This window comes from Brevundimonas sp. ABV4_179, from assembly GCF_056311945.1.
Window position 1 is genome coordinate 2,960,807 of the sequence record NZ_CM149976.1, and the last position, 56,049, is coordinate 3,016,855.

Here is a 56,049-nt window from a genome sequence, read left to right on the forward strand (position 1 = left end):
CATCGAGAGCGTGCGCAACCGCACCCACTGGAACTCGGCCAACATCAAGCCAGTCGATCCGGTGACCCTGGGCCTGGTCGGCCAGCTGGCCCTGGACGAGATCGTCAAGAAGGCCGCCGACAAGAAGGCCAAGGACGACCTGAAGAAGGGCGGCGGCACGATCCAGCCCGTGGAGGAAGTCGAGGCCGAGCCCGAGTTCGTCCCCGAAGCCCGCCAGCGCCCCAGCGCCGAGCCCACCGCAGAGTCGGTGTTCGGTTCGAAGAACTGACATAAGGTCTTCCAGAACAAAACGGCCCCGGAGAGCAATCTCCGGGGCCGTCGTCGTTCTAGGAAGCCTGACGCCGTTTAGTGGGTGCGGGCCTCCAGGCTGGTGATCTCTTCCTTGAGCCGAAGCTTCCTCTGCTTCAGCTCCCTGACCTGCAACGTGTCCACGGACGGCCGGGCGAGTTCCTTCTGGATCGTCTGATCCAGATTGCGATGACGGTTACCCAGTTCGCGAATACGAGCCTCGATGGTCATGGCTTGCGCCTCCTCAGGTTAGGGACCAGTAGAGTGAGCGCCCGGTTTGGCAGGCTGTGGAATCACATTCCGGTGACAGCCCGCTTCGTCGGACAGGTTGGAGGCTGACCGCAAAAATGGTCGATGATGTGAACGGAGCCATACGGAACCCGCCCGCCCGGATGGTGGTCGGAATTTCAGGGGCTTCCGGCGCGATCTATGGCGCGCGGACGCTGGATGCGCTGAGCGATTTGGGCGTCGAGAGCCATCTGGTGGTGACCAAGGCCGCCCTGCTCACATTGTCGCAGGAGACCGATCTGACGCCGGAGGCGCTGACCGCCAAGGCGTCCGTCGTGCACAAGCTGGCCGATGTGGGCGCGACCATCGCCTCCGGCTCGTTTCGCACCCTGGGCATGATCGTGGCGCCGTGTTCGGTCAAGACCATGAGCGAGATCGCGACGGGCGTGACCTCGACCCTGTTGACCCGGGCGGCGGACGTCACTTTGAAGGAACGGCGACCGCTGGTCCTGATGGTGCGCGAGACGCCGTTTCACCTTGGCCATCTTCGCACCATGACGGCCCTGGCCGAAATGGGCGCCGTCATCGCCCCGCCCCTGCCCGCCCTTTACGCCCGACCCGCCTCGATCCAGGAGATGGTCGACCAGTCGGTGGGCCGCGCGCTGGACCTGTTCGGCCTAGACTGGAGCGCCGTGCGGCGCTGGAAGGGTCTGAGCTGATGAGTTTGTGGGATTGGGCCGTCGCCGCCTATGGCGACCCGGGCGTTTCCGACGCCTGTCTGGCGCTGCAGGACCATCACGAACAGAACGTGCCGCTGCTGCTGTGGTCCGCCTGGGCCGCCGCTACGGGTCGGCGGCCGGACGAGGAGACGATAGAGGCCGCCTGCGACACCGCCCGCGCCTGGGACGGGGTGGTGGTGACGCCGTTGCGGGCCATGCGCCGCATCCTGAAAGCGCCTGTGTCCGACATCGACGACGGCCCGCGCGAGACGATCCGCAACCGCGTCAAGGCGGTCGAGCTTGAGGCCGAACGCCATCTTCTTCAGGCGCTGGAGGCGCTGGCGCCCGAGCCCAGCGCTCCGCCTCGTGCCGCCATCGAGGGCCTGGCCGCCACCGCCAGGATCTGGGCCGCCGTCACCCCTCGCCCGGCGCTGATCCGCCTGGCCGACGCCCTTCCGGCCTGAAGCCGGCGTCGCTATAAGCGCCTTCGGGGACCAGACGATGAACGACGACCTGCCTGAAATCAGCGAGGAAGAAGCGGCCCTGCACGCCCGCGTCAAACTGCTGCGCCAGGAGCACGCCGACCTGGACGCCTCAATCGACGCGCTCAGCCAGGCGACGCTGCCGGACCAGTTGATGATCGCCCGACTCAAGCGAAGAAAGCTGGCCCTGAAGGACGAGATCGTGAAGATCGAGGACGTCATCCTGCCCGACATCATCGCCTGAACGTCGGCACGGCCCGGTTCCGTCCTGCGACCATCCGCCGCCCAGACCAGGCCCCAAAGTCGCCCCAGCCCCCGGGCATAAGCCGGCCTTCCACGGAACGCCGTGCGTCGTCGAACGCCGCGTTCCTTAATTCCAGAGCGTAAATACGCTGGAGACGCCGCCGAATGCGACGCCTGCTGACCGACGCGCCGATGGCGCGCTGCAAGACCCTTTTGATCCACTCCGGCCAGACGGCCGCCTTCGCCGCCGTGGCCGTCTTCGCCGCCGCCGCCGCCCCGAACGTCGCCCCCGCGCCCGACCGCACGTCAAAGCCCATCGCCGCCCCCGTCGCCCCGCCCATCAAGGCCCAGGCGGAAAAGGCCGGCCCCGTCACGCGCCAGATTGTGTTCACCGCCCCGGTGCGCGGCTACGCCATCAACTCGGTCTTCGGCCTGCGAAAACTGGCCATCGAGGCCAAGGCCCGCGCCCACAAGGGCGTGGACATCGCCGCCCCCCAGGGCACCAGCGTCTTCACCGCCGCCGAGGGACAGGTGCTGCGCACCGGCTATGACGCTGGGGGCTATGGCAATTTCATCGAAGTGCGCCACCCCAACGGCATGACCACCCTTTACGGCCACCTCAGCCGCATCGACGTGGCCAGCGGCGATCGCCTGACGCCCGCACAGCGCATCGGCTTGGTCGGCTCTACCGGCTATTCCACCGGCCCTCACCTGCATTTCGAAGTCCGCCGCGACGGCGCCCAGGTCAATCCGACCAAGGTCATGGACCGCCACTTCGAGATCGCCGTCAAACCCAAGGCCTGACGACCTTAGCCTTGCCGCCCGCGGACCAATCGGCCTAACCTTCCCGCGCCTTGGGAGGGGCATCGGAAATGAACAGGTTCGTCGCCGCCGTCGTGGCCGGGATTCTGGCGCTGTCGCCCCTCGCCGTATCGGCGCAGGATTATGGTCGCTATAGCGACGCCGCCGCCCAAACCGAGCTGTCGCGCATCGCCGATGTGCAGACGGCGGTCATGGTGCCGATGCGGGACGGGGTCGGACTGGCGACAAATGTCTATCGGCCCAAGAACGCGACTGCGCCTTTGCCCACTGTCTTCGTGCGGACACCCTATAACGAGTTGGCCAACAACGCCCGCACGACACGGACGGCCCTGACCTGGGTCAGCCGAGGCTACGCCTTCGTGATCGAGAACGAGCGCGGGCGCTATTTCTCGGGCGGCGACTACCAGATCCTGGGCTATCCGCAGACCGACGGCTACGACGCCCTGACCTGGATCTCGGCTCAACCCTGGTCGAACGGCAAGGTGGGCACGCTGGGTTGCTCATCGTCCGCCGAATGGCAACTGGCCCTGGCGGCGCAGAACCACCCGGCCCACGCCGCCATGGTGCCCCAGGCTTCCGGCGCCGGCATCGGCAAGGTCGGTCGGTTCCAGGAACAGGGCAACTGGTACACCGGCGGCGTGCCACGCAACCTGTTCTTCGTCTGGCTGTACGGGGTGGACAATCCGCTGCGCGCGCAGGTTCCAGCCGACATCGATCAGAAGACCCGCGCACGGCTGTTCCTCTACAACGACCTGGACGCCAAGAAGCCCGAGGTCAATTGGCCCAGCCAGATTCGTCACCTGCCGGTCGATCAGATGCTGTCTGACCTGGGTGAGCCGCCCGCCACCTTCGAACAGTTGATCGCCCGCACGCCCGCCGATCCGGCCTGGCGCCAGGGCGGCCTGTATCACGACGACATGGGTTGGGGCGTGCCGTCCCTGTGGTTCAACAGCTGGTATGATGTGTCGATCGGCCCGAACATGGAACTGTTCAATCACGCACGGGCGTCGACGCAGGATCGCGAGGCGGCCGAGAACCAGTATGTGGTGGTCGGCCCGAACAACCACTGCGCCTTCGCCGGCCTGGGGCCCAACTATCGCTCCGGCGACCGGGCGCTGGGCGACGCCAGCTTCGACAGCGACGCCCTGGTCCATGCCTGGTTCGACCGCTGGCTCAAGGGCGAGCGCCGCGCCTTCCCGGAGAGCACGCCGCACGTCCAATATTTCAACATGGGCGAGAACGCCTGGCGCACCGCCGCCCAATGGCCGCCGGCTGGCGTACAGACGGTGCGGATGTATCTGCGCTCAGGCGGCGCGGCCAACAGTTTGAACGGCGGCGGACGGTTGAGCCTGGACGCGCCGCCGGCCGGAGAATCGGCCGACCGCTATCGCTACGATCCCATGAACCCGGTCCAGACCATCGGCGGAGGCGATTGCTGCAACGGCGGTCTGGTGACCGCCGGCGCTTTCGACCAACGCCAGATCGAGGCGCGCAACGACGTGCTGGTCTACACGTCCGAGCCGCTGACCCAGCCGATGCAGGTCACCGGCTTCATCGACACGGTGCTGAAGGTGTCGTCCTCGGCGCCCGACACCGACTTCGCGGTCAAGCTGGTGGATGTGGCGCCGGACGGGACAGCCTATATCCTGGGCGACACCATCATGCGGGCGCGATATCGGGACGGCTACGACAGGCCCACGCCTCTGACGCCCGGCCAGGTCGCCACGGTTCAGCCGACGCCGATGACCATCAACAACACCTTCCAGCCAGGCCACCGGATCAGGGTCGAGATCACCAGCTCCAACTTCCCGAAATTCGTCAGGAATCTGAACACCGGCGGACCGAACGAAAGCGAACGCGAGGGTGTTATCGCCGACAACGCCGTGCACCATGACGGGGCGGACGCCTCCTATATCGACTTGCCGGTTCTCAAATAGCTCTGGCGGCTGGCGTCCGGGCGGCGACGCCCATAGGCTGACGGCTGCAACATTAGGGGGCGACATGGCGGCGTTGACGCTGGAGAGCGTGAGCAAGCGATACGGCGATTTCGACGCGGTGCGCGATCTGAGCTTTCAGGTTCAGAAGGGCTCGATCTGCGGGTTTCTGGGTCCCAATGGGGCGGGCAAGACCTCGACCCTGCGGATGATCCTGGGGCTTCAACCGGCGACGGCGGGTCGGATCGAGATTTTGGGCGCCGCCGACGGACGTCAGGTGCGCGACCGCATCGGCTTCCTGCCCGAGGAGCGGGGTCTGTACAAGAAGATGACGCCGGTCGAGGCCATCGCCTTTTTCGGCGCGCTGAAGGGACTGCCCCCTGCGGAAGGTCGCCGTCGCGCCAAGACCATGCTGGAGCAGCAGGGGCTGGGCGCCGCGCAGAAAAAGAAGATGAAGGAACTGTCCAAGGGGATGGCGCAGAAGGTGCAACTGATCGCCTCGGTCGTGCACCAGCCTGAGTTCGTCATCCTGGACGAGCCGTTCTCGGGCCTGGACCCCATGAACCAGCAGGGGCTGGAAGCCATGATCCGCGATCTGGCGGCCAACGGGGCCACGGTCTTGTTCTCCACCCATGTGATGCAGCATGCCGAGCGGCTGTGCGACAAGGTCGTGCTGCTGGCGCGCGGGCGAAAAGCGTTCGAAGGCACGGTCGAGCAGGCCAAGGCGACCTCGCCCCGATTCCTTGATCTGGACGGCGCCATCGACGCCCAGGCGGCGGCGACCCTGCCTGGCGTAGCGGGGGTCGAAACCCTGTCCGAACAGGATGGCGTGCGACGGCTGAAAATCGCCCTGTCGCCGGGCGCGGCGGGGCAAGAGACGTTGAAGGCCGCCTTCCTGAACGGCCTGGACGTGCGCGGCTTCGCCTTAAAGGAGCCGACGCTGCACGACGCCTTCATCGGCCTGACCGGCGACCATCCCGACCAACCCGCCTCGCCGTCGGAGGCGGTCCAATGAAGCGCACCCTGCTGATCGCGCGCCGCGAATATGTCGCCTACGCCAAGACGGTGGGGTTCTGGCTGTCGTTGCTGGCCTTTCCGATGTTCGCCGTGCTGGGCGGGGGCATCCCGCTGCTGATCCGGTCGGCCGAGCCGATCAAGACGGTAGCCGTGATCGAACAGGGCCCCGCCGCCACGGGCTTGGCCGCCACGGTCCGCGACGCCTTGCAGGCCGATCTGGATCGGCAGGGCGAACGGCTGCGCATCGCCGCCGAGAAGGGTCAGGCCGGCGCCGGGCGCGCCATGGCCTCCATCAGCGCGCCAAAAATTCGTTTGGTCGCGGCGCCGGCCGCCATCGCCGATGCGACCGGCCCGGCGCGTGACGCCGCCATCAAGACGGCGCTGGACAAGCAGACGCCCAAGACCGATCGCCTGGACGCCGTGGTGTTTCTGAACCGGATCGACGGCAAGCCCGCCGCCCAGGTCTGGACCGCCCGCGCCACCGACAATGACGTGTCCGGCTTCGTCCGCAGCGCCCTGCGCGATGCGCGCCGCAACGAACTGCTGGCCGAGGCTGGCGTGCCTCCGGCCGTGGCCACCGAGATCCAGACGTTCCAGCCCGAGGTGAAGGCCTTCTCCCCCAACGCCGCCAGCGGAGCCGAGGTGTCGATGCGCGACCGCATCCCGTCCTTCGTGGGCCTGGGGGCCGGTTTCCTGCTGTGGTCGCTGGTCATCACCGGCGCCTCCATATTGCTGAACAGCGTGATGGAGGAGAAGTCGAACAAGATCCTGGAGGTGCTTTTGTCCTCGGCGTCGACGACCGAGATTCTGACCGGCAAGGTGCTGGGGGTGGCGCTGCTGACGCTGACGGTCATGGCGGTGTGGGGCGGGATCGGCGCATCGACCCTGATGTCCGCCTCGCCCCAGGTGGCGGCCAGCATCGGACAGGCGCTGATGCACGACGGCCTGATCTTCTATTTCATGGCCTATATGGTCGGCGGATATCTGATGTATGCGGTGCTGTTCGCCGCCATCGGCGCCTTCTGCGAGACGCCGCGCGACGCCCAGACGCTGATGGGGCCGATCATGATGATCTTGGTGGTGCCCATCCTGGTCATGCAGATGGCCCTGACCAGCCCGGACGCGCCGGTGGTCAAGGTGCTGTCGTGGATTCCCTTCTTCACCCCCTTCCTGATGAGCGCGCGGGCGCCCAGCGATCCGCCCCTGATCGAGGTCGTGCTGACCCTGATCGGCATGTTCGCCACGGCCGCCTTCATGGTCTGGATCGCCGGCCGCGCCTTCCGCGCCGGCGCCCTGTCGGACGTGAAGCTGAGTTGGAAAACGTTCGGCCGGGCGGTGACAGGACAGAACTAGGCAGGCGTCTATCCTCCCCGTCGCGAAAGCGGTGGGGAGGAGACACGAAAAAGGCCGCCTCCTTTCGGAAGCGGCCTCTAATCTTGTGGCTTTCGCCGAGGTCTTAACGACCGCCGGGAACGCGCGGCTTCGGCGCGGGCAGCAGGCCCTCGCGTTGAGCGCGCTTGCGCGCCAGCTTGCGGGCGCGACGGACAGCTTCAGCCTTTTGGCGGGCGCGCTTTTCCGACGGCTTTTCGTAATGCACGTGGCGCTTCATTTCACGGAAGCTGCCTTCGCGCTGCATCTTCTTCTTCAGGGCCTTCAGCGCCTGATCGACGTTGTTGTCGCGGACGAAAATCTGAACCAGGTTAAACTCTCCTTTGGCCGCCCGCCGCGTCCTGTGAGGGAGACGGGCGAACAAAATAAAATCGTCTTCCGGGAGCGAGGCCCTCGGATGAAGGCGCGCTGATACACGACCCACCCTGCCCTGTCCAGTTCAACGCGACCATTCTTGAAGGCTCGAAACCCCCGCGCGACAGGCGTATGTTCCCCCCATGACACAGAACCCCGACTGGGCCGACCGCACCGAGCAGACCGTGCTGGACGCCGCCATAGCCCGCGCGCCCGCCCTGGGCTGGAACGCGCGCCTGGTGCGCGAGGCGTGCGAGGCCAGCGGACTGTCCCTTGGCGACGAAGAACTGCTGCTGCCCAATGGCGCGCGTGATCTGGCCGCCCTGTTGTCGCGTCGCCACGATTCGCGGGCCTTACAGGCCTTGTCCGCCATCGACGCCAAGTCGTTGAAGATTCGCGAAAGAATCGCCCGCGCCGTGTCCGAGCGGATGGAGGCGGGCGCCGCCGACCTTGAGGCCACACGCCGATGCGCCGCCTTCCTGGCCCTGCCCGCCAACGCCGATCTAGGGCTGAAACTGGCCTGGGAAAGCGCTGACCACCTGTGGCGCTGGGCCGGCGACGAGGCGACCGATTGGAACCATTATTCGAAGCGAACCATCCTGTCGGGCATCCTGATTCCAGCCCTGACGATGCGCTGGTTCGACGGTCGTGAACGCGCAGAAGAATTCGTCGCCCGCCGCATCGAAAACGTCATGGCCTTCGAAAAATGGAAGGCAGGCAAGGATTTCGACGCGCCGTTCCGTAGGGTGAATGAGGCGCTGAGTCGGATGCGGTATGGGGCAAGAACCTAGGGCATCCCACGATTGCCGAAACCAACAACCTGTGCGACAATCGCAGTAAACGGAGGTTGTGAGATGCGGAAGACCATCGTCCTGAGCGGGATCGGAGTTTTAGCGGGGTCAGCGCTTTTAGGCGGGCTGTCTTATCAAGAGCCGCCATCGCGAACGAAACCAAAGGTCTGCTGGGTCGAAAGCAAACCGATCCCCAATGGCGTTCTCAACGTCGTGAGATGTGACGAAGTCAAATTCGGCTAAATCGAACCTAGCATCCGGTTCACATGCGCCATCTTGCGGCCGGGGCGCGCCTCGGCCTTGCCGTAGATGTGCAGCCGCTCGTCGGACTTGCCCGCCAAGTCACGCCACTGTTCGACCTCGTCGCCCAGCAGATTGGTCATCTCGACGCGGGCATGAGCGGCGGTCGGCCCCAGAGGCCAACCCGTCACGGCGCGGATATGCTGTTCGAACTGGTCGCAAACGCAGCCGTCCTGGGTCCAGTGACCAGTGTTGTGGACGCGCGGCGCGATCTCGTTGACCAGCAGGATGTCGTCGCCCAAGTCGAACAGTTCGACCCCCAACACGCCAACATAGTCCAGCCCGTCCAGAATCGCCTCGGCGATGGCGCGGGCGCGGACTTGGGTCTTGTCGTCCACAGTCGCGGGCGCCAGTGTCGTGCGCAGGACCCCGCCCTCATGGCTGTTTTCACCCAACGGATAGACCGCCATATGGCCGTCCCAGTCGCGCGCGGCGATAACCGACAACTCGCGCACGAAACTGGCCTTTGCCTCCAGGATCGCCGGACGACCACCTAGGCTTTCCAGCGCCTGCGCCGCATCGGCGATATCGCGAATCCAGACCTGCCCCTTGCCGTCATAGCCTTCGCGACGCGTCTTCAGCAGGGCCGGAACGCCCAGCACCGTCAGACCGTCGATCAGGTCCTCCAGCGTGTCCACCACCGCGAACTGCACCGTCGGCGCGCCGACAGCGTTCAGGAAGGTCTTTTCATCCGCCCGGTCCTGCGACACCCGCAGCGCGGTCGGTCCCGGCGCGACCAAGGCGCCGGCCTCGGCCAGTCTTTCGATGGAAGCGGCCGGCACATTCTCGAATTCGAAGGTGACGACGTCGGCGGCGCGGCCCAAGGCCGTCAGGGCGTCGGGGTCGTCATAGGCGGCGACGATCTGACGCGCCGACACCCGGCCCGCAGGGCTGTTCGCCTCAGGGTCCAGAATAACGACGTCAAAGCCCAGGCGCGAGGCGGCCTGACTCAGCATCCGGCCCAGTTGGCCTCCGCCGATGATGCCGAGGGTCGAACCGGGGGGAAGCGGAAGGCTGGGCACTCAGTCCTCGACGGATTCTGCGACGGATTCGGTCTGGGCGGTGCGGAAGGCGGTCAGCCGTTCGGCCAGGGCAGCATCTGCCAGGGCCAGGATTTGCGCGGCCAGAATGCCGGCGTTGGCGGCGCCCGCCTCGCCAATGGCCAGGGTCGCGACCGGCACGCCCGCGGGCATCTGCACGATGGACAACAGACTATCCATGCCCTTCAGCGCCTTGGACTTCACCGGCACGCCCAGAACAGGCAGTTCGGTCATGGAGGCCGCCATGCCAGGCAGATGGGCGGCGCCGCCCGCGCCCGCGATGATGACCTGGTATCCGGCGGCCTTGGCGCCCGTGGCGAACTGAACCAGACGGTCCGGCGTACGGTGCGCGCTGACGACCTTGGCCTGCCAGGCGACGCCCAGTTGGTCCAGTTTGTCGGCGGCCAGCCTCATCGTCGGCCAGTCTGACCGGCTGCCCATGATGATCGCCACCGGGGTTTCGGAAGTCGCCATGTCTGCAAGGCCCCTCGCGGAAAGGCGCCCGTTACAGCACCGACGGGGCGCCCGCAACCGCAAGCCGGCGGTTTCCGACGCGCGGCGACTTCAATGTCGCGGAATCACGCTCTACCATCGCTTCACCCTGCGCGACGCCTTGAGTGAGTCGCGCGACCGGAGCCCATCCTGCGCCGTGACCGACGTGGCCGAACACGACCTGACCGCCGAGATCGCACGCCTGCGCCTGGAGTTGGACGCCTGGAAGTCGCGCGCCGCCGCCGCCGAGGCCGCCGCCGATCACGATGTGCTGACGCCCGCCCTGAACCGGCGCGGCTTCATCGGGGCCTTGCAGCGGACCATGGCCTATTGCCAGCGGCACGGCGTGCCGGCGGTTCTGCTGTATCTGGACATGGACGGCTTCAAGAGCGTCAACGACACCCTGGGTCATGCCGCAGGCGACGCCGCCCTGATCGCCGTGGCCCGTCTGTTTCTGGCGAACCTGCGCGAATCGGATGCGGTCGGCCGAATGGGCGGCGACGAGTTCGCGCTTCTGATGCTGCACGCCGGACTGGACGAGGGCCGAGCCAAGGCGCGTCAGCTGGCCCAGGCGCTGCAGACCGAAGGCTTCGTCTGGGACGGCCAGAAAACAGAGTTGGGCGGATCGTTCGGCGTTCGAGCCTGGGACGGTCATACAGACGCAGAGGCGTGGCTGGCCGAGGCCGACGCCGCCATGTGGGTGCGTAAGAAAGGGCGCTGAGCGCGCCCCCTCCCCGCGCCGCTCCTTAGAGCGGCAGTTTCAACTGGATGCCGCCCATATGGCTCTCGGCGTGATCGCCGAAGCGACCGCGATAGCCGATCGTGACCTTGACCGGCCCGACCGCGCCTTCCACGCCCGCAGACGCCAGGAACTGACCGCCGAACGGATCGTCGATCTCGCGCGACAGGACCTGGGCCGGGTTGTTGTAAAGCCCGACGCGGACAGGATCGGAACTGTCGTCCAGCGCGTCACGATAGCCCCCTTCGGCGAACAGGCCGAAGCGCCCCATCTCCGCCTCGGCGCGCAGCGACACCTCGCCGGTCAGGGCTTTCACGGTGCGGTCGCCATACTGATACTGGGCCCCGACGCCCTGTTCGTAATAGCCGTCCACGTCGCTGGAGACATAGGCCAGGGCCGCGCGCGGCGACAGCGCGAAGCCGCCCATGTCGAACCACATCCCGCCCTGCAGTCGCGCGCCGGTGGTGAGCGCCCGTGTCTCGGCCATGTGGACGATGGGGGCCAGGCTGGTGGTGCGCTCGATGTCGTCGATATTGTCGCGCGCCACACCTACCGCCGCATTGACGAACACATCGCCCGAGCGCCAGCCGCCATAGACGTCCAGGCCGAAGCTTTCGACATTGAACCGCAACGCCTGGCTGTCCACGTCCGTCCTTCGCGCCGATCCGGCCAGGCCGAAGCGCCAGTTGGCGGACGGTCCCGCCTCCAGCGCGATCCGCGCGCCCCAGCCGTCGCTGGAGACGCTTGTGACCGGCCCACGCGCATCGGTGTCGACGCTGTCGATCAGGGCGGCGGTGGTGACGGCGACGCCCGCCTCCCACGGCTGACGACCCGACAGGGCGTCGCTTGCGGCGTCCAGCGCGTCCTCGCGGTGGCGATAGGTCGTTTCGCCCTGAAGCGTCGATTGGGCGCCGATGTCGCCGTAGTAGAGGTAGTCGGTTGCGAGCTGGGCGATGATCCGATGCCCGGCCGCCGTCGGGTGAACGCCGTCGAAGTAGAAATAGCTGTCGGGGTTCGAACAGACCGTGACCCCGTTGAAGCAGCTCTGAGTGATGTTGGTGATGCCGAACAGGCCTGGGTTGGCGGCCAGGGTGTCGCCGATCTTGAACAGGTCCATCATGATGATGTTGCTGCCCGGCCGCGCGCCGGCCGTGGTCGTCAGCCCCGTCTGCAGGGCGGTGTTGAAGGTCGTGACGGCGTAATCAGCCAGCGGCGCGGCGACCGTCCCCCGGAACTGGGGCGTCAGGCTGAGCTTGGGCAGGTTGGTGACCAGGATGGTCCCCGCACCGGCCCCCGCCACGGTGTTGATCAGGGTGGTGACATTGGCCGCTGCGCCGGTGGCGACGGGCGTGATCGCCGCGACCGGGCTGGCCGAGGCGCCGGCGACCGGCAGCCCCTGGAAGATGTCGTTGGCGCCGCCCAGGACGCTGACCAGATCGGTCGAGTTGAACCGCCCGCCCGCCGCCGTATAGCGCGACAGCTGGTTCAACATGCCGAACGGCACGCCGGTGGAGGCGTCGGTGCGCGCCCCGCCGAAGGCGTAGTTGATGCTGCCCGACACCGAGCCGTTGAAGTTGACGGCGTTGAAGCCCAGCAGTTCGACGAAGGTTGGCCCGTTCGAGAACCGACGGGCGTAGGGCGGCGACGGCGGCTGGGTCCCGCCCGAGATCAGATACAGATTGCCGTTGTCGCTAAGACTGTCGCCGAACACGACGAGACGGTTGTAGGTCTGGGCCGAGGCCGATCCTGCAAAGGCGCAGGCGGCCAGCGCCAAGGCGGCGACGGCGCCGCCGGTGATGAAGCGTGACATGTGAACCTCCCCAGCCGTCGTAGGTCGCGGCCGTTGCGGTGAGGATGCGCCAGTCAGCGCAGATGGCAAGATGCCGTAACGTCAGCCTTCGGAAGATTTTGCGCGGCGTGACCTAATGCAGGGTGCGGAACTTCAACGTGCCGGGCACGGTCTTCAGCACCCGCAGCGCCTCCGGGTCATAGTCGCGATCGACGTCGGTGATGACGTAGCCGGTGCGTTCGTCGGTCTTCAGGTGCTGGCCCAGGATGTTCAGACCCGCCGCAGCAAGCGCCCGGTTCAGCTCGGCCAGCACGCCGGGCTGATTCCTGTGGATGTGCAGGATGCGGTGCGCGCCCGACACATCGGCCAACTGCACGTTGGGCAGATTGACGCTGAATGTCGTGTCCCCCCGGTTCAGATAACCCAGTAGCCGCTCGGCCGCGAACTCGGCGATGGCTTCCTGCGCCTCTTCGGTCGAGCCGCCGATATGCGGCGTCAGGATCATATTCCTCAGCCCCTGAAGCGGGCTTTCGAAGGGATCGGAATTGGTGCGCGGCTCCTCGGGGAAGACGTCCACGGCCGCGCCGGCGACCCGGCCCGACCCCATGGCCTGGGCCAGGGCGCCGACATCGACGACATGACCACGCGACAGGTTCAGGAACAGCGCGCCCTCCTTCATCCGGCCGAACTGGGCCGCGCCGAAGATGTCGGCGTTCTCACGCCGTCCATCGACATGCAGCGTCACCACGTCGCTTTCGGCCAGCAGGGCGTCCAGAGACCGCATCCGCCGCGCATTGCCCAGCGCCAGCCGTTCCGACAGGTCATAAAACAGAACCCGCATCCCCAGGTTCTCGGCCAGCACAGACAACTGGCTGCCGATCGCGCCATAACCGACGATGCCCAGGGTCTTGCCGCGCAACTCCTTGGAGCCGGTAGCCGACTTGTTCCACTGGCCCACATGCATGGCCGCCGACTTGTCCGGGACGTCGCGCATCAGCACGATCATCAGGCCGATGGCCAGTTCGACCACCGAGCGCGTATTGGAATAGGGCGCATTGAACACCGCCACGCCGTGATCGGACGCCGCCTCCAGATCGATCTGATTGGTGCCGATGCAGAAGGCGGCGACGGCCATCAGCTTGTCCGCCTGTTCCAGCACCCGGCGCGACACCGTGGTCTTGGAACGGATGCCCAGCACATGGACGCCCTTGATGGCGGCGATCAGATCGTCCTCGTCCAGCGCGCCCTTCTGCGTCTCGACCGAATAGCCCGCCTCCTCCAGCCGTTCGACGGCGGCGGGGTGGATGTTTTCCAAGAGCAGCATCTTCATGCGGCTGCGCGGGAAGGACCAACGACCGGCCAGGCCCTCGGCGTGCAGCACCTCGTCCAGCGAGGCGGCTTCCGCGTCCGCGACTTCGACCACCGGCGCGCGGCGCACGACCTCGGTGAAGGCGTAAAAGGCGTCGGCCGCCCCGGCGATCTTGACCTCCGCATCGTTCCAGCCGTCACCGATCATGACGACGCGACCGGACAGGTTCAGGGCATGGATGGCGGCGGGCTTGCCATTATCGCGCGACAGAGGGTTGGCCTCATCGACGCCCGTCACACGCCCCTCGGCGTCATAGATCAGGTCGTTGCACAGCACCCGGTCCGGCGAAACGCCCAGTTCCTGAGCGACGGGGGCGATCACGTCGCGGAAACCGCCGGAAATGATGACGATCTTGCCGGTGTTCTGCTGGAAGAAGTTGAGATTACGCCGAACGGAGGCCGTCAACCGATCGGGCGCGGTCTGCGCCAGCGCCTGCACATGGTCGCGGGTCAGGGGGAGCAGCGCCAGACGCTGGCGCAGCGCCTGGCCGAAATCCAGCGTCCCGGCCATCGCCTTGTCGGTCAGCGATGCGATCTCGGCGCGGATCGCATCGGCGTCGGCCGAACCTGTCAGGGCGATGTCGGCCAGCGCCTCAAGGGTCTCGAAATCGACCAAGGTCGAATCGAAGTCGAAGATCAGAGTGGGGCGCGCAGTCATGTGGCGCGTCTTAGCCGCCTTCGCGCACGCAGCATAGCCAAGCCATGCTGATGACGGCGCACAGTTGCGCTTAAACCATGCCGCTCGGCGGGTGTTTCACCCACGGGGCGGCACGACTATGTCAGAAACGCACGATCCGGCGCACGCGGCTGTCAGGGCGGCGGCTTTCCAGCACGGCGGCGCCGACAGCGGCGGCGATGGTCGCGACGGCCAGAAGCGCCCCGCCCTCGCGCGCATGATCGCGGGCGTAGGCCCCGGCGTCGTCCGCATATCGACGCGCGGTCTTGCCGTGCTTCTTCATGGCCTTCTTCGACCCCTTGCGCGCCGAGCGGAACCAAGCATCGGCGCGGTCGCGGGCGTCATAGGCGGCGTCTGCGGCGCGGTGGCGGGCTTCGCGCGAGAAGTCGGCGGTCTGTTCGCCCACCTCTTCCGCACGATGACGGAAGGCGTCCACCGCATCGTGGAAACGGTCGCGCAGTTCGGCCGTATCGACCCATCCGCGCGGGTCGATGCGGGTCTTGATGCGCTGATAGCGGGTCGGCCCGGTGCGCTGCGTCAGATAGACGACAGCCGCCGCGCCGAGCACCAAGGCAGCCAGGCTGCCGGCCGTGATGCCGGGATGTTTGCGAATTTCTTCAATCGGATCGATGTCGCGGATCATCGGCGGGACCTTTTCCTCGAAATGGCGTGTCAGGCGGAGCGACGGCTCCGCTTGTCGGAAAAGAGCGAACCGCGCGGAAAAGGGTTCCGTCGACCGCGCGTCGCATGGCCCTGACCCCGCGCCGGATTGCCCCTTATCAACGGCCGCCTCGGCGCCTACATAGCCGCGATCCCGAAATGACGTCGCCAAAGGACCCCGCCGTGACCGATCACGCGCCCGAAACTCCCATTTCCGACGATCTGGCCGCCGCCTTCCAGATCGAGGGCTGGCCCGTGCGCGGTCGCCTGGTTCGCCTAGGCGCCGCCATCGACAAGATTCTGGCCGCCCACGCCTATCCCGAGCCGGTGGCCGCCCTGCTTGGCGAAGCCTGCGCCCTGGCCGCCCTGATCGGCTCCAGCCTGAAGTTCGACGGCCGGTTGCTGGTCCAGGCCCAGGGCGACGGCCCCGTGCGCTATGTCGTGGCCGACTATGGCACCGATGGCTCCCTGCGCGGCTACTGCCGCTATGACGAGGCCGAGGTCGGCGAGGCGTCCAAGGGCTTCTCCCGTCCCGGCGCCAAGTCGCTGCTGGGCCAGGGTGTTTTCGTCATGACTCTGGATCGCGGCCCCGACTTCGAGCGCACCCAGGGCATCACTCCTATCGAGGGCGAAAGCCTGTCGCTGGCGGCCGAACACTATTTCCAGCAGTCCGAACAGGTGCCGACCAAGGTGCGCTTGGCGGTAGGCGCGGTCGAAACGGAGACCGGTTCGCAATGGCGCGCAGGCGGGGCGATGATCCAGATCATCGCCGGCGACGAGACGCGCGGATCGACCGAGGAGGTCTGGGACCGCACCCGCGCCCTGTTTGGCACCCTGGCCGACGACGAACTGATCGACCCGACGATCTCGCCCGAGACCCTGCTGTTCCGCCTGTTCCACGAGGACGGGGTCCGGCTGGAAGGCGCGCGCGAGCTGACCGCCGTCTGCCGCTGTTCGCGCGACCGGATCGCTTCGGTCCTGGCTTCGTTCGACCCCGCCGAACGCGCCGATATGCTTGAGGACGACGGCAAGATTCGCGTCACCTGCGAATACTGCGCCACCGTCTATGCGCTGGACCCCGACGAGGTGGTCGCCGAGCAGATCTGAGCCAAAAAAGGGCGGCTCCGCGAGCCGCCCTCTCTTTTGATCTAGCCTTCCAGATCCAGCGAATAGCCCGCAGAGCGGACGGTGCGGATCGGATTGGCGCTGTCGTCGCCGATGGACAGGGCCTTGCGCAGGCGGCCGACGTGAACGTCCACGGTGCGGGCCTCGACATAGACGTCGGAGCCCCAGACGGCGTCCAGCAACTGCTCACGGCTGAACACCCGGCCCGGATGCTGCATGAAGTGGTCCAGCAGGCGGAACTCGGTCGGGCCAAGGTGAACCTCCTTGCCGTCGCGCTTCACGCGATGGGACACCCGGTCGATGATGATGTCGCCGTGGTTCAGCCGGTCGTCGGCCAGACCGGGACGAATGCGGCGCAGCACCGCGCGGATACGGGCGATCAGTTCGACCATCGAGAAGGGCTTGGTCAGATAGTCGTCGGCCCCGGTGTCCAGACCGCGCACCCGGTCGCTTTCCTCGCCGCGCGCCGTCAGCATGATGATCGGAAGGTTGCGCGTCTCGGCCTTGCCCCGGATACGGCGACAGACCTCGATGCCCGACAGTTTGGGCAGCATCCAGTCCAGCAGAACAAGATCAGGCTGGCGCTCGTCGATCTGGAGCATCCCTTCTTCACCGTCGGCGGCGACGGTGACGTCGTAACCTTCCTTTTCCAGATTGTACTGAAGCAGGGTCGCCAGCGCGTCCTCGTCTTCCATCACAAGGATATAGGGCTGCACGTCGGGTCTCCGGTCTCGGGTCAGTGCGTGGAAAGGTTTGGCGTCGGATCGGAATCCTCGGCCGTGGGCTGGGCGCGCGGGCGTTCGCCCACGATGTCGTCGCCGGTGATCTCGTAGTGGACGGTCTCGGCGATATTGGTCGCGTGGTCCCCTATCCGCTCCAGGTTCTTGGCCATGAACAGCAGATGGGTGCAGGCGCCGATCGTGCGCGGATCCCCCATCATGTAGGTCAGCAGTTCGCGAAACAGGGCGTTATAGTGCTCGTCCACCTCGTCGTCGGTCTGCCAGACGGCGACGGCGCGATCCAACTCGGAGGCGGTGTAGGCGTCCAGCACGTCGCGCAGGCGGGTCGACACCAACCGTCCCATACGCTCGATGGAGCGCGTGAGCGGCTGCATCGGCTCGCCCTCGGCCAAGATCAGGGCGCGCTTGGCGATGTTCTTGGCCAGGTCGCCTGTGCGTTCCAGATCGGTGGCGATCTTCATGGCGCCCAGGGTGCGACGCAGGTCGCTGGCGACCGGCTGACGCAAGGCGATCAGGCGAATGGCCTTCTTCTCGATATCCCGGTGCAGCGCATCCAGTTTCAGGTCACGCTCGACCACCGCGCGCGCCAGGGCGATGTCGCGCCGGGCGACGGAATCGATGGCGTCCGCGACCTGGGCCTCGGCTAGGCCGCCCATGCGAGCGACCTCGGCCGTGATCTGGTTCAGTTCGTCGCCATAGGCTTTGACGGTGTGCTGGTTCATCGGATTAGCCGAAGCGTCCCGTGATGTAGTCGAGGGTGCGCCGTTCGCGCGGATTCTGGAAGATGTCTTCGGTGTCGCCCGTCTCGACCAGACGGCCCATGTGGAAGAAGGCGGTGCGTTGCGACACTCGCGCGGCCTGGGCCATCGAGTGGGTGACGATGACGATGCAGAACCGCTCGCGCAGTTCGTCGATCAATTCCTCGATCCGCGCCGTGGCGATGGGGTCCAGGGCCGAGCAGGGCTCGTCCATCAGGATCACTTCGGGGTTCACGGCGATGGCGCGGGCGATGACCAGACGCTGCTGCTGACCACCCGACAGGCCCATGGCCGAGGATTGCAGGCGGTCGGCCACCTCGTCCCACAGACCCGCGCGCTTCAGGGCGCTTTCGACCACGCCGTCCATTTCGGACTTGGACGAAACCAGGCCGTGAATCTTGGGTCCGTAGGCGACGTTTTCGTAGATCGACTTGGGGAAGGGGTTCGGGCGCTGGAACACCATCCCGACCCGGGCGCGCAGCAGCACGGGGTCGATGGCGCGGTCGTTGATGTCCTCGTCGTCCATCGCGATCCGCCCGGTGACGCGGGCCCCGGCGATGGTGTCGTTCATGCGGTTCATTGTCCGCAGGAAGGTCGACTTGCCGCAGCCCGACGGGCCGATCAGGGCCGTGACGGTCTTGTCCGGGATGTCCAGCGAGACGTCGTAAAGCGCCTGCTTGCCTTCATAGAAGACCGAGACGTCGCGCGCGGCGATCTTGATCGGTCCCGTCGGCGGCGTGTCGACGGCGGTCGGGCCTGTCACAGGCGCGGCGTCTTCGGCTCGCAAGTTCGTCGGCGCGGCGTCGGACGCCGGCGCGACCTCGGGCAGGACCTGCCCGCCCATGCGCGGCGTCTGGGTCGGATCGACCGGCCCTGCGCCCGTCTGGTCCTCGGCGGAGCGGAAAATACGGAATTTCATTCTCTTACCACCGACGCTCGAAGCGCCGCCTCAGGATGATGGCCGCCGCGTTCATGATGATCATGAAGACCAGCAGGACGATGATCGCCGCGGCGGTGCGTTCGTGGAAGGCCCGCTCCGAGGCGTTCTCCCAGATGTAGATCAGCGACGGCAGGGCGCCGACGGGCTGGTCGATGGCGTGCGGCACGCCCGGCACGAAGCTGACCATGCCGATCAGCAGCAGCGGCGCTGTCTCGCCCAAGGCGTGGGCCATGGAGATGATGGCGCCGGTCATGACGCCGGGCATGGCCAGCGGCAGGACGTGGCTGAACACCGTCTGGGTCTTGGACGCGCCCATGGCCAGGGCCGCCTCGCGGATCGAGGGCGGCACGGCCTTCAGCGCCGAACGGGTGGCGATGACCAGAGTCGGCAAGGCCATCAGGGCCAGAACCAGACCGCCCACGATGGGGCTGGCGCGCGGCAGGTGCATCCAGTTGATGAACAGGGCCAGACCCAAGAGGCCATAGACGATCGACGGCACGGCCGCGAGGTTGTTGATGTTGACCTCGATGATGTCGGTCAGCTTGTTCTTGGGCGCGAACTCTTCCAGCCAGATGGCGGCGCCGACGCCCAGCGGAATGGCGATCAGGGCCGTGACCAGCAGCATCAGCGCCGAACCGACCACGGCGCCCAGCACCCCGGCCAGCTCGGGTTGGGTGGAATCGCCATTGGTGAACAGGGCGGTGTTGAAGTGGGCGCCGATGACGCCATCGGCCTTCATCTTGTCCAGCCAGGCGATCTGCTGATCGGACAGACGGCGCTGATCCTCCGGCGTGGCCTTGGAGATTTCGCCCTTCAGATAAAGGTCGGCGTCATCCGACAGCGGCACGGCCAAGGGCACGGTCTCGCCGATGACCTCGGCGCGCTTGGCGACCAGATCGGCGGCGACGAACTTCAGCTCCGACGAGAACAACCGCTTCATCTGGCCGGCCTTTGTTGCGGCCGCATCGTCGGCGACGCCCATCCGCTGAAGCTGCTGCTCGGCCGCCATCTGCTCGAAGTTGGAGCCCTGCGGATAGGCGCGGTCGATGCGGGCGGGGTCCATATAGACCGGCACCGTCACCGTGTGGGCGTAGAAGGCCGTATGGCCCTGTTCGACGATACGGACCAGCAGGATCGCCAGGAACAGCATGGCGGCCGCGATAGCCAGGCGGCCATACCATTTGAAGCGCGTTTCCTTGGCGTGGCGGCGCTTGAGCCCCGCACGCAGACGCTCCAGCCGCCCGTTGGCGGAAGCGCCGTCGATCCGATCGGGGGTCGCGTCAGTCATATTGTTCCCGATAGGTCTGGACGATCCGGTGGGCGATGATGTTCAGCGCCAGCGTCACCAGGAACAGGGTCAGGCCCAGGCCGAAGGCCGACAGGGTCTTGGCGCTGCTGAACTCCTGGTCCCCGGTCAACAGGGTCACGATCTGCACCGTGACGGTGGTCACCGTATCCAGCGGATTGAAGGTCAAGTTGGCGGCCAGGCCCGCCGCCATGGTCACGATCATCGTCTCGCCGATGGCGCGCGACACGGCCAGCAGCAGGGCGCCGGCGATGCCCGGCAGGGCGGCGGGCAGCAGCACGCGCTTGACCGTCTCGGACTTGGTGGCGCCCATGGCGAACGAACCGTCGCGCAGGCTCTGCGGCACGGCGTTCAAGATGTCGTCGGACAGGGATGACACGAAGGGAATGAGCATGATGCCCATCACGGCGCCGGCGGTCAGGGCCATCTGGTTCTGCACCAGCGCCAGATACCGGCCCAGTCCGTCCAGCGGCCCGCCGATCAGGAACAGGCCGATCTCGTTGAACATGACGCGCAGGAGCGGCCCCACGGTCAGGGCGGCGAAGAAGCCGTAAACGACCGTCGGCACCCCGGCCAAAATTTCCAGCAGCGGCTTGATGACCGCGCGGGTCGTGCGGCTGGCGTATTCCGACAGATAGATGGCCGACAGCAGGCCGATGGGCGCGGCCACGCACATCGCGATCACCATGATCAGCAGTGTGCCAGCGAACAGCGGCACGGCGCCGAAGGCCCCCGACGACCCCACCTGATCGGCGCGGATCGCGATCTGCGGGCTCCATTGCGTGCCAAACAGGAAGTCGAGAACCGGCACCTTCTGGAAGAAGCGGAAGCTGTCGAAGGCCAGGGAGGCGATGATGCCCAGCGTCGTCAGGACCGCGATGGCCGAGCACACGAACAGGGCGCCATAGATCCAGCCCTCGACACGGTTGCGCGCGCGGGTCTTCGGCTTGATCTGGGTTAGGGCGAACAGACCGCCCAAGATGGCGGCCAGGATAGCGGCGGCGCCCCCGCCCCAGGACAGGGTGCGCTCGATACGGACCATCCGACGCGCCTCGACCGGCAGTTGTTCGGCCAGCGGGCGCTCCCAGATCTGCAGGGCGGCCTCGCCGCGGCCAACGCGATAGGCGTCGGCGAAGAAGGCGTCGCGGCGGAAATGATCCAAGGAGGCGACCGCTTCAGGCGTGCCCGAGGCCGTCAGCTGACGTTGCAGCGGCGCTGAAAAAACCGAGGCCAGGACCAGCACCAGCAGCGCCGGCGCGGCCACCCAGATCAGGGCGTAGGCGCCATGCTGGCCTGGGCGCGAATGCGGTTTGGCGCCGATCGCGCGGCGACGCGCCAGCTCTCGACCGCCTAGAAAGGCGGTCGCGCTCAGCGCCATGAGGATCAGCAGATAAATCCAGATCATTCGAAGTCCGAAGCGACGCGCGCGAATCGGCGTGCGGCCCTGAACACCTGGACCGACGCGGCGCGACTACTGCCTGCGAATGGTCAGCGGATTAAGACGGGTCGATGACAGTTGGGTGACAGCGAAGGTTCCCCCCATCGCCGCCGACAGGACCTAGCGCCGCTCGCCCGGTTGAGGGAACCAGGCGGTGAAGGCCGCGCCCATCCCTGGCGCGCTTTCCACCACCAAGCCGCCCTGGTGGCGGTTCATGATATGTTTGACGATGGCCAACCCAAGGCCCGTGCCCTGGCGTTCGCCGCTCTTCTGCCCCTCGACGCGATAGAAGCGCTCGGTCAGGCGCGGCAGGTGTTCGCGCGCCATCCCCGGCCCGTGATCGCGCACCGTGACGGCGGCATACAGAACGCCCGCCGTCCGATCGGGCGTTACCAGCGGCAGGCGCGTGGCTCCCGGCATCCGCGAAGCCCAGGCCTCGTCGAATGACAGGTCGGACCGAACGGAAATCTCGACCGTGCCGTTGCGTGACGAATATTTGACGGCGTTGTCCAAAAGATTCTGGACCACCTGGAGAATCTCGTCACGGTCGCCGCTGACCGAGGCCCGCGCCTCTCCTTGGTCCAAGGCGATGGCGATTTCCTTTTCGCGCGTCAGGACGCTGATGGCGTCCACCACGTCGGACGCGGCCCGGTCCAGATCGACACGACCGGACGGCGGGATATGTTCATTCAATTCAATGCGACTGAGCGAAAGCAGGTCGGCGACCAGCCGCCCCATCCGATCCGCCTGCGCCGACATGATGTCCAGGAAGCGGTCGCGCGCCGCCACGTCGTCGCGCGCGTGCCCCTTCAGCGTCTCGATGAAGCCGCTCAGCGAGGCCAGCGGCGTGCGCAGTTCGTGGCTGGCGTTGGCCAGGAAATCGACCCGCATCATCTCGGTTCGCCGCGCATCCGTCTCGTCGCGCAGGATCAGCAGCGCCATCTCGCCCCCGGGCGCCACGCCGTCGGCGACCGACAGCGGCCGGGTCCAGGCCCGCCAACGCCGATCCCTCTGGCCGCCGGTGGTGTAGTCGGTGGTGCGCGAGGCGCCGCCGAACAGGGCCTCGTCTACCGCCTCCAGCACGCCGGGCTCGCGGATGACCTGGACCAGCAGCGCACCCTGTCGCTGGATGCGCAACAGGTCGCGCGCAGCGTTATTGGCCATGACGATACGTCGGCCCGCGATATCGTCCGGCTCGCCGCCGCTGACCACCAGCACCGGATCGTCCAGCGCTTCGAACACCCGATCAAGCAGTTCGCCGGCGACCGCATCGGTCGTCGCATCGGCGGTCGCCCCGTCTAGGGCGGACGGGGCGGCGTCGGCCGCGCCCGGCATGTTCAGCAACCAGGCCGACGCCGCCACGATCACCGCCCCGCCCAGCAGCCAGTCCGCCAGTTCGGGATGCAGGATCGCCAGCACCACCAGGATCAGAATGGCGACGCCGATGCTGGCGCCCACGGTCCACAGACGCGACGAGGACACCGGCGCGACGGGAGAGGGCGAGATTTCATAAGGCATGGAGGGGCGGCGACCTCAAAAATGCACGGCGACATCCGATCCTTGCACGGATTTTGTGACGGCGCTTCGACAGGGCGGCGCCCCATTCAAGCGTCACCGCACGGTTTATTTAGAATTCTAGGCCAGATTGTCTCAAAGGAGAGCGCTAGTGGACCGGATCGTCTTCTGCATGACTCGAGATCATGACTGGCGGGTCACCCTGCTGGCGGCGCTGATCTGCCTAATAGGAATGGGCGTCTCCACACGGTTTATGGAGCGAGTTCGACGATGTGATCCTGCCGGCAGACGACGCGCAGTCGCCATGGCCACGGTTGTTGGGGCCATGTCCATCTGGGCGACTCACTTCGTGGCGATGCAAGGATTCGTGGCAGGCGTGCCTGTTCGCTACGATCTGGGACTTACGCTGGCTTCGCTGGTTGTCGCCTTGGGCATGATCGGGCTGACCATTGGTTCAATTCAATTCGGCAAGGGGCGGGCATGGCGTGTTCTGGCGGCGGTCATCGCCGTGGCTGGCGTCGGCGCCATGCATTATCTCGGCATGGCCGCTATCAAAGGGCCGGCGCGGATCAGCTGGGATCCCAGTCTGGTCGCGGCCTCCCTTGGCGGGGCCATGATCGTCGGCGGCGCGACCGCCTTCTTTTATAAGCGCGGCGGTCTTCTCAACCTTTTGATGACGACAGTGGGCCTGTCCATGACAGTGATCGTGCTGCACTTCGTGGGTATGGCGGCGATAAGCCTGGTTCCGGACCTAACCGTGCTGGATACCCAAGGCCTGTCGCCCGGCGCGATCCGAGTACTTGTTGCCGTAGTGCTGTCGTTGATCTGCGGCGTGGCCGGCGTCCTTGCGGTCATGGCCTATGTCGCGCGCTCAACCGAACTGCGTCGCATACGCGAAGCGGTGGACGCCATGCCGGACGGGCTGGGTTTCTATGACGCCAAGGACCGGCTGGTGCTGTGGAATGCGCGCTACGCGGAGCTGAATCCGGAGCTCCAACCTCACCTCACGGTTGGAATGACGTTTCGTGAAATCTTGCAGATCGGGATCGAGCAGGGGCGTTACGACGAAGCCCTGGGCCGCGAAGACGACTGGCTGAACGAACGCATGGGGGCGCTGCGCCAGTTGTCCGCCAGCATCGAACAACAGGTCGGAGGCGGCCGCTGGCTCCGCGTCCAAGACCGTCGCACATCCGAAGGCGGCATGGTCATCGTCTGCAACGACATCACCGACCTGAAACGGGATGCTCAGGCCTTGGCCGAGGCGCGAGATGCGGCCGAGGCCGCCAACGTCGCCAAGAGCCAGTTCCTGGCCAATATGAGCCACGAGATCCGCACCCCGCTCAACGGCGTTCTGGGCTTATCGCAGGCGCTGGCCAGGACCGAACTGACCCCCGAGCAGCGCGAGATGCTGGATTTGATGCAGGCCTCTGGCAAGACGTTGCAGACCCTGCTCAGCGACATCCTGGACCTGGCCCGCGTCGAATCAGGCAAGCTGGAGTTGACCGAGGACGCTTTCGAACTGGCGGTCGTGGTGCGCGAAGCGGCGCAACTCTATGTCGAGAACGCCCGCCAGAAGCGCCTCGATTTCCATGTCGATATCGATCTGGAGGATGGGGTCTGGGTTATGGGGGACGCGGTCCGCGTCAAACAGGTGCTGACCAACCTGATCTCCAACGCCGTGAAATTCACCAGCCAGGGCTTCGTCGGGCTCGTGGTCCAGCAGGGCCAAGATCGGGACGGCCGGCCGGTGCTGCGTTTCACCGTCGAGGACAGCGGCATCGGCTTCGACGCCGCGACGCGCGACCGCCTGTTCACCCGATTCGAACAGGCCGACGGCGGCATCACGCGCAAGTTCGGCGGCTCGGGCCTGGGCCTGTCGATCTGCCGCCAGTTGGCGGACATGATGGGCGGCGATCTGGATTGCGAGAGCGAACCGGGCAGCGGGGCGGCCTTCATCCTGACCCTGCCGCTCAAGCCCTGCGTCGCCCCGACGCCGTCGGAACCAGCTGACACGGCGACGCAACATGCCGATGGCGCGCGCACGGTCAACGTTCTGGTCGCCGACGACCATCCGACCAACCGGCGCGTCATCGAGCTGATTCTGGCCCAGACGGCCGCCAAGATCGTCATGGCCGAGAACGGCGCCGAGGCTTTGGAGGCTTTCCGAGCCGACGTCTTCGACCTGGTGCTTATGGATATGCAGATGCCGGTCATGGACGGCCTGACGGCGACGCAGGAGATTCGCCTGCACGAGGCGGCGATGGGTATGGCGCGTACGCCGATCGTCATGCTGACAGCCAACGCCATGCCCAAACACGTCGCCGCCGGACGCGCGGCAGGCGCCGATCATCATTTGGCCAAGCCCTTCAACGCGGCGGAATTACTGACCCTGGTGGCCAGTCCGGCCGCCCTGACCAAGGATAGGGCGCAGGCGGCGTAGGCGCGCCTTTGAAGGTTGCGCCATCGGTTCGATGCGTGTAATAGCCCGCGCTCTTGAATTCGAGGGTTCATGACCCCCGCCGCGCGGGCCCAGGGTTGGCGCGGCGTTTCTGTTGTTGTTGAGGCGAGCCACATGGCCGAGATCATTCTGAACGTGGACGTCCGCGATGGCGTCGGCACCGGCGGCGCTCGCGCTGCGCGTCGCGCGGGTTTCGTGCCGGGCGTCCTTTACGGCGGCGACAAGGCCCCCGTCGCCATTTCGGTGAACGAGAAGGACTTCCGCAAGTCGCTCTACACCGGCAAGCTGCTCGGCCACCTGGTGACGCTGAAGTATGGCGAAGAGACCCAGCCGGTCATCGCCAAGGACGTGCAGTTCGACCCAGTGTCGGACCGCCCCCTGCACTTCGACCTGATGCGCGTCGATGAGAAGGCCCCGGTCAAGATCGAGGTTCCGGTGCACTTCCTGAACGCCGACGAAGCGCCCTTCGCTCGTCAGGGCGGTTCGCTGGAAGTCGTCCGTCACGCCGTCGAAATCCTGGTCCGTGCCGACCAGATCCCGGAAGAACTGGTCGTCGACCTGGCCAAGTCGCAGATGGGCGACACGATTCGCATCTCGGACATCACCCTGCCCAAGGGCGCGGAAGCCACCATCACCGACCGCGACTTCGTGATCGCCACGATCAAGGTCTCCTCGGCCGCCCTGTCGGCCGCCGCCGACGAAGCCGCCGACGCCGAGGCCGCGCCGGTCGAGAAGACCGAAGGCTAAACCTTCGTCGCTTCGACTAGATCACGCCCCGCCCGGCTCGCCGCGGCGGGGCTTTTCTTTGGGCCTGGCGCGAGGCATGAGAACGCCATGATCATCATCGCAGGCCTGGGAAACCCTGGCGCCAAATATGAGAAGAACCGGCACAACATCGGCTTCATGGCCGCCGACGAGATCTCGCGGCGGTGGCGGTTCGGGCCTGAGCGGGCCAAGTTCCAGTCGATCATCGCCGAGGGGGACGTCGAGGGGACAAAGATCCTGCTGATGAAGCCCCAGACCTATATGAACGAGAGCGGCCGGGCGGTCGGCGAGGCCGCGCGCTTCTACAAGATCAAGCCTAGCGATATCATCGTCTTCCACGACGAAATCGACCTGGCGCCCGGCCGTTTCCGTATGAAGACGGGCGGCGGCGCGGCGGGGCAAAATGGTATCCGCAGCCTGATCAGCCATCTGGGCGCCGACTTCCGTCGCGCCCGCATGGGCATCGGCCATCCCGGCGAGAAGGAGCTGGTCATGCCGCATGTGCTGGGCGACTTCCACAAGGCCGAACAGCCGTGGTTGAACGCCATGCTGCAGGCCTGCGCCGACGCCTTGCCTTTTGCAGTCGCAGGCGACGACGAACGCTATCAGGGCGAGGTCATGCGACTGGCTCCCGCGCCCAAGTTCAGCCCGCGCCAGGCGGCGCGTGGAGAGCTTTAACTTTCGCTGACGGTCGAAAGGCCGTAGAGGCGAAGCGTGACCCGATCCCAGGCCGACAACTGGTCGACTGCGAAATCGCTGGCCTTCCTGGCGGCGGTGTTCGCGCTCGTGATCGGCGCGCTGCTGCCGTTCGCGGCGTTGGCGGCCGTCCAGCCGGGCCATCCGCTGGTCATCTGCTCCGCCGAGGGACCGCAGACGATCCAGTCGGGCGGCATGGACGGGCCGATCAACAAGCACGTCGGGGCCAAGTGCGCCGCCTGCGTCACCCCGCCTGTCGCCGCCCTGCCCTGCCCGCCCGCGCCCCAGCCTGCAACGATCATCCGCACGGTCGAGACCGTAGTTTACGCACCTGTAAGCGTCGGCGCGCCGCCGCCCGCGCGGGCTCCGCCACGCCCGCCGTCCACCGCGCCGCCCCACCCCTGAATCCAGACTGCCAGCCCGCGCCGGTTTGAATCCTGCGCGACGTGTTTGCCCTGAACTTCAGGATTCCCATGTCTTCCAAGACGATCGCAGCGCCACCGCCGCTGCGTTCCGACCAGCCGGACGCCCTGTCCGGCGCCTATCGCGCGGTGTGGCGATGGCATTTCTACGCCGGCGTCTTCGTCATGCCGGTTCTGATGCTGCTGGCCCTGACTGGCGGCCTCTATCTGTTCAAGGACGAGATCGACGGCCTGGTCTATCGCGACATGATCCGCGCGCCGGTTGCCCAGAGCCAGGTCGGGCAGGCCCAGGCCGCGCCCGAGACCTGGGCGGCCCGTGCCGAGACGGCCGCCGGCGGCGGACGGGTTGCCAATCTGGTCTTGCCGGCTCGGTCTGACGAGGCCGTTCGGCTGCGTGTGGACCAGCCGGATGGGGCGCAGAAGACCGTCTTCGTCGATCCCCATACCGGGCGCGCGACGGGCGTGATCCCGGCCGGCGGAGTCATGGAACTGATCAAGAAGCTGCACAGCCTCACCCTGCTCGGTCGGCCGTTCAACATTCTGGTCGAGATCGTCGCCGGCTGGGCCATCATCCTGTTCGCCACGGGTCTTTATCTATGGTGGCCCAGAGGGCGCGCCGTGGCGGTCCTGAAGCCACAGACGACCGACAGCCGGCGTCGGCCATTCTGGCGTGACCTGCACGCCCTGACAGGTTTCTACGTCGGCGGGGTTGTGCTGTTTCTGGCGGTCACGGGCATGCCGTGGTCGGCGGTATGGGGCGAGCGCGTCATGGGCTGGGTCAAGGAGACCGGCTGGGGCCGGCCGCCCGCTCCGGTCGCGGGGGCCTGGCAGCGCGCCCAGCACCATGACGCGCCGGTCGGCGCCGGCTGGACCATGGAGGGCATGGTCATGACGCACGATCACGCCGGTCACGGCGCCCTGACGCAGGTGATGCACGCCGCCGACGCGGCGGGCTTGGCGCGCCCCTATGCGATCAACATTCCGGCGAGCGAGGGCACGGCCTATACGGTCACGACCCAAGCCCGCCGCGTTCAGGACAGCCGCTCCCTCTATATTGACGGCGCGTCCGGCCGGGTGCTGGGCGACATCGGCTATGACCAGTTTGGGGCCGGCGCCAAGGCTATCGAACTGGGCATCTACACCCATCAAGGCACGCAGTTCGGGCAGGCGAACCGCATCGTCATGCTGCTGGGCTGCATCGGCGTGTGGGTGCTGGCGATCAGCGGCCTGGTGATGTGGTGGAAGCGACGGCCGCCCGACCTGTCGCGCCGCCGCCTGGGCGCCCCGCCCGCCCCGCCCGGCCCCCGCGTGCGCGCCGCCGTCTTGGGCATCGTTCTTCCCCTCGCCATCCTCTATCCCCTGACGGGACTGAGCCTGGTCGCGGCCGTGTTGCTCGATCGAGCGCTACGACCGATGATCCGGCGCCGTCCCGTCGCCTTCTGAAAGGCTCATACAATGAAGATCAAATCCGCCCTGGCCGCCGCGCCCGTCCTCCTTCTGGTGCTGAGCGCCTGCAATCCGTCGCAGCCGGCCAGGACGCCCGCCGATGCGGGCCAGGCCGCGGCAGTGGTCGCCGCCGACGCCTGGTGCCGTCCGTCTCCGAACGGCGCCAAGGCGGGCGGCTGCTACATCACCCTGACCGCGGCGACCGACGACCGACTGACCGGCGGCTCCACACCGCGCGCGGGGATGCTGCAGGTTCACGAGATGAAGACCGAGAACGGCGTGATGACCATGGGCGAAATGGGCCAGGGCCTGCCGCTGCCGGCGGGCGAAGCGGTCGCCCTGGCGCCCGGTGGAAACCACCTGATGCTCATGGAGTTGACTGCGCCGTTGGTCGCCGGCGAAACCGTCCCCCTGACCCTGACCTTCGCCGACGCCGCGCCCGTGACGGTTCAGGCCAAGGTGCGTCAGCCGGCCATGGCAGGCATGGATCACGGCGCCCATTAAGCCCTTTTGAAGCGCGAGCCTGACAAACCCGTTCGAACGGGTTAAAGGCTCGCGCCTTCTCCAAGGAATACCCATGGCCCTTAAAGTCGCGATCGTCGGCCTGCCCAATGTCGGCAAGTCCACCCTGTTCAACGCCCTGACCAAGACGGCGGCGGCCCAGGCGGCCAACTATCCGTTCTGCACCATCGAGCCGAACACCGGCGACGTCGCGGTGCCCGAGGCGCGTCTGAACGCCCTGGCCGAAATCGCGGGCTCCAAGGAGATCATTCCGGCCCGCATCACCTTCGTCGACGTCGCCGGCCTGGTGCGCGGCGCGTCCAAGGGCGAGGGCCTGGGCAACCAGTTCCTGGCCAACATCCGCGACTGCGACGCCGTGGCCTTCGTGGCCCGCTGCTTCGTCGATGACGACATCACCCATGTCGAGGACCGAATCGACCCGATCGCCGATCTGGAGATCATCGAGACCGAGCTGATGCTGGCCGACATGGAAAGCCTGGAGCGCCGCCGGCCGCAGTTGGAGAAGCGCGCCAAGGGCGGCGACAAGGAATCGGCCCTGACGCTGAAACTGGTCGACCTGGCCCTGGCCCAGTTGAACGCCGGCAAGCCCGCCCGCACGGCCGAAGTGTCCAAGGAGGACGTGAAGGCCTGGCACATGCTGCAACTGCTGACGGCCCTGCCCGCCCTTTATGTCTCCAACGTCGAGGAAGGCTCGGCCGACAAGGGCAACGACCTGTCCGACAAGGTCGCGGCCCGGGCCGCCGCCGACAACGCCAACTCGGTCGTCATCTCGGCCCAGATCGAATCCGAGATCGCCGTGCTGGACGACGAGGAGCAGCGTGAGTTTCTGGAGACCCTGGGCCTGGAAGAACCCGGCCTGAACCGTCTGATCCGCGAAGCCTACAAGCTGCTGGGGCTGCAGACCTATTTCACCGTCGGCCCGAAGGAAGCACGCGCCTGGACCATCAATGTCGGCGACACCGCGCCCCAGGCGGCGGGTGTGATTCACACCGACTTCGAAAAGGGATTCATTCGCGCCGAAACCATCGCCTTCGACGACTTCGTGGCCCTGCGCGGCGAAGCCAGGGCGCGCGAAGCGGGCAAGCTGCGCGCGGAAGGAAAGTCCTATGTCGTCAAGGACGGCGACGTGATGAACTTCCTGTTCAACTAGATGGCGTAACGGGCGGGGTTTCGGCCCCGTCCTTCTTCATCATCTTTTCCAGAGGGTTGGCGGGGTCCGGCGCGCGCGGCGAGCCGGGGCAGCGCGCCAGCTTGGTCGTCAGCATGTCGCGATCCACATAGGTCAGGGTCAAGACATCGCCAGTCGTACCCATGTGGACGCGCTCGTTCACGGCCTTGCCCTGGGCCATGCAGGACAGCGCCGCGACATAACCTGATCCCCGCTCGTCGATGCTGCCGATGTCACAGTTGTGGCCATAGGCGTCAAACCGCATCGGCGTGATGGTGATCGGGCTGTTCGCCCCCTGCGGCCGCTCGCACCATGCCGGATTGGCCGCCCAAACCCCCACAAAACTGCGCGGTCCGCGAGACGCCAGAGACGACGGGCCCGGCGGCTCCACTGGCTGCATGGCCTCGGGCGTGCGAAGCGGCGCGGCCGGTTCGTTGGGCGGATTGACCTGATCGTCGCCGCAAGCCGCCAGCAGGACGAGGGCGGCGAGCGCCGGAAACAGGGCCGTTTTCATGTCCCCACAACGCAACGGCGAAGGTTCAGGTTCAAACCGACCATTCATTGCGGTTGATTCTAATAATCGTTCGCAGTAACACGCCGCCAATCACACAGCGGGGCCATTGATGCGCACTCTCCTCCTCCTTTCCACCGCCACAGCGGCCATCGGTTCGGCCCTGATCGTTCAGCCTGTCCGCGCCGAGGCGCCCGTCGCCGCCGCGCCCGCCGCCGAGGTCGATCCGGTCGTCGTGCTGGGCACGCGGTCACGGCGCCTGGCCTCCAATGTGCCTGGCACGGTCAGCGTCATCGACGCCGAGCAGATCGAGACGATTCTGGCGACCGACATCAAGGACCTGATCCGCTTCGAGCCGGGCGTCAGCGTTCCGACCTCGCCCGCCCGCTTCGGACTGGCGCTTTCGGGCGCCGGCCGCGACGGAAACTCGGGCTTCACCATCCGTGGCATGGGCGGCGACCGGGTCCTGATCGTCAACGACGGGGTGCGTCTTCCCGCCGGCTTCTCCTTCGGCGCCCAGGCGGTCGGCCGCGGCGGCTATAACGATCTGGACCTGATCAAGTCGGTCGAAATCCTGCGCGGTCCCGCTTCGGCCCTTTACGGTTCGGACGGCGTCGCCGGCGCCGTGGCCTTCACCACCAAGGATCCGTCCGATTTCCTGGTCGGCGAACAGACCTTCGGCGCCCGCGCCCGGGTGGCCTACAACTCCGCCGACGAAGGCTGGACCGAGGGGCTGGCGCTGGCGGGCCGTTCGGGTTCGCTCTCTGGGCTGCTGGCCTATACCCGCCGCGATGCTCAAGAGACCGAGAACAAGGGCTCAGTCGGCGGCCTCGGCGCGACGCGCACCCAGCCCAACCCTCAGGATTTCGGCTCCAACGCCTATCTGGGCAAGCTGGTGTGGGAGGTGAACCCTAACCACACTCTGCGCCTAACCTACGACCACCTCGATTCGGAAATGAACGGCGACGCACTCAGCAGCCGGTCTTCCACCGTCCTGGCCGTCACCGCCCATGACGAGACCCAGCGTGATCGCGTCAGCGGCGACTGGCGCTTCCAGGACTTCGCGGGCCTCAGCGACGGTTCGGTCTCCGTCTATTGGCAAGATTCCAACACGCGACAGTACACCTTCGAAGACCGCGCCACCCTGGCCGACCGGGTGCGCGACGTGACCTTCGACAACACCGTCCATGGACTGGCCGCCCAGGGCTCGCGCGTCTTCGGTCAGGGCGCGGCGGTGCAGCACCGCGTCACCCTCGGCGGCGACTGGTCGATGACGACGCAGGAGGGGGTTCGCGACGGCGTGGTCCCGCCGGTCGGCGAGACCTTCCCCCTCCGCGCCTTCCCCAAGACCGAATACCAGCTGGCCGGTCTGTTCGTACAGGACGAGATCGAACTGCTGAACGGCGCGCTCAGCATCATCCCGGCTGTCCGTTACGACTGGTATGATCTGTCGCCCAAGGTCGACGCCCAATTCCCCGCCGCCGCCTCGGGCCAGAGCGACGACCACATCTCGCCCAAGCTGGGCGTCGTCTATTGGACGGGGCCGCATCTCGGCGTCTTCGCCAACTACGCCCTGGGCTTCCGCGCGCCCTCGCCGATGCAGGTGAACAACTATTTCGAGAACCCGGTCTTCGGCTATCGCTCGATCCCGAACCCGAACCTGTCGCCCGAGACCAGCGAAAGTTTCGAGGCCGGCTTCCGTCTGCGCGATATCGATGTGGCGGGCGGCAAGATGCGGCTGAACACCACCGCCTTCGCCACCCACTATGACGACTTCATCGATCAGGTTTCGGTCAGCGGACGCGGCATTCCCGGCGTCGATCCGCTGGTCTATCAGTACGTCAACCTGACCGAGGTCGACATCAGGGGCCTTGAGGCGCGCGCCGACATCTATTGGGACAATGGCTTCAGCCTGATCGGCTCGGCCGCCTACGCCGAGGGCGAACAAACCACCGACGGCCGTCGCACGGACCTAGGCAGTGTCGATCCGGTGAAGGTGGTCGCGGGCCTGAACTATGCCGCGCCGTCGGGCGTCTGGGGCGGCTCGGCCACCGTCACCTGGTCGGGCAAGAAGGATGAGGCGACCTATAATCTATCGTGTGGGACGACCTGCTATCTGGGTGACAGCTTCACCCTGTTAGAGTTGACCGCCTATTGGAACGTGACGGAGCGGGCCACGCTGCGGGCCGGCGCGTTCAACGTCTTGGACGAAACCTATGGCTGGTGGAGCGACGTGCGCGGCCTGTCCGCCGCCTCGACCGTCAAGGACGCCTACACCCAGCCCGGCCGCAACTTCGGCGTTTCGCTGACGCTGCGGCTGTAAGCGACCATGCCCTCTCGAACCTCAAGGACACGCCCGATGCGCGCCATCCTGATCGCCGCCGCCCTGTTGACCGCAACCGCGCCGGCCGCCCTGGCCCAACAGGCCGCCACACCCACTGCGGTCGCAGCGCCCGCCAACGCCTTCGAACGGGATCGCCAGTCGATCCTGGCCCAGGCGGGCCAGTACCGCGTCCACTTCGACATGCGCGAGAACGTCAGCTTCCGCGCCGACTACGACCCGTTGGAGGAAAAGCTGTCCGGCGGCAGCGAGATCGTCCGCGTCGTCTATGACAAGGGCGACAGGATCAGCCTGCAGCACATCCTGGTCATGGAGCACGGCGGCCAGACCATCGTGGTCAAACACTGGCGCCAGGACTGGGCCTATCAGCCCGAGACGGTCCTGACCTACGCCGGGCCGAACCAGTGGACGCTGACGCCGGTGCCGGCCGACCAGCGCGCCGGCGCCTGGTCCCAGACGATGTGGCAGACCGACGATTCGCCCCGCTATGGCGGCGTCGGCCATTGGACCTACGACAACGGGCTGTCAGCCTGGACATCGAACCCGACCTGGCGGCCCCTGGCGCGGCGCGATGCGGTGCGCAATCCGATCTATGACCGCTATCTGGGGACCAACCGCCATATCCTGAAGCCGGACGGCTGGGTCCATATCCAGGACAATATGAAGATGTCGGGCAAGGCCGGCGGGGAACCCATCGCCATCGTTCAGGAAGACGTCATCAACACCTACGATCGCTCCACCAGCTATTCGCCCCGGGCCGGGGACGACTATTGGGCCAAGACGCAGGGCTTCTGGGCCGCTGTTCGCGACGCCTGGGACGCCGCTGTCGCCGCGCATAACGGCATCCATCTGGAGGAGGTCGGAGACACCGGCTCGGTCACCGGCACGCCGCTGATGGACCTGGCGCAATCCGTCGCCGACGGAAAGACCGCCGAGGCCGCCGCCATCGCCCAGGCGCGCACCTTGATCGAACAGGCCACGACACCCCGCTGACCCTTCCCCCAGCGCGGACGACTGAAACGGCGGCCGGGCGACCGGGAGCCGTTATTTTTGCCTCAACTCAGAACAACCCGGCCGTTTTCCATGCGGAAGGCGACTCCCGTCCGCTGGAGCAGCCGGGCGATGACGGCGGACGGATCGGCCGCCCCTTGATCAAGCAGCCGCTCCACGTCGCCACGCAGCGACGGGTCCCGCGACACCCGCGTCAGGCCGCTCAGCCATTCCTCGCGGCTAAGAACGCCGTCGGGCTGGCGCAACAGGGGCTTCAGGAAGTCGAACCAATCTCCGCCCGTCCGCTGGCGCTGCGCGCCTTCTGCCGCCAAGGCGAAGACGGCCCCGCAGGCGTAATAGGCCCGGTGTTCGCCGCGCGCGCCCGCCTGCGCTACCGGGCGTTTGGCCAGGTCGGCGCAATCATCCACCTCGGACTGCAGTTCGGCGCGGTCATCATAGGTCGCGTCCAGATGCTTCAGCGCCTGCACCGCCATCAGGTCCGCCCCGCCCTCGGTGATCCAGGCCTCGTCGGCGAACTGATAGCGGATGGTCTGGCCCAGCCAGAAGTGCGCGCCCTCATGGCCGATGAACCAGCGCGACCGCTCGCGGATTTCCGCCTGAGGCGTGGTCACGCCCCGCCCCTCGAACGACATCACGATCAGACCGGGCAGGACGCTGCCGCCCATGCTCGTCATCCTCTCCGTCGGGCCATTCCAGGCCGCCATGACGATGGGCGTATCCCCGCCGGCGCCGGGGGCGCCCAGCCGGTCGCGATAGTATTGGCCCACATGGGGGGCGAAGTCGCGGATCTCCTCGCCGATCCACGGGGGCAGGTTCGGGTCGATCACGGTGGACAGGCCCTGGCCCGGCGTCACCGTGGCGTCGCCCAGCAGGACATAGCTGCGCTCGTCCGTGGTGGTCAGGGCGTCGCGGCGGCGGCCGTTGAACAGCACCGGCCCGCTGTCGTCGCGCCAGGTCACGCGCGCCGGGCCGCCGTCGACCTTCGTCCTATTCAGGTCATCCGGCACCGCCTCCGCCGCCTGGGGCGAGGCCAGGGCGAAGACGTCCATCTGCCGCGTCGGCAGGGCGACCGCGCCGTTGGAGAACAGCAGGGTGGGATATTCCGCCTCTAGGTCCACGGCCTTCGGTCGAACGCGGAAACGCACCTCGCGCGGCACGGGGCCGCCGTCAGCGTCGCGGATGATGTCGTAGTGGCCGCGCCGCTCCATCACCACGCCGGGCGTCTCCACCGTCCACTGACGCGGCCGCCAGGGCTGGCGGGAATCCGTCTCCAGCGCCGAATCCATGAAGGCCCAGACCGGGGCGTCGCGCCCGAACCGATAGTCGACCATCAGTTGATCGCCCTGGCGCGTCACCATCACCTGAGCCCCGGCGTCCTCGAGCGCTGCGGGCCGCGAGACGGTCGGTCCGGCGGCGCAAGCTCCGCCGGTCAAAACAACGGCGGCAAGCGCAGAGGCGGCGAAGACTTGGACGCGCAAGGGCGATCTCCTGGCAGTCTGGAGGAGCGAAAAGCTTAGCCGCCGTCAACGCGCCGGGTCAGCTTACGGTTTCGTCAGGCTGAGGTCCGATCCAAGGCGCGCGCGGCGGCCGCCAGCTCTGCGGCCATGACGGCCTTAAGCCGTTCGGGCGCCAGAATCGACGCCTGTTCGCCCCAGGTGAACAGATGCCAGGCCAGCTCCCGCATCCCCGAGGCGCGAAACCGCACGATCACGCCGCCGTCCGCCTGATCCTCAAAGCTCTGCGTCGGGTGCCAGCGCCAGCTCCTGGCCTCGGCTGCCCCTTCGGGCGCGATGCGGATAACCACATCCTCGATCTCGTCCTGATAGATGCCGAACGACTGGCTGGCGAAGACCGCCAGGTCGAAATCGGCGGGCGGAACAGCCAGCCCGTCCTGCGCGGCGACATGGCTCATCCGATCCAGTCGGAAGGTCTGGATGCGACCGGTCTCGCGGTCGGCGGCGACCAGATAGTTGGCGCGTCCGAACATGACGCCGCAGGGCGCCACGCTGCGCCGACGCGGCTCGGCCCCTGGTCGGGAATAGGTGAAACCCAGCGGCTGCTGGGCAAGAACCGCGCTGCGGATGGCGGTCAGCATCGCCTCGTCCGCCGATGGGCGCGGCCCCGCCTGGACCGCGATGGTTTCCGCCCGCACCAGCGCCTCCAGATCCGGCGCCATCCTGTTCAGGGTGGTGGATCGCATCGCCGCCTTCAGCTTGCGCTCCAGCGCCTCCAGGGCCGCCGCTCGCGCCGGCTCGCCCGCCGCGCGCAAGGCCGACGCCGCCTTGGTCAGCTCCAGCATCTCGGTGGCCGTCGGCGCCTGTTCGAACGCCGACAGCCCTCCGCGAATGCGCCAGCGCTTGGTGGGTGGGTCGGACACCTCCTCGACCTGGGGGAACAGCATCAGGACGGCGTCGCGCATCCGTTCGGCGGTGCGGCGGCCGGTGCGCATATCGCGGGCCATCTCATCCAGCGTCAGCCCCTCGGCGCTGGCGGCCATGCGCCGCGCCAGCTCGATCACCATGGCCGCCTTGTCGTGTCTCACCGCGCCTACCGAATGCTACGTCCGTTTCTGACGCAACAGTGGTGCAAAACACCATCATCGACAAGAGGCCCCCGCTTCCAGGAGATCGTCACATGGCCCGCTTTCAACCGACGTCCGCCGTCAACGCCAGCCGCTACATCATCGTGCCTTGCGAGGCCGACGGGTCGTCGGACCTGGCGGTGATCTGGGATCGGCTGGAGGAGCAGGTGGTCGATGTCATCTCGGCCGCCGCCAGCCGTCGCTACTCCGACGAGGACATGCTGTGGGACGAAGGCCGGGCCGCCGAGCCTGCGACGGAATGGCGGATCGCGGCCTGAGCCGATCAGGCGGTCTTGGGTTTGGTCCAGCGGTCGATCATGCGCTGGGCCGGCTGTTCGACCAGCCGGTGCGCGATGACGGCGACCGCCACGATCAGGCCGAACAGGGCGATGGCGAACAGGTCGTTCAGCCACACCGAACCGAAGTCGATCCGTCGCCCGTTCGGCAGCCAGTCCAGCTTTCGCCCGACGATCAACATGACCGTCAGGATGAACATATGGACCATGTAGATGGCGAAGGACCATCGCCCCAACGTCACCAGCGCAGGCCGGTCCAGCAGGCGTGACAGAGCCCCGTTCTCGCCCGCGAAAACCCAGACCAGCCCGACGAAGACCAGGGTCACCGCCACCGTGACCGGCCCCGTCGCCCAGCCGATGAAGACACAGGCTGCGACGACGGCCGCGACCTCCAGCCCGGTGGCCGCCGCGCCCTTCAGGCGGGGAATTCGGGTCCATACGCCCTGCAGCAGACAGCCCAGGAAGAAGCCATAGACGGCGCGCGGCACGGCGAAGTCGAACGTCGTGTTCATCCAGCGCCGGGCGTAGGCCAGAACCAGCAGGCCGCCTATGATCGCCAGGACCAGGCCGATCCAGCGGAACCGCCTGGGCGCGATCAGGACCAGCCCCGCGAAGATCAGATAGCAGGCCCACTCCGCGCTCAGCGTCCAGGCCGGCCCGTTCCAGGTCAGATAGGGGTGGACGTGCCACGCCTGGATCAGCGCCAGATTGGTGAAGATGGCGTCCACCGAACGATCGCGCGTGAACGGCGCCGCCCCGTCGAAATGAAAGACAAGTCGGGCCAGCTCCAGGCCCACGAAGGCGCCCAGCATCAGAAGATGTAACGGCCAGATGCGGCCGAACCGCCTCACCATGAACCGCCCCGCGTCCCGCCCCGACTTCAGACGCTCGGCATAGGCATGGGCGATGACGAAGCCCGACAGCACGAAGAAATAGTCCACGAACAGATAGGCGTGCTGAATGAACCCCCAGTCTCGCCAGTGGCTGGCCACGGGCATATGGAACATCACCACCAGAATGGCGCAGACCCCGCGCAGGGAGTCCAAGGCTTCAAATCTCTGATGTCCGGCCGTCTTCACGAGCGCGTGATATCGGGTCTGAAAGCGTTGCGATAGAGGGCTTGAACGGCGCGGCTGCTACGTTCTGGGCGCCATGTGGGCGACTGCCGCTTCTCGCCATGCCCCGTCGCGATATTGGATGCGTAGGCCACCGGACCAGCGGACCTTCGCCATCAGGTTGGTCGTCAAACCCTTGCCGAAAACCTCATAGGATGCATCGGCGTTCAAAGGGGCCGGCGGCGTCTCGACTATAAATCCACCTGGCGTCTCGCCATAGACGATATGTCCAACCATCTCGCATCGCACGCCGATGGCGCGCAAGGTCCACAGCGAACGCCCAGGCGCGGCGACATCGCGGACGTCCAGATAATCGACGCAGGCCGCGCGGCCGTCATCGAACCGCACCACGGGTCGGTCCAGTCCGCCGGAAATCGTCAGCTTCATCAGCGCGGAACAGGCTGCGAGGGCGAAAAAGGTCGCCAAAGCAACGATCTTGGGAAGAGAAGCCTTCAAAGCCCCTTCACGATCCCCTCGACCATCTTCTTGGCGTCGGCGAACAGCATCATCGTGTTGTCGCGGAAGAACAGTTCGTTCTCCACGCCCGCATAGCCCGCCGCCATGCCGCGCTTGATGAACAGCACGGTTCCGGCCTTCTCCACGTCCAGGATCGGCATGCCGTAGATGGCGCTGGTCGGGTCGGTCTTGGCCGCCGGGTTGGTCACATCGTTGGCGCCGATGACGAAGGCGACGTCGGCGGTCGCGAACTCGGCGTTAATGTCCTCCAGTTCGAACACCTCGTCATAGGGGACGTTGGCCTCGGCCAGCAGGACGTTCATGTGGCCCGGCATCCGGCCCGCGACCGGGTGGATGGCGTATTTCACCTCGACGCCCTCCTCCTTCAGCTTGTCGGCCATTTCACGAAGCGCGTGCTGGGCCTGGGCCACCGCCATGCCGTAGCCCGGCACGATGATGACCTTGGAGGCGTTCTTCATGATGAAGGCCGCATCCTCGGCCGAGCCCTGTTTGACCGGGCGCGTCTCCTTGGCGCCGCCGGGACCGGCCGCCGCATCGCCTCCGCCGAAGCCGCCCAGAATCACCGAGACGAAGCTGCGGTTCATGCCCTTGCACATGATGTAGCTGAGGATGGCGCCCGACGACCCGACCAGGGCGCCGGTGATGATCAGGGCGATGTTCTCCAGGGTGAAGCCCAAGGCCGCCGCCGCCCAGCCGGAATAGGAGTTCAGCATCGACACCACGACCGGCATGTCAGCGCCGCCGATGGGGATGATCAGCGTCGCGCCCAAAACCAGCGCGATCAGGAAGACGCCCCAGAAAGCCCATGTCGCCGCACCGGCGGTGCCGATCAGGATGCCGATCAGAAAGACCAGCGCCAGCGCCAGACCGACGTTGATCAGGTGCCGGGCCGGCAGGATGATCGGCGCCCCGCTCATGTTTCCGTTCAGCTTGGCGAAGGCGATCACCGATCCTGTGAAGGTGATGGCGCCGATGGCCACGCCAAGGCTCAGTTCGACGATCGACAGCGTCTTGATGCCCGCGCCGTCGTCGGACAGGATTCCAAACGCCTCGGGCGCATAGATGGCGCCGATGGCGACCAGACAGGCGGCCATGCCGACCAGACTGTGAAAGGCGGCGACCAGTTGCGGCATGTCGGTCATGGCGACCCGCTTGGCGATCAGCGCCCCTCCCCCGCCGCCGACGATGACGCCCCCCGCGATCAGGCCCAGCGTCACGGGATCAAGCGCCCCCGTCGTGCCCAGCGTCAGCAGGGTCACGCCGATGGCCAGGGCCATGCCGATCATGCCGAAGGTGTTGCCCTGACGACTGGTCTCGGGGCTGGACAACCCCCGCAGCGACAGGATGAACAGGACGCCCGAAACCAGATAGGCCAATGCGGCCAAAGATGCGTTCATCACGCCCCTCCCCCTAAGACGTGCGCGCCAGCCGCCACAGGGCGGCGGCGATGAACAAGGGGCCGATGAAGAACAGGGCCCATTCGAAGACACCCAGCGGCCGGTCCTGCGTCACCACGCGGACCAGGATGGCCGAAAAGACCAGGGCGATGCCGCAGTCATGCAGCCGCTGACGTTTCAACGGGATCTGCGTCCCGAACCACCCATACAGCCACAGGCCGAAGCCGATGCCGGTGCCGACCCATGAGCCGACGATGGCGATCTGTGCGGCGTCCGTCACGTCGTGACCTTGGGAGCTGGCCGCTCCTTCTTTTTGTACATGGCCAGCATGCGGCGCGTGACCATGAAGCCGCCGAAGATGTTGACGCTGGCCAAGGTGACGGCGACCACGCCCGCCCCCTTGGCGATCCAGGCGCTGGGGCCAGACACGTCACCCGACACCGCGGCGGCGGCGATCAGACCGCCGACGATGATGACGCTGGAAATCGCGTTGGTCACAGCCATCAGCGGTGTGTGCAATGCAGGCGTGACCGACCAGACGACGTAATAGCCGACGAAGATGGCCAGCACGAAGATGGCCAGGCGGAAGACGGTGGGATCGACGTGTTCCATGGTCAGGCGCGCCCTTGTTCTAGTCGCTTATCAATGTTGCAAAGGATAAGCAGCCCGCCTCCGACAGCCATATCGAAGACGGCCTGAGGAAGATTGTCGGCGATGGCTTTAATCATCACGGATCGGGCGAAACTGCTTTCCAAATCGACCTGCGCTTGAGCCACGTCCCATACCGCCAGCAAAAGCTGCCAAGGAATGCTTACGCAGAGCAGCACAAAACCAACCCCCGTCAAAACGGGGCGAACACGCGCGATCATCCCCTCACGCCCTCATGGACTATGGCCCCGCCGTGGGTGACGACCGACGCCTTGAGGATTTCATCCTCCAGATCCACGCTCAGCCCACCGTCCTTGATCAGCAGGCCGATGAAGGCGAACAGGTTGCGGGCGTAGAGGGCGCTGGCGTCAGCGGCGATGCGGCCCGGCAGATTGGCCCAGCCGACGATGCTGACGCCGTTCGGGGTGACGACCACCTCGTTCAGTTTCGAGCCTTCGACATTGCCGCCCGCCTCGACCGCCAGATCGACGATGACCGAGCCGGGCTTCATCGAGGCGACGTGGGCGGCGGTCAGCAAAACAGGCGCGGCGCGGCCGGGGATCAGAGCCGTCGTGATGACCACGTCCTGTTTGACGATATGGCTGGCGGTCAGTTCGGCCTGAAGCGCGCGGTATTCCGCCGACATCTCCTTGGCGTAGCCGCCTGCCGTCTGGGCGTTCTTGAACTCCTCGTTCTCGACGGCCAGGAATTTGGCGCCCAGGCTTTCGACCTGTTCCTTGGTGGCGGGGCGCACATCGGTGGCGGTGACCACTGCGCCCAGCCGTCGCGCCGTGGCGATCGCTTGAAGCCCCGCGACGCCGACGCCCATGATGAAGCATTTTGCGGCGGCGACGGTGCCGGCCGCCGTCATCATCATCGGGAAGCCCTTGCCATAGGCGTAGGCCGCCTCGATCACCGCGCGATATCCGGCCAGGTTCGCCTGCGACGACAGCACGTCCATCACCTGGGCGCGGGTGATGCGAGGCACGAACTCCATGGCGAATGCCGTGGCCTCGGCGCCGCGCAGGGCCTCGACCGTATCCTTCTCGCGATAGGCGTCCAGCATGGCCAGGACGATGGCGCCGGGTTTCAGGGCGCTGATTTCCTGCGCCGTCGGCCCGCGCACCTTCAGCACGATGTCGGCGCCGTCCAGCACGGCCCGCGTGTCCGGTTTCACCACCGCGCCGGCGGCGGTGTATTGGGCGTCGGGGATCGACGAGCCCAGCCCCGTCCCAGCCTCGACCGCCACGGTCGCGCCGAGGGCGATCAGCTTCTTGACGGTTTCAGGCGTGACGGCGCAGCGCGTCTCGCCTTCACGACGTTCACGGGTGACGGCGATAGCGACGGCCAAGCGAATCCCCTCGTTCTTGTGGTTGAACGAAGGTTAGGCCGTTCCGGCGCAGGCCGTCAAAGCACGGTTATGCCAAAGCTTGCAGCGCACCCTGCGATTTCCGTCCACGGAAGGCGCGAACGGCGCACGCCGTAAATCAGTGCGCGGCGCCGGGCTTGGACCGCAGGGCCACGAAGCCCACCCCGCCCAGGACGACCGCGCCGGTGAGCGCGACCATGAAGCTGCCGCCCGGATGGAACCACAGCGTCAAGAAGACCAGCAGAACCGCGATGGCCAGGCTGCCCCATTTGGCCAGGGTCAGGAACAGGCGGTAGGTCGAGACCTGCTCGCGCACCTCCATATGGCCGCGCATATAGCTTTGCGCGTCGGCGTCCGCAGGACCTGTAGCGGTGTGGTCGTGGTCGGCCATGGCGTTCTTCCCCTCGTCGTTCCTTGCGCGCGACTATACCCGCGCCGTCGCGCGGCTCAAGCCCGACCGGTCAGCCCAGGGCCTCGAACTGATCGACCAGTCTCTCCAGTCGCTGACAACCCACGCTCCAGAAGGCCGGATCGCGCGGGTCCAGGCCAAAGGGCTTCAGCGCCTCGACATAGGTGCGCGATCCGCCCCCGGCCAGCAACTGACGATACAGCGGCGTGAAGCCGGTCGGATCGTTGCGCCGCGCCTCCATCAAAGCCGCCACCAGCAGGTCGCCGAAGGCGTAGGCATAGACGTAGAAGGGCGAGTGGACGAAGTGGCTGACATAGGCCCACCAGTGTTCATAACCAGGGTTCAGCTTGACCGCCGGTCCCAGCGAGGCGCCCATCTCCTCCAGCCACAGTTGGTTGATGCGCGGCTGAGACACTTCGCCCTTCAGGCGTTCGTCATGGAAGCGGGTCTCGAAACGGTGGAAGGCGATCTGGCGGACCACGGTGTTCAGCCCGTCCTCGATCCGTCCGGCCAGCAGGCCGCGCTGCTCGGCCTTGGGCGCCGTGGCCAGCAGACGATCGAAGGTCAGCCCCTCGGCGAAGATGGATGCCGTCTCGGCCAGGGTCAGGGGCGTATCGGCCAGAAGCGTGCCCTGATCCGCCGCCAGGGTCTGGTGGACGCCGTGCCCCAGTTCGTGCGCCAGGGTCAGGACATCGCGCCGCTCGCCCATCCAGTTCAGGAAGACGTAAGGGTGGCGGTCGGCGGTGACGGGGTGGGCGTAGGCGCCGGACTGTTTGCCCGCCCGCGCCCGGCCGTCGATCCACGGCTTGTCGAAGAAACCGCCCGCCCGTTCGGCGAAGTCGCCGCCCAGGTCCGAGAAACTGTCCAGCACGATCTCTCGCCCCTGGCTCCAGGTAAAGGTGCGCGGGGTGGTGGTCTCGATGGGGGCGTTGCGGTCCCAGTGGTCCAGCCGGGTCTTGCCCATCGCCTTGGCCTTCAGGGCGTAATAGCGGTGCGACAGGCGCGGATAGGCGGCCGCCACCGCCTCGGCCATCGCGTCCACGGCCTCGCCATCGACCTCATTGCCCAGGTGGCGGCTGTCTGCGGGGCGTTTGAAACCGCGCCAGCGATCCTCCATCGTCTTGTCGGCGGCCACGGTGTTCAGCACCAGAGCCAGGGTCGGGGCGCGGGCGGCCAAGGCCTCGGACAAACCCTCGGCGGCGGCCTTCCGACGCGCCGGCTTGGCGTCCGACAGACGGTTCAGCGCTTCGGCCAGCGTCAGGCTTTCGTTTCCCGCCTTGGCGCGCAGGGCGGCCAGCTGCTCGTCGAACAGGCGCGGCCATTGGGCCGTGATTGGGCCGCGTTCGGCGATGAAGGTCTCCAACTCGGCCGACAGTTCGTGCGGCTTCATCGCCCGCACCCGGCGCAGCCACGGCCGCCAGCGGGCGGCGCCGTCGTGGGCGTCCAAGGCCGCCTCCAGCCGCGCGTCGTCGATCTGATTGATCTCTAGCGTCAGCCAGACGGTGGGGGTGGCGATGGCGGTGATCTTCTCGCGCACATCCGCCTCAAACCCTTGGGCCGCCGCATCGTCGCGCGCGGTCGAAGCCGACAGGAAGGCGTAGGCGCCCAGGGCGCCCAGCACGTCCGACGCCTGCTCATAAAGCCCGATCGCCTGGTCCAGCAACACGCCCAGCGCGGCCGCATCCTGCTCTGCGGCCAGCCGCCCCTGAAGGGCGTTCAGGCCGTCGACCAATCCCCTGGCCTTTTCCAGATCGGCAGCGACCCGCGCATCGTCGCGCGAGGCGTAGAGGTCGGTCAGGTCCCACAGGGGGGCGTCGGCGTTCGGCGTCTTGAAGGGAGCGTTCATGCCCCTGTTCTGGGGACGCCCGATGACAGGCGCAACCTCCGATGCCGTTAACCCGCCGCTCACCACGCCGCACAACGCGATTTTCACCTCATCGCCGCTAGAACCGTCCCGAAACGGGCCACCTGCGTTCTGGCGGCCGAGACGAAGGGCTGCCTGTCATGGCCAAGACCATTCTGGTCGTCGACGACGATCCGACCCAGCGCCGGCTGATCCAGGCCGTGCTGGAGCGGGATGGATACGCCGTGGTCCATGCGACGGGCGGCGGCGAGGCCATCGACCGGATGACCCAGGGCGGCGGGGCGGACCTGATACTGCTGGACATGGTGATGCCCGAGATGTCGGGCTTGGAATGTCTGGCCGAACTGCGCAGCGCGGGCGTCGCCGAGCCGGTGATCGTGCTGACCGCCAACGGCGGCATCGACATGGTGGTCAAGGCCATGCAGGCGGGGGCCCAGGACTTCTTCGTCAAGCCGGTGGGGCCGGAACGGCTGCTGATCGGGGTGCGCAACGCCTTGCAGATGAAGCGCCTGACGGCCGAGGTCGGACGCCTGACCAAGCGCGCCCAGGGCCGCACCAGTTTCGACGACATCGTGGGCGACAGCCCCGCCATGCGTATGGTCAAGGCGCTGGGCGCCCGGGCGGCCAAATCCTCCATCCCCGTCTTGATCACCGGCGAAAGCGGCGTGGGCAAGGAAGTGATCGCCCGCGCCCTGCATGGCGCCAGCGACCGCGCAGGCAAGCCCTTCGTGGCGGTCAACTGCGGCGCCCTGCCCTCCAATCTGATCGAATCCATCCTGTTCGGGCACGAGAAGGGCGCCTTCACCGGCGCCGTGGACAAGACGCTAGGCAAGTTCCGGGAGGCGGACGGCGGCACCCTGTTCCTGGACGAGATCGGCGAACTGCCGCTGGACATGCAGGTCAAGCTGCTGCGCGCCCTGCAGGAAGGCGAGATCGACCCGGTCGGCGGCAAGCGCCCGGTCAAGATCGACGTGCGCATCGTCTCGGCGACCAATCGCGACCCGGCCCAGCAGGTCAAGGACGGCGCCTTCCGCGAGGACCTGTTCTATCGCCTGAACGTCTTCCCGATCGAGGCCCCTTCCCTGCGCGAACGGCGCGAGGACATTCCGGCCCTGGTCGAGCATTTCATCGCCCGATTCAATGCAGAGGAAGGCAGGCGGATCGCCGGCTGCGCACCCGAGACCCTGGCCCAGCTGCAAGGGTTCGACTGGCCCGGCAATGTCCGTCAGCTAGAAAACGCGGTGTTCCGCGCCATCGTCCTAGCAGACGCGCCCTTCCTGCAACCGCACGATTTTCCCGCCATATCCGGGGTCGCCGCCCCCCTGCCCGACGCCCGCCCGCTTCAGGCCGCAACCGCCGCCAACGCCCAGACCGAGGCGGCCGCCGCCGGCGAACAGCCCATCCGCATCCTGGACGACCGCGGACATCTGCGGACGCTGGAAGACATCGAGCGCGACCTGATCCAGCACGCCATCGAGGTTTATGCCGGCCACATGAGCGAGATCGCCCGCCGCCTGGGCATCGGCCGCTCGACCCTCTACCGCAAGGTCCGGGAGCAGGGGCTGGAAGGTCAGTTGAAGGAGGCGGGGTGAGACCTACTCGTCCGTTTCCAACCGCTTCAAAAAGGCCGCCACACTTCCCTCTCCGTCATCCTCGGGCTTGACCCGAGGATCGGGCGCCAAGCCGCATAGACTGGGATAGAGGTCGATCCATCCGGGGTTCGTCCGTTCGATCAGTTCCAGCTTCCAAACGCGCTTGGCGCTGGTGACCAACTCCAACGGCTCGTACCAGACAAGAAGACCGCAACCGTAGCGGCTCGCAAAGCCCTCGACCGCGCCATCACGATGCTGACGGCCACGCTCGAAGAGATTGGCCGTCATCCCGACGTAGAGCACACCATGCGGGCGGCTAGACTGAATATAGGTCGCGATGAAAGGTCTGCGCTCACTCATCAATGCAGAGTTGCGGACAGCCCGATCCTCGGGTCAAGCCCGAGGATGATGGATCACGTTACAGGTCCCTCTTCCTGCCCCACCGCCGTTTCGGCTCTTCGCCCTTGGCCTTGGCGGTTATCTCTTTCAGCTTGCGGCCCTGCATGGCGGACAGGGCCTGGCCCGGCGCGCCTTTTTCGGGGTCGGCGAAGGCGCGACCGTGGGTCTTCACCCGCTCGCCGACCGAATCGAGGAACTCGCCCTCCCAGTCGGACAGAGAAACGCCCGCCTTCTCTGCCGAGCGGCGGGCGCGTTTCAGGGCGTTCAGGGCCGCGCGCTGAGCGGCCTTGCGTTGGGCTTCAAAGGGGCTTGGCGGCGGTTTTCGCTTCAAGCCGGGTCAGCCTCAGATCTCGCCCAGCGCCGACATATAGAGGTCCAGGATGGCGTCCTCTTCCTGGCGCTTGGCCTTGTCCTGCTTGCGGATGCGGATGACCTTGCGCAGGATCTTGACGTCGTAGCCCTCGCCCTTGGCCTCGGCGAAGACCTCTTTCATGTCGGTCATGACGGCCTGTTTGTCCTCTTCGAGGCGCTCCAGCCGCTCGATGATGGTGCGCAGGCGCCCTTGCGCCGTCGAGGTGAGAACGTCGGGACCACCGTCGAACGAAGCGTCGTCAGCCATGGGGAATACTCCAGAAATCAGGCGCGGACGCTAACCATGCCGGCCGGCGCGCGACAACCGCGAACACGAAAAAGGCCGCGGATGAAAATCCGCAGCCTGTGGATCGTCAGCAAGACGCTGCGCGCGCACGCCGCCGAAGCGGCGCGCAGGCCCGCCCGCTTAGCCCTGCTTGGCCTTGAAGCGCGGGTCGGTCTTGTTGATGACGAAGACGACGCCCTTGCGACGCACGACCTTGCAGTCGCGGTGGCGGGTCTTCAGGGACTTGAGCGAGCTACGGACCTTCATGGTCGGACGTCCTGAGAGAAACCAATAAGAAAGCCGCTGACCCGGTCGGATCGCGGCGGAGGCGGTCGTATAGAGAGAGGGGTTCAGAAGGTCAACCCGCCAAAGGCCAAAACCACATAGAACCCAGGCCCAGCCTGCACAGCGAAGGCTTTCCCACCGCGTGCTCAACTACCTCGCAGGGCGACAACACGGTCGAAAAAGGATGGAGGCCTGACCTCCGAGTCGAACGGAGGGTTTACGGGGTTGCACGCCCGTTGCGTCGCCACTCCGCCATCAGGCCGTCAGAGGACGGTGCGGTAATACGCCGCAGGCGTTAAGGCGTCGACGAAAAACAGGGTTAATGACGCCAACGAGCAAGCGGCAGGGCAACGCTTTCGCCTCACGGACGCTTTAATCGCCGTGAAACTGGGCATTCGCGCGGATGTCATTTCACGTCGGACCCTGGGGGCTTTAGTTTGAATCTCATGCGCTTTTCCTACCGCCTTCTTCTGATCGGCTGCGTCTCCGCCTGTGCGCCCATGTTGCCTGAGCCTCAGGTCGCCCTGCCGGCGCACCAGCCTCAACCGCAACCGGGCGCGCCTGTCGCGGCGCCCGCGCCCACCCCGCAGACCCCGCCTCTAGCCGCCTACGACCAGCAGGGATTCGAGGGCTGGAAACAGGGTTTCCTGGCGCGCAAAGGCGGCGCCCGCCGCGCCGAGTACGCACGTCAGCTGGAAGGGTTGACGCCCGACCCGACCGTGGTTCGGCTGGATCGGAACCAGCCCGAATTCTCCAAGCCCGCCGGCGCCTATGTACAGAACGCCGTGACCTCTGTGCGGATCGCCCAGGCCAAGCAGCGAATCGACCGCGTGCCGTGGTCGGTGGTCCAGCGCTTCGGCGTGCCCAGCGAAATCCTGGTCGGCGTCTGGGCGCAGGAAAGCGCCTTCGGTCAGGTGCAGGGCGACTATGACGTCATACGCTCGCTGGCGACCCTGGCCTATGACGGTCGTCGGCGCGACTGGGCAGAGGGCCAGTTGAAGGATGCCCTGGACATCGTGGTGGACGGCCGGCGCGAGCGTTCGGGCCTGAAGGGCAGCTGGGCCGGAGCCATGGGGCAGACCCAGTTCATGCCCGACAATTATCTGCGCCTGGGCGTGGACCAGGACGGCGACGGCAAGGTGGACATCTGGGGCGACGACGCCGACGCCCTGGCCTCTGCCGCCAATCTGCTGGCCCAGGCCGGATGGAAGCGCGGCCAGAGCTGGGGTTACGAAGTCGTCCTGCCCGCCAGTTTCGACTACGCCGAGGCGGAAGGGCCCAAGCACGACTGGGCCTACTGGGCGGCCAAGGGCGTGCGGCTGGCGCAAGGCGGAACGCCGAACGGCGCCGAGGCGCTGGAAGAGGCCACCATCCTGCTGCCCCAAGGCGCGAACGGACCGGCCTTCCTGGCCCTGCCGAACCACTATGTGATCCGCCGCTACAACAACTCGGTCAGCTATGCGCTGGCCATCGGCCTGACGGCGGACGGGATAATGGGCAAGCCCGGCCTCACCAAGGCCTGGCCCAACGACCCGTCGATGTCGCGCGACCAGCGGATCGGCGCGCAAAGGGCGCTGACCAAGCTGGGCTATGACACCCAAGGGGTGGACGGGGTGATCGGGTCCAACACCCGCGCGGCCCTGCGCCGCTGGCAGATCGCCACCGGCCGGACCGCCGACGGCTATCTGACGCCGACGCTGGCGGATGAACTGATCCGCCGGGCGGGCTGAGAGCGTAACGCCAGGAATGGTTCGACGCTCCTGCCGCTCACGGCGGGGGTTCTTCGACGCATCGCACGCGCCCGTGGGACTTAAAGAGCCCCTCCACCGCTTCGCGCCCCCTCCCCATTTCATGGGGAGGAGACGATGGTGCGAGTTCTTCTCCTCCGAGGGGAGAAGCGTTTTCGATCAGCCCTTCATCCGCCAGGTCGCACCGTCGGGGCCGTCCATGACGACGACATTTAGGGCGTTCAGGCGGTCGCGAATGCGGTCGGCCTCGGGCCAGTCCTTGGCGGCGCGGGCGGTGGCGCGTTGCTCCAGCAGGGCCTCGACCTCGGCCTTCAGGGCGGGATCGCCGCCTTCGAACCAGGCGTCTGGCGTCAGCGACAGCACGCCAAGCAGGCCGGCCGCTTCGACCAGGCTCCAGCGGGCCATGGCGACGTCGTTGATGTCGGCTTCGGCGTCGTTCAACAGATCCCGCAGGGCGCTTCCTAGCCCGAACAGCTGCGCGATGGCGCCCGGCGTATTGAGGTCGTCCTCAAGCGCGTCCAGCACCGGGTCCAGAGCGTTCTCAGCCAGCTCCATCTCGGCCTCGTCCAGCGTGGCCTCGTCGAAGTCGGCCAGGGCCGCGTCGGCGTCGCGCAGGACGCCGTAAAGCCGATCCAGGTTCTTGCGGCTCTGATCCAGCAGCCCCTGGTTCCAGTCCAGCGGCTGGCGATAGTGGGCGCTCAGCAGCGCCCAGCGGACGACCTCGCCCGGCATGGCCTGAACCAGGTCGTGCAGCAGCAGGACGTTGCCGACGGACTTGGACATCTTCTCGGCGTCCACGGTCAGGAAGCCGTTATGCATCCAGTAGCGGGCGTATTCGTCGTGCGCCTGATCGCCGTGGGCATGGCCGTGGGCGCAGACGCCTTGCGCGATCTCGTTCTCGTGGTGGGGGAAGACCAGGTCTATGCCGCCGCCGTGGATGTCGATCGGCAGACCCAGAGTCTTCTCGATCATGGCCGAGCATTCGATGTGCCAACCGGGACGCCCCTGTCCCCACGGCGATGGCCAGGACGGTTCGTCCGCCTTGGACGGCTTCCACAGCACGAAATCGTGCGGGTTCTTCTTGTAGGGCGCGACCTCGACGCGGGCGCCGGCGATCATGTCGTCCAGATTCCGGCCCGACAGCGCGCCATAGGATTTGTAGGACGAGACGTCGAACAGGACGTGCCCCTCGGCGGCATAGGCGCAGCCCGCGTCGACGATGGCCTGAATCTGATCGACGATGGCCGGGATATATTCGGTGACGTGGGGCGCGATGTCGGGCGGCGACACGTTCAGCAGGCCCATGTCGGCCAGATAGGCGGCCTCGTAGCGGGCCGTGACCTCGCTGATCGGCACGCCTTCGCGAGCGGCCTTCTGATTGATCTTGTCGTCCACGTCGGTGACGTTGCGGGCGTAGATGACCTTGTCCGCGCCATAGGTCCGGCGCAGCAGCCGCACCAGCACGTCGAACACCACGGGGGGGCGCGCATTGCCGATGTGGGCGTAGTCATAGACCGTGGGGCCGCAGACATAGAGGGTCACACGATCCTTGTTCCTGGGCTCGAACAGGCGCTTTTCACGGCGCAGGGTGTCGTGGATGTGCAGCGGCATGGCTCGGTCTTCAGCGGGTTTTCTTGCGGGACGGACGGTCTGTCCCATATAGCGGCCTGATATACAGTCCCGACGGATTGTAGAAGGTAAACCGGGCGACCCACCCGCCCCGGCCGGAAAATCGAGTTTCATGAGCCTCATCCCCGCCAAGCCCGTCCTCGTCAGCGATGCCGCCGTGCAGCGCCCCAGCCGCGAACAAGCGTTGGAAGCGGTGCGGACCCTGATCGCCTGGGCCGGCGACAATCCCGACCGGCCGGGCCTGGTGGATACGCCCAAACGGGTGGTGGACGCTTACGGCGAATGGTTCGACGGCTATGAGGCCGATGCGGCCAGGGAACTGAGCCGCACTTTCGAGGACGTGACCGGATACGACGACATGGTCATCCTGCGCGACATTGAGGTGGAGAGCCACTGCGAGCACCACATGGCTCCCTTCCTGGGCAAGGCCTATGTCGCCTATCTGCCCGGCGAGAAGGTGGTCGGCATCTCCAAGCTGGCCCGCGTGGTCGAGATTTTCGCGCGCAGGCTCCAGAACCAGGAGACGCTGACCAACGACATCATCGACGCCATCGAATCGCATCTGCAGCCACGGGGCGTGGCGGTGATGCTGGACGCCGAACACCAGTGCATGACCACCCGCGGGGTGCATCACCGGCACGTTTCGACCATCACCACCCGCTTCACCGGCGCCTTCAAGGACGATTCTGCCCTGATGGACCGTTTTCTGAAGCTGGCGAAGGCCTGACGCCGGCGGCGGCGGGGGACTGTCGCGTATAATTGACGTTCGGGAACGCCGGATCGTTTAGAACCGCTTTACAAGCGCGCATCGGGACGCCAAGAACCGAGCAAGCTTTCGGGCGATCCATAGGGAAATGCCGGCGCGGATTGCAGCCGGCGAGTAACGGAGACGATGCATGGCTGCCAAGCTCGGTGGTTCCGGCGGGGACAAGCACACGATCGAACAGACGGCGGATATCAACATCACGCCGTTCATCGACATTCTGCTGGTGCTGATGATCATCTTCATGGTCGCCGCGCCGATGGCGACCGTCTCGATCCGACTGGACCTGCCGCCGGCGCAGCCGCCGGTGAACCCGACCCAGGAAAAGGAGCCGGTGTACATCACCATCCAGGAAAACGGTCAGCTGTTCCTGTCGGACAAACAAACCTCGATCGACAACCTGCCCACCGACGTCTGCACCGCCCTGGGTGGCGGCGCCTGCCAGGAAGAGCGCGTGTTCGTCCGCGCCCAGCCGGAAGTGAAGTACAAGCAGTTCATGGAAGTCATGAACAAGATGCAGGAGAACGGCTTCTTCAAGGTCGGCCTGCTGAACGAAGACATCAGCTGATGTTCGCACTCAGGCGAAACGATCAGGGCCGCGTTCCGAAAGGGACGCGGCCTTTTTCTTTGGTCGCATGATCGTCCGATTGGGGCTTGCCGGATCGGCCGCACGCCTCCTTGATGCCGCATCGGTTGTTCGAGGAGTTCGCCCATGCGTCGTCGCACCTTCCTGTCCGCCCTGCCCGTCGGGGTTCTGGCGGCGAACACGGCTCAGGCGCAGCAGCCCGCGCCGACGACCGCCCCGCCCGCCCCTGCCCGCCCGGCCGACCCCTACGCCGGCGTGGCCATCGGCGACCGGATCTCGGGGCCCAGGTTCATGGGACGCTCCACCGTCTGGGGCGCGAACGGGGCGGCGGCGACGGCGCATCCGGCCGCCAGCCTGATCGGCATCGACACCCTGCGTCGTGGCGGATCGGCCATCGACGCAGCCATCGCCATCAATGCGGCCCTGGGCTTTCTGGAGCCGACAGCCAACGGAATCGGCGGCGACGCCTATTGCATGCTGTGGGACCCGAAACAGAAGAAGGTCGTCGGTTTGAACGGCTCGGGCGCCAGTCCGCGCGGGCTTAGCCTTGAGACGGCGCGATCCAAGGCCATCGACGGCTACCTGCCCCGTTACGGGGCGGTGACGGTCAATGTGCCCGGCGCGGTCGACGCATGGTGGAGCGCGCACCAGCGGTATGGGAAACTGCCGTGGAGGGACGTGCTGCTGCCGGTCGCGGAGCTTTGCGAACAGGGTGCGCCCGTGCCCCAGGTCATCGCCTATTATCTGGAGCGCAACATGGCCGCCTTCGACCGGGGGCAGATTCCGATCGAGGAGAACGACAACCGAAAGCGCATCTGGGCCGCCGGCGGCGCCACGCCCAAGGTCGGCGAACTGTTCGCCAACCGCTATCTGGCCAAGACCCTGCGGATGATCGCCGAGGGCGGGCGCGACGCCTTCTACGACGGTCCGCTAGCCGATCAGATGGAGGCCTATTTCAAGCGAATCGGCGGTTGGATGACTCGCGCCGACCTGTCGGCCCACCACACCGAATGGGTCGAGCCGATCCAAACCAACTATCGCGGCGTGGACGTCTTCGGCCTGGGGCCGAACACGCAGGGCCTGTCCACCAACCAGATTCTGAACATCTGCGAACAGTTCGATCTGAAATCCATGGGCTTCCAGTCAGCCGCCTCCCTGCACGTCCAGGCCGAGGCCAAACGGCTGGCGTTCGAGGACCGGGCGCGCTGGTTCGCCGACGACCGATTCTCCGAGACCCCGGTCGAATGGCTGAACTCCAAGGCCTATGCCGCCGAACGGGCCAGGCTGATCCGGCCGGATCGGGTGATGGATCGCGTCATGCCCGGCGACGCGCCGCACCACGGCGACACCACCTATTTCAGCGTCGCGGACAGCGACGGCATGATGGTCAGCTGGATTCAGTCCAACTATCGCGGCATGGGCTCGGGCCTGGCGCCGGACAATGGGTCGGAGCCGCTGGGTTTCATGTTCCAGGACCGGGGCGAGTTGTTCGCCCTGACCGATGGCCACCCCAATATCTATGCGCCTGGCAAACGCCCTTTCCAGACCATCATCCCCGGTTTCGCCGTCAAGGACGGGGAACCCTGGCTGGCGTTCGGCGTCATGGGCGGCGCCATGCAGCCCCAGGGCCAGGCCCAGATCATCATCAACATGGTCGACTATGGGCTGGAGCCCCAGGCGGCGGGCGACGCCCCGCGCTGGCAGCACTATGGCTCGTCCGAACCGACCGGGCAGCCGCAGGAGGGGAGCGGCGTCCTGCATCTGGAGAGCGGCGTGCCCGAGGCGACCAAGGCCCAGTTGCGCGCCATGGGCTGGACGCTGGGCGAACCGGACGGGGGGTTCGGCGGCTATCAGAACGTGATGAAACAGGTGAATCCCGGCGGCCGCTGGACCTATGGCGCGGCGACCGAGATGCGCAAGGACGGGATCGCTCTAGCCTATTGAGATCGGGCGACTGATGACCCACGACGAGGTCCGCGCGCTTCTGCTGTCGTTTCCCGGCGTGGAGGATGGCGTGTCCTATGGCGAGCCCTCGTTCAAGGTGGCGGGCAAGTTCTTCACCTGGATGCGCCCGGCGCTGGACGACAGCATTGTGGTGCATCTGGACAATCTGGATGAGCGCGAACTGCTGATCGGGATGGACCCGGCGACGTTCCATTTCACCGGTCATTATCGCGATCACGCCATCGTCCTGGCGCGGATCACCAGCGTCAATCCGGTCTGGCTGAAGGCCATGATGGAAAAGCGCTGGCGAAAGGTCGCGCCCAAACGGTTGGTGGAAGGCGTCGATCAGGCTTGACCTGACGCGACGGAAATCCAGCATGGTCCGTATCCAATAAGAACGGACATAGAGGCTGGGGGCGGGCCGTGACGGTAAGGGTCGAGGATCGGATCATCAAGTCCAGTGACGGCTGGCCGCTGGAGGCGACGTTGTTTCGCCCCGATGAGGCGCGGATGGCGGTGCTGATGTCGGCGGGGACCGGGTTTCCGCGAGGATTCTATGGTCGGTTCGCGCGCTGGATGGCCGCGCGCGGGGCGGCGGTCCTGACCTATGACTATCGCGGGATCGGCGGATCGCGGCCCGAGGATCTGGCGGCGATGCAGATGGATTACACCGACTGGGGGCGGCTGGACATGCCAGCAGCCCTGGAGGCGTTGAAGCGGGCGGCGCTCGGTCTGCCGGTCTTCCATGTCGGCCACAGCGTCGGCGGCCATTTCGTCGGCTTCATGCCGAACCAGGGCGAGATCGCCCGACACGCCTTCGTCTCGGTCGGCAGCGGCTGGTGGGGCGGGCATCATCCGACGTACAACCCGTTCGAGCTGATGTTCTGGCTGGTGCTGGGCCCGCGCGATCTGCGCAAACACGGCTATGTCCGCAGCGGCAAGCTGTGGCGTGGGACTGACCTGCCGCGCGGGGTTTTCCAGACCTGGAAACGCTGGTGCCTGAAGCCGAGCTATTTCCTGAAGGAACTGGCTGACGGCGCGCTTGACCCGCAGCAGTTCGACCGGGTCACCGCGCCGATCCGGTCGTGGGTCTTCAGCGACGATCCCATCGCCACGCCGACGACGGGTGCGCGCCTGTTGACCGCCTATTCCACAGCAGCGGCTGAAATCCTGTTGCGTCGGCCCGAAGACTACGGCGTCAAACGCATCGGCCACGAGGGGGCGTTCAGAAAGGGCATGGAGCCATTGTGGGAGGAAATCCTGGAGTGGTTCGAGGCTGAACGCGCGCACCCTTTCGAACCGGTGAAGCAGGATTGATACAGGCGAAACAGTGGCGAAGCCGGGTTCAAAACCTATATCGGGCGACACGACCCAGCAGGAGATGCGCATGGCTTACGGCGACCAACCCACGATCACCGTTGATGAAATCGAAATCCCGCTGCTGGGGTTCGGGACCTGGCAGCTGGAGCCCGACGATGCGCGGCGCATGGTCGCTGAGGCCCTGCGGATCGGCTATCGCCACATCGACACGGCCTGGATCTACAAGAACGAGAAGGCCGTGGGTCAGGGCATTGTCGATTCGGGCGTGGCGCGCGAGGACATCTTCCTGACCACCAAGATCTGGGTCGAACATTTCACCCACGACGCCCTGCTGAAACAGGCGAAGGAATCGGCCGGCAGCCTGGGGACGACCCCGGACCTGTTGCTGCTGCACTGGCCTAAGACGACGCCGACGTTCGAAGAAACGCTGGGCGCCCTGAACGAGGCTAAGGACCAGGGGCTGACGCGGGCGATCGGCCTGTCCAACTTCCCGTCCA

General features: G+C 66.5%; 59 protein-coding genes and 1 tRNA gene (2 of these 60 only partly in view). 29 read left to right on the top strand and 31 right to left on the bottom strand.

What is annotated here, in order from left to right:
* Window positions 1–268, top strand: the 3' end of a protein-coding gene (locus ACYX4P_RS14495; protein WP_248118914.1) for a DUF1013 domain-containing protein. 398 nt of this gene lie to the left of the window's left edge; the window shows 268 of its 666 coding nt (coding positions 399–666); the start codon falls outside the window, past its left edge; the stop codon is at window positions 266–268.
* Window positions 269–345: 77 nt separating this feature from the next.
* Here the strand turns inward: ACYX4P_RS14495 and ACYX4P_RS14500 are convergent, their stop codons facing one another.
* Complete coding sequence (locus ACYX4P_RS14500; RefSeq protein ID WP_248118913.1) at window positions 346–519, bottom strand: YdcH family protein; 174 nt, start codon at window positions 517–519, stop codon at window positions 346–348.
* Window positions 520–635: 116 nt separating this feature from the next.
* Here ACYX4P_RS14500 and ACYX4P_RS14505 point away from each other — a divergent pair, with 116 nt between their 5' ends.
* The 7 genes from ACYX4P_RS14505 (at window position 636) to ACYX4P_RS14535 (ending at window position 7,086) form a co-directional block, all read left to right on the top strand.
* Window positions 636–1,235 carry a UbiX family flavin prenyltransferase gene (locus tag ACYX4P_RS14505; RefSeq protein ID WP_248118912.1) on the top strand — a complete coding sequence of 200 codons (600 nt, stop codon included), beginning with the start codon at window positions 636–638 and terminating at the stop codon, window positions 1,233–1,235.
* Complete coding sequence (locus ACYX4P_RS14510; protein WP_248118911.1) at window positions 1,235–1,699, top strand: TIGR02444 family protein; 465 nt, start codon at window positions 1,235–1,237, stop codon at window positions 1,697–1,699. Before ACYX4P_RS14505 ends, ACYX4P_RS14510 begins: the two co-directional genes overlap by 1 nt.
* Before the next feature lie 37 nt (window positions 1,700–1,736).
* On the top strand, window positions 1,737–1,961 hold the full coding sequence (locus tag ACYX4P_RS14515; protein WP_248118910.1) for a YdcH family protein: 225 nt from the start codon (window positions 1,737–1,739) through the stop codon (window positions 1,959–1,961).
* A gap of 164 nt (window positions 1,962–2,125) precedes the next feature.
* Window positions 2,126–2,764 carry a M23 family metallopeptidase gene (locus ACYX4P_RS14520; protein WP_248118909.1) on the top strand — a complete coding sequence of 213 codons (639 nt, stop codon included), beginning with the start codon at window positions 2,126–2,128 and terminating at the stop codon, window positions 2,762–2,764.
* Window positions 2,765–2,832: 68 nt separating this feature from the next.
* Window positions 2,833–4,719 (top strand): CocE/NonD family hydrolase, encoded by a 1,887-nt coding sequence (locus tag ACYX4P_RS14525; RefSeq protein ID WP_476069874.1) that lies wholly within the window; start codon window positions 2,833–2,835, stop codon window positions 4,717–4,719.
* 64 nt (window positions 4,720–4,783) lie between these two features.
* Complete coding sequence (locus ACYX4P_RS14530; RefSeq protein WP_248118907.1) at window positions 4,784–5,731, top strand: ABC transporter ATP-binding protein; 948 nt, start codon at window positions 4,784–4,786, stop codon at window positions 5,729–5,731.
* Window positions 5,728–7,086 (top strand): ABC transporter permease, encoded by a 1,359-nt coding sequence (locus ACYX4P_RS14535; RefSeq protein WP_248118906.1) that lies wholly within the window; start codon window positions 5,728–5,730, stop codon window positions 7,084–7,086. Before ACYX4P_RS14530 ends, ACYX4P_RS14535 begins: the two co-directional genes overlap by 4 nt.
* 103 nt (window positions 7,087–7,189) lie before the next feature.
* On the opposite strand, the gene rpsU is transcribed toward ACYX4P_RS14535, so the two are convergent.
* A complete protein-coding gene (rpsU, locus tag ACYX4P_RS14540) occupies window positions 7,190–7,432 on the bottom strand; it encodes a 30S ribosomal protein S21 (protein WP_087120183.1) in 243 nt (80 codons plus the stop codon).
* 187 nt (window positions 7,433–7,619) lie between these two features.
* Here rpsU and ACYX4P_RS14545 point away from each other — a divergent pair, with 187 nt between their 5' ends.
* Window positions 7,620–8,267, top strand: a complete 648-nt coding sequence (locus ACYX4P_RS14545; protein ID WP_248118905.1) for a COQ9 family protein — start codon at window positions 7,620–7,622, stop codon at window positions 8,265–8,267.
* 239 nt (window positions 8,268–8,506) lie between these two features.
* On the opposite strand, the gene ACYX4P_RS14550 is transcribed toward ACYX4P_RS14545, so the two are convergent.
* Together ACYX4P_RS14550 and purE are read right to left on the bottom strand one after the other, a co-directional pair.
* Complete coding sequence (locus tag ACYX4P_RS14550) at window positions 8,507–9,589, bottom strand: 5-(carboxyamino)imidazole ribonucleotide synthase (protein WP_248118904.1); 1,083 nt, start codon at window positions 9,587–9,589, stop codon at window positions 8,507–8,509.
* A complete protein-coding gene (purE, locus tag ACYX4P_RS14555; protein WP_248118903.1) occupies window positions 9,590–10,081 on the bottom strand; it encodes a 5-(carboxyamino)imidazole ribonucleotide mutase in 492 nt (163 codons plus the stop codon).
* 175 nt (window positions 10,082–10,256) lie between these two features.
* Between purE and ACYX4P_RS14560 the strand changes: the two genes are divergently transcribed.
* A complete protein-coding gene (locus ACYX4P_RS14560) occupies window positions 10,257–10,820 on the top strand; it encodes a GGDEF domain-containing protein (protein ID WP_248118902.1) in 564 nt (187 codons plus the stop codon).
* 25 nt (window positions 10,821–10,845) lie between these two features.
* Here ACYX4P_RS14560 and ACYX4P_RS14565 read toward each other — a convergent pair whose 3' ends face one another.
* From ACYX4P_RS14565 to ACYX4P_RS14575, 3 genes are all read right to left on the bottom strand, one after another.
* Window positions 10,846–12,648 carry an autotransporter domain-containing protein gene (locus ACYX4P_RS14565; RefSeq protein ID WP_248118901.1) on the bottom strand — a complete coding sequence of 601 codons (1,803 nt, stop codon included), beginning with the start codon at window positions 12,646–12,648 and terminating at the stop codon, window positions 10,846–10,848.
* Window positions 12,649–12,760: 112 nt separating this feature from the next.
* Entirely contained in the window at window positions 12,761–14,653 is a 1,893-nt protein-coding gene (serA, locus tag ACYX4P_RS14570; protein ID WP_248118900.1) for a phosphoglycerate dehydrogenase, read from the bottom strand.
* A gap of 121 nt (window positions 14,654–14,774) precedes the next feature.
* A complete protein-coding gene (locus tag ACYX4P_RS14575; RefSeq protein WP_248118899.1) occupies window positions 14,775–15,314 on the bottom strand; it encodes a hypothetical protein in 540 nt (179 codons plus the stop codon).
* 200 nt (window positions 15,315–15,514) lie between these two features.
* Here ACYX4P_RS14575 and ACYX4P_RS14580 point away from each other — a divergent pair, with 200 nt between their 5' ends.
* Window positions 15,515–16,438: an Hsp33 family molecular chaperone gene (locus ACYX4P_RS14580; protein ID WP_248118898.1), complete on the top strand. Its 924-nt coding sequence runs from the start codon at window positions 15,515–15,517 to the stop codon at window positions 16,436–16,438.
* A 41-nt stretch (window positions 16,439–16,479) separates the two neighbouring features.
* Here the strand turns inward: ACYX4P_RS14580 and phoB are convergent, their stop codons facing one another.
* The 6 genes from phoB to ACYX4P_RS14610 form a co-directional block, all read right to left on the bottom strand.
* On the bottom strand, window positions 16,480–17,172 hold the full coding sequence (gene phoB / locus ACYX4P_RS14585; RefSeq protein WP_248118897.1) for a phosphate regulon transcriptional regulator PhoB: 693 nt from the start codon (window positions 17,170–17,172) through the stop codon (window positions 16,480–16,482).
* A 20-nt stretch (window positions 17,173–17,192) separates the two neighbouring features.
* The gene (gene phoU, locus ACYX4P_RS14590; RefSeq protein ID WP_248118896.1) at window positions 17,193–17,918 is read right to left on the bottom strand and encodes a phosphate signaling complex protein PhoU; all 726 of its coding nucleotides are present in this window, start codon (window positions 17,916–17,918) and stop codon (window positions 17,193–17,195) included.
* 4 nt (window positions 17,919–17,922) lie between these two features.
* Window positions 17,923–18,873, bottom strand: coding sequence for a phosphate ABC transporter ATP-binding protein PstB (gene pstB, locus ACYX4P_RS14595; RefSeq protein WP_248118895.1), 951 nt, complete (start codon window positions 18,871–18,873; stop codon window positions 17,923–17,925).
* A 4-nt stretch (window positions 18,874–18,877) separates the two neighbouring features.
* Window positions 18,878–20,182, bottom strand: a complete 1,305-nt coding sequence (gene pstA / locus ACYX4P_RS14600) for a phosphate ABC transporter permease PstA (RefSeq protein WP_248118894.1) — start codon at window positions 20,180–20,182, stop codon at window positions 18,878–18,880.
* On the bottom strand, window positions 20,175–21,605 hold the full coding sequence (pstC, locus tag ACYX4P_RS14605) for a phosphate ABC transporter permease subunit PstC (RefSeq protein WP_312570538.1): 1,431 nt from the start codon (window positions 21,603–21,605) through the stop codon (window positions 20,175–20,177). Before pstC ends, pstA begins: the two co-directional genes overlap by 8 nt.
* 153 nt (window positions 21,606–21,758) lie before the next feature.
* Complete coding sequence (locus ACYX4P_RS14610) at window positions 21,759–23,156, bottom strand: ATP-binding protein (RefSeq protein ID WP_292048014.1); 1,398 nt, start codon at window positions 23,154–23,156, stop codon at window positions 21,759–21,761.
* A gap of 148 nt (window positions 23,157–23,304) precedes the next feature.
* On the opposite strand from ACYX4P_RS14610, the gene ACYX4P_RS14615 reads away from it, so the two are divergent.
* From ACYX4P_RS14615 to ychF, 7 genes are all read left to right on the top strand, one after another.
* Window positions 23,305–25,593: an ATP-binding protein gene (locus ACYX4P_RS14615; protein WP_476069884.1), complete on the top strand. Its 2,289-nt coding sequence runs from the start codon at window positions 23,305–23,307 to the stop codon at window positions 25,591–25,593.
* 132 nt (window positions 25,594–25,725) lie between these two features.
* Window positions 25,726–26,358, top strand: coding sequence for a 50S ribosomal protein L25/general stress protein Ctc (locus tag ACYX4P_RS14620; protein WP_248118890.1), 633 nt, complete (start codon window positions 25,726–25,728; stop codon window positions 26,356–26,358).
* 87 nt (window positions 26,359–26,445) lie between these two features.
* On the top strand, window positions 26,446–27,054 hold the full coding sequence (gene pth, locus ACYX4P_RS14625) for an aminoacyl-tRNA hydrolase (protein WP_248118889.1): 609 nt from the start codon (window positions 26,446–26,448) through the stop codon (window positions 27,052–27,054).
* 36 nt (window positions 27,055–27,090) lie between these two features.
* On the top strand, window positions 27,091–27,477 hold the full coding sequence (locus ACYX4P_RS14630; RefSeq protein WP_248118888.1) for a hypothetical protein: 387 nt from the start codon (window positions 27,091–27,093) through the stop codon (window positions 27,475–27,477).
* Between the two features lie 68 nt (window positions 27,478–27,545).
* Window positions 27,546–28,937: a PepSY-associated TM helix domain-containing protein gene (locus ACYX4P_RS14635; RefSeq protein ID WP_248118887.1), complete on the top strand. Its 1,392-nt coding sequence runs from the start codon at window positions 27,546–27,548 to the stop codon at window positions 28,935–28,937.
* A gap of 12 nt (window positions 28,938–28,949) precedes the next feature.
* On the top strand, window positions 28,950–29,444 hold the full coding sequence (locus tag ACYX4P_RS14640; protein WP_248118886.1) for a copper chaperone PCu(A)C: 495 nt from the start codon (window positions 28,950–28,952) through the stop codon (window positions 29,442–29,444).
* A 73-nt stretch (window positions 29,445–29,517) separates the two neighbouring features.
* Window positions 29,518–30,612 (top strand): redox-regulated ATPase YchF, encoded by a 1,095-nt coding sequence (gene ychF, locus ACYX4P_RS14645; RefSeq protein WP_248118885.1) that lies wholly within the window; start codon window positions 29,518–29,520, stop codon window positions 30,610–30,612.
* Here ychF and ACYX4P_RS14650 read toward each other — a convergent pair.
* Window positions 30,605–31,144, bottom strand: coding sequence for a hypothetical protein (locus ACYX4P_RS14650; RefSeq protein WP_248118884.1), 540 nt, complete (start codon window positions 31,142–31,144; stop codon window positions 30,605–30,607). The two genes, ychF and ACYX4P_RS14650, sit on opposite strands and share 8 nt — an antisense overlap.
* Before the next feature lie 109 nt (window positions 31,145–31,253).
* Here ACYX4P_RS14650 and ACYX4P_RS14655 point away from each other — a divergent pair, with 109 nt between their 5' ends.
* A complete protein-coding gene (locus ACYX4P_RS14655; RefSeq protein WP_248118883.1) occupies window positions 31,254–33,464 on the top strand; it encodes a TonB-dependent hemoglobin/transferrin/lactoferrin family receptor in 2,211 nt (736 codons plus the stop codon).
* 36 nt (window positions 33,465–33,500) lie between these two features.
* A complete protein-coding gene (locus ACYX4P_RS14660) occupies window positions 33,501–34,475 on the top strand; it encodes a DUF6607 family protein (RefSeq protein WP_248118882.1) in 975 nt (324 codons plus the stop codon).
* A gap of 62 nt (window positions 34,476–34,537) precedes the next feature.
* Here ACYX4P_RS14660 and ACYX4P_RS14665 read toward each other — a convergent pair whose 3' ends face one another.
* Both ACYX4P_RS14665 and ACYX4P_RS14670 read right to left on the bottom strand, forming a co-directional pair.
* Complete coding sequence (locus tag ACYX4P_RS14665) at window positions 34,538–35,971, bottom strand: hypothetical protein (protein WP_248118881.1); 1,434 nt, start codon at window positions 35,969–35,971, stop codon at window positions 34,538–34,540.
* Between the two features lie 74 nt (window positions 35,972–36,045).
* Window positions 36,046–37,035, bottom strand: coding sequence for a helix-turn-helix transcriptional regulator (locus ACYX4P_RS14670; protein WP_248118880.1), 990 nt, complete (start codon window positions 37,033–37,035; stop codon window positions 36,046–36,048).
* Window positions 37,036–37,127: 92 nt separating this feature from the next.
* On the opposite strand from ACYX4P_RS14670, the gene ACYX4P_RS14675 reads away from it, so the two are divergent.
* Window positions 37,128–37,352, top strand: coding sequence for a hypothetical protein (locus tag ACYX4P_RS14675; RefSeq protein WP_248118879.1), 225 nt, complete (start codon window positions 37,128–37,130; stop codon window positions 37,350–37,352).
* A 5-nt stretch (window positions 37,353–37,357) separates the two neighbouring features.
* On the opposite strand, the gene ACYX4P_RS14680 is transcribed toward ACYX4P_RS14675, so the two are convergent.
* From ACYX4P_RS14680 to ACYX4P_RS14720, 9 genes are all read right to left on the bottom strand, one after another.
* Window positions 37,358–38,416 carry an acyltransferase family protein gene (locus ACYX4P_RS14680; protein WP_248118878.1) on the bottom strand — a complete coding sequence of 353 codons (1,059 nt, stop codon included), beginning with the start codon at window positions 38,414–38,416 and terminating at the stop codon, window positions 37,358–37,360.
* A gap of 90 nt (window positions 38,417–38,506) precedes the next feature.
* A complete protein-coding gene (locus tag ACYX4P_RS14685; protein WP_248118877.1) occupies window positions 38,507–38,911 on the bottom strand; it encodes a hypothetical protein in 405 nt (134 codons plus the stop codon).
* Between the two features lie 26 nt (window positions 38,912–38,937).
* Window positions 38,938–40,359, bottom strand: a complete 1,422-nt coding sequence (locus tag ACYX4P_RS14690) for an NAD(P)(+) transhydrogenase (Re/Si-specific) subunit beta (RefSeq protein WP_248118876.1) — start codon at window positions 40,357–40,359, stop codon at window positions 38,938–38,940.
* Between the two features lie 13 nt (window positions 40,360–40,372).
* The gene (locus ACYX4P_RS14695) at window positions 40,373–40,639 is read right to left on the bottom strand and encodes a hypothetical protein (protein ID WP_201099279.1); all 267 of its coding nucleotides are present in this window, start codon (window positions 40,637–40,639) and stop codon (window positions 40,373–40,375) included.
* Window positions 40,636–40,971, bottom strand: a complete 336-nt coding sequence (locus ACYX4P_RS14700) for an NAD(P) transhydrogenase subunit alpha part 2 (protein WP_292046768.1) — start codon at window positions 40,969–40,971, stop codon at window positions 40,636–40,638. The genes ACYX4P_RS14695 and ACYX4P_RS14700 overlap by 4 nt, the downstream gene beginning before the upstream one ends.
* Window positions 40,972–40,973: 2 nt before the next feature.
* The gene (locus ACYX4P_RS14705) at window positions 40,974–41,228 is read right to left on the bottom strand and encodes a hypothetical protein (protein WP_476069893.1); all 255 of its coding nucleotides are present in this window, start codon (window positions 41,226–41,228) and stop codon (window positions 40,974–40,976) included.
* Window positions 41,225–42,358, bottom strand: a complete 1,134-nt coding sequence (locus tag ACYX4P_RS14710) for a Re/Si-specific NAD(P)(+) transhydrogenase subunit alpha (RefSeq protein ID WP_248118873.1) — start codon at window positions 42,356–42,358, stop codon at window positions 41,225–41,227. Before ACYX4P_RS14710 ends, ACYX4P_RS14705 begins: the two co-directional genes overlap by 4 nt.
* 136 nt (window positions 42,359–42,494) lie before the next feature.
* On the bottom strand, window positions 42,495–42,767 hold the full coding sequence (locus tag ACYX4P_RS14715) for an aa3-type cytochrome c oxidase subunit IV (RefSeq protein ID WP_248118872.1): 273 nt from the start codon (window positions 42,765–42,767) through the stop codon (window positions 42,495–42,497).
* A gap of 70 nt (window positions 42,768–42,837) precedes the next feature.
* A complete protein-coding gene (locus ACYX4P_RS14720; protein ID WP_292046767.1) occupies window positions 42,838–44,631 on the bottom strand; it encodes a M3 family oligoendopeptidase in 1,794 nt (597 codons plus the stop codon).
* Window positions 44,632–44,789: 158 nt separating this feature from the next.
* Between ACYX4P_RS14720 and ACYX4P_RS14725 the strand changes: the two genes are divergently transcribed.
* Window positions 44,790–46,241, top strand: coding sequence for a sigma-54-dependent transcriptional regulator (locus tag ACYX4P_RS14725; protein WP_248118871.1), 1,452 nt, complete (start codon window positions 44,790–44,792; stop codon window positions 46,239–46,241).
* Window positions 46,242–46,244: 3 nt separating this feature from the next.
* Here the strand turns inward: ACYX4P_RS14725 and ACYX4P_RS14730 are convergent, their stop codons facing one another.
* The 5 genes from ACYX4P_RS14730 to ACYX4P_RS14750 form a co-directional block, all read right to left on the bottom strand.
* Window positions 46,245–46,529, bottom strand: coding sequence for a GIY-YIG nuclease family protein (locus ACYX4P_RS14730; RefSeq protein WP_248118870.1), 285 nt, complete (start codon window positions 46,527–46,529; stop codon window positions 46,245–46,247).
* A gap of 130 nt (window positions 46,530–46,659) precedes the next feature.
* Window positions 46,660–46,971, bottom strand: a complete 312-nt coding sequence (locus tag ACYX4P_RS14735) for a hypothetical protein (RefSeq protein ID WP_248118869.1) — start codon at window positions 46,969–46,971, stop codon at window positions 46,660–46,662.
* Between the two features lie 12 nt (window positions 46,972–46,983).
* Window positions 46,984–47,259, bottom strand: coding sequence for a nucleoid-associated protein GapR (gapR, locus tag ACYX4P_RS14740; RefSeq protein WP_248118868.1), 276 nt, complete (start codon window positions 47,257–47,259; stop codon window positions 46,984–46,986).
* A gap of 159 nt (window positions 47,260–47,418) precedes the next feature.
* Complete coding sequence (ykgO, locus tag ACYX4P_RS14745) at window positions 47,419–47,544, bottom strand: type B 50S ribosomal protein L36 (protein WP_008263184.1); 126 nt, start codon at window positions 47,542–47,544, stop codon at window positions 47,419–47,421.
* A gap of 203 nt (window positions 47,545–47,747) precedes the next feature.
* Window positions 47,748–47,824 (bottom strand) — tRNA-Ala (locus ACYX4P_RS14750).
* A gap of 184 nt (window positions 47,825–48,008) precedes the next feature.
* Between ACYX4P_RS14750 and ACYX4P_RS14755 the strand changes: the two genes are divergently transcribed.
* Window positions 48,009–49,292, top strand: a complete 1,284-nt coding sequence (locus ACYX4P_RS14755; protein WP_248118867.1) for a lytic murein transglycosylase — start codon at window positions 48,009–48,011, stop codon at window positions 49,290–49,292.
* 177 nt (window positions 49,293–49,469) lie between these two features.
* Here ACYX4P_RS14755 and cysS read toward each other — a convergent pair whose 3' ends face one another.
* Window positions 49,470–50,921, bottom strand: coding sequence for a cysteine--tRNA ligase (gene cysS, locus ACYX4P_RS14760; protein ID WP_248118866.1), 1,452 nt, complete (start codon window positions 50,919–50,921; stop codon window positions 49,470–49,472).
* Between the two features lie 130 nt (window positions 50,922–51,051).
* On the opposite strand from cysS, the gene folE reads away from it, so the two are divergent.
* From folE to ACYX4P_RS14790, 6 genes are all read left to right on the top strand, one after another.
* Window positions 51,052–51,666 (top strand): GTP cyclohydrolase I FolE, encoded by a 615-nt coding sequence (gene folE, locus ACYX4P_RS14765; RefSeq protein WP_248118865.1) that lies wholly within the window; start codon window positions 51,052–51,054, stop codon window positions 51,664–51,666.
* Between the two features lie 169 nt (window positions 51,667–51,835).
* Window positions 51,836–52,270 (top strand): biopolymer transporter ExbD, encoded by a 435-nt coding sequence (locus ACYX4P_RS14770; protein WP_248118864.1) that lies wholly within the window; start codon window positions 51,836–51,838, stop codon window positions 52,268–52,270.
* A 144-nt stretch (window positions 52,271–52,414) separates the two neighbouring features.
* Window positions 52,415–54,232, top strand: a complete 1,818-nt coding sequence (locus tag ACYX4P_RS14775; RefSeq protein ID WP_292046762.1) for a gamma-glutamyltransferase family protein — start codon at window positions 52,415–52,417, stop codon at window positions 54,230–54,232.
* Between the two features lie 13 nt (window positions 54,233–54,245).
* A complete protein-coding gene (locus tag ACYX4P_RS14780; protein WP_248118862.1) occupies window positions 54,246–54,587 on the top strand; it encodes an MmcQ/YjbR family DNA-binding protein in 342 nt (113 codons plus the stop codon).
* A gap of 68 nt (window positions 54,588–54,655) precedes the next feature.
* A complete protein-coding gene (locus tag ACYX4P_RS14785; protein WP_248118861.1) occupies window positions 54,656–55,549 on the top strand; it encodes an alpha/beta hydrolase family protein in 894 nt (297 codons plus the stop codon).
* Window positions 55,550–55,619: 70 nt separating this feature from the next.
* Window positions 55,620–56,049 carry the 5' portion of an aldo/keto reductase gene (locus tag ACYX4P_RS14790; RefSeq protein WP_248118860.1) on the top strand. 413 nt of this gene lie beyond the right edge of the window, so 430 of the gene's 843 nt are visible here — the first part of the coding sequence; its start codon is at window positions 55,620–55,622; its stop codon lies off the right edge, out of view.

Coding starts and splice junctions, on each gene's coding strand:
- ACYX4P_RS14530 (WP_248118907.1), top strand. CDS start 4,784: ATGGCGGCGTTGACGCTGGAGAGCGTGAGCAAGCGATACGGCGATTTC.
- ACYX4P_RS14520 (WP_248118909.1), top strand. CDS start 2,126: ATGCGACGCCTGCTGACCGACGCGCCGATGGCGCGCTGCAAGACCCTT.
- pstC (WP_312570538.1), bottom strand. CDS start 21,605: ATGATCTGGATTTATCTGCTGATCCTCATGGCGCTGAGCGCGACCGCC.
- ACYX4P_RS14655 (WP_248118883.1), top strand. CDS start 31,254: ATGCGCACTCTCCTCCTCCTTTCCACCGCCACAGCGGCCATCGGTTCG.
- ACYX4P_RS14640 (WP_248118886.1), top strand. CDS start 28,950: ATGAAGATCAAATCCGCCCTGGCCGCCGCGCCCGTCCTCCTTCTGGTG.
- ACYX4P_RS14775 (WP_292046762.1), top strand. CDS start 52,415: ATGCGTCGTCGCACCTTCCTGTCCGCCCTGCCCGTCGGGGTTCTGGCG.
- pstA (WP_248118894.1), bottom strand. CDS start 20,182: ATGACTGACGCGACCCCCGATCGGATCGACGGCGCTTCCGCCAACGGG.
- ACYX4P_RS14545 (WP_248118905.1), top strand. CDS start 7,620: ATGACACAGAACCCCGACTGGGCCGACCGCACCGAGCAGACCGTGCTG.
- pstB (WP_248118895.1), bottom strand. CDS start 18,873: ATGAAATTCCGTATTTTCCGCTCCGCCGAGGACCAGACGGGCGCAGGG.
- ACYX4P_RS14650 (WP_248118884.1), bottom strand. CDS start 31,144: ATGAAAACGGCCCTGTTTCCGGCGCTCGCCGCCCTCGTCCTGCTGGCG.
- ACYX4P_RS14620 (WP_248118890.1), top strand. CDS start 25,726: ATGGCCGAGATCATTCTGAACGTGGACGTCCGCGATGGCGTCGGCACC.
- ACYX4P_RS14535 (WP_248118906.1), top strand. CDS start 5,728: ATGAAGCGCACCCTGCTGATCGCGCGCCGCGAATATGTCGCCTACGCC.
- purE (WP_248118903.1), bottom strand. CDS start 10,081: ATGGCGACTTCCGAAACCCCGGTGGCGATCATCATGGGCAGCCGGTCA.
- ACYX4P_RS14565 (WP_248118901.1), bottom strand. CDS start 12,648: ATGTCACGCTTCATCACCGGCGGCGCCGTCGCCGCCTTGGCGCTGGCC.
- ACYX4P_RS14635 (WP_248118887.1), top strand. CDS start 27,546: ATGTCTTCCAAGACGATCGCAGCGCCACCGCCGCTGCGTTCCGACCAG.
- ACYX4P_RS14720 (WP_292046767.1), bottom strand. CDS start 44,631: ATGAACGCTCCCTTCAAGACGCCGAACGCCGACGCCCCCCTGTGGGAC.
- ACYX4P_RS14515 (WP_248118910.1), top strand. CDS start 1,737: ATGAACGACGACCTGCCTGAAATCAGCGAGGAAGAAGCGGCCCTGCAC.
- gapR (WP_248118868.1), bottom strand. CDS start 47,259: ATGGCTGACGACGCTTCGTTCGACGGTGGTCCCGACGTTCTCACCTCG.
- ACYX4P_RS14690 (WP_248118876.1), bottom strand. CDS start 40,359: ATGAACGCATCTTTGGCCGCATTGGCCTATCTGGTTTCGGGCGTCCTG.
- ychF (WP_248118885.1), top strand. CDS start 29,518: ATGGCCCTTAAAGTCGCGATCGTCGGCCTGCCCAATGTCGGCAAGTCC.
- ACYX4P_RS14715 (WP_248118872.1), bottom strand. CDS start 42,767: ATGGCCGACCACGACCACACCGCTACAGGTCCTGCGGACGCCGACGCG.
- cysS (WP_248118866.1), bottom strand. CDS start 50,921: ATGCCGCTGCACATCCACGACACCCTGCGCCGTGAAAAGCGCCTGTTC.
- ACYX4P_RS14610 (WP_292048014.1), bottom strand. CDS start 23,156: ATGCCTTATGAAATCTCGCCCTCTCCCGTCGCGCCGGTGTCCTCGTCG.
- ACYX4P_RS14660 (WP_248118882.1), top strand. CDS start 33,501: ATGCGCGCCATCCTGATCGCCGCCGCCCTGTTGACCGCAACCGCGCCG.
- ACYX4P_RS14705 (WP_476069893.1), bottom strand. CDS start 41,228: ATGATCGCGCGTGTTCGCCCCGTTTTGACGGGGGTTGGTTTTGTGCTG.
- folE (WP_248118865.1), top strand. CDS start 51,052: ATGAGCCTCATCCCCGCCAAGCCCGTCCTCGTCAGCGATGCCGCCGTG.
- ACYX4P_RS14525 (WP_476069874.1), top strand. CDS start 2,833: ATGAACAGGTTCGTCGCCGCCGTCGTGGCCGGGATTCTGGCGCTGTCG.
- ykgO (WP_008263184.1), bottom strand. CDS start 47,544: ATGAAGGTCCGTAGCTCGCTCAAGTCCCTGAAGACCCGCCACCGCGAC.
- pth (WP_248118889.1), top strand. CDS start 26,446: ATGATCATCATCGCAGGCCTGGGAAACCCTGGCGCCAAATATGAGAAG.
- ACYX4P_RS14755 (WP_248118867.1), top strand. CDS start 48,009: ATGCGCTTTTCCTACCGCCTTCTTCTGATCGGCTGCGTCTCCGCCTGT.
- ACYX4P_RS14505 (WP_248118912.1), top strand. CDS start 636: ATGGTCGATGATGTGAACGGAGCCATACGGAACCCGCCCGCCCGGATG.
- ACYX4P_RS14730 (WP_248118870.1), bottom strand. CDS start 46,529: ATGACGGCCAATCTCTTCGAGCGTGGCCGTCAGCATCGTGATGGCGCG.
- ACYX4P_RS14725 (WP_248118871.1), top strand. CDS start 44,790: ATGGCCAAGACCATTCTGGTCGTCGACGACGATCCGACCCAGCGCCGG.
- ACYX4P_RS14575 (WP_248118899.1), bottom strand. CDS start 15,314: ATGATCCGCGACATCGATCCGATTGAAGAAATTCGCAAACATCCCGGC.
- ACYX4P_RS14675 (WP_248118879.1), top strand. CDS start 37,128: ATGGCCCGCTTTCAACCGACGTCCGCCGTCAACGCCAGCCGCTACATC.
- ACYX4P_RS14500 (WP_248118913.1), bottom strand. CDS start 519: ATGACCATCGAGGCTCGTATTCGCGAACTGGGTAACCGTCATCGCAAT.
- serA (WP_248118900.1), bottom strand. CDS start 14,653: ATGACTGCGCGCCCCACTCTGATCTTCGACTTCGATTCGACCTTGGTC.
- ACYX4P_RS14700 (WP_292046768.1), bottom strand. CDS start 40,971: ATGGAACACGTCGATCCCACCGTCTTCCGCCTGGCCATCTTCGTGCTG.
- ACYX4P_RS14780 (WP_248118862.1), top strand. CDS start 54,246: ATGACCCACGACGAGGTCCGCGCGCTTCTGCTGTCGTTTCCCGGCGTG.
- ACYX4P_RS14770 (WP_248118864.1), top strand. CDS start 51,836: ATGGCTGCCAAGCTCGGTGGTTCCGGCGGGGACAAGCACACGATCGAA.
- phoU (WP_248118896.1), bottom strand. CDS start 17,918: ATGAACCAGCACACCGTCAAAGCCTATGGCGACGAACTGAACCAGATC.
- ACYX4P_RS14510 (WP_248118911.1), top strand. CDS start 1,235: ATGAGTTTGTGGGATTGGGCCGTCGCCGCCTATGGCGACCCGGGCGTT.